53 protein-coding genes, 1 tRNA gene and 1 riboswitch (1 of these 55 only partly in view) are annotated in these 56,976 nt (G+C 71.2%); of the genes, 40 read left to right on the top strand and 14 right to left on the bottom strand.

Annotation, left to right across the window (positions count from 1 at the left end):
- Positions 1-60: 60 nt before the first annotated feature.
- The 15 genes from ACH35V_RS36790 to xerC all read left to right on the top strand — a co-directional run bounded on the left by ACH35V_RS36790 (position 61) and on the right by xerC (position 14,059).
- Positions 61-684, top strand: a complete 624-nt coding sequence (locus ACH35V_RS36790; protein ID WP_395979494.1) for a hypothetical protein — start codon at positions 61-63, stop codon at positions 682-684.
- A 53-nt stretch (positions 685-737) separates the two neighbouring features.
- Positions 738-1,151 (top strand): hypothetical protein, encoded by a 414-nt coding sequence (locus ACH35V_RS36795; RefSeq protein ID WP_395979495.1) that lies wholly within the window; start codon positions 738-740, stop codon positions 1,149-1,151.
- A gap of 26 nt (positions 1,152-1,177) precedes the next feature.
- The gene (locus ACH35V_RS36800) at positions 1,178-1,786 is read left to right on the top strand and encodes a hypothetical protein (RefSeq protein WP_395979496.1); all 609 of its coding nucleotides are present in this window, start codon (positions 1,178-1,180) and stop codon (positions 1,784-1,786) included.
- Positions 1,783-2,376, top strand: coding sequence for a lytic murein transglycosylase (locus tag ACH35V_RS36805; protein WP_395979497.1), 594 nt, complete (start codon positions 1,783-1,785; stop codon positions 2,374-2,376). The genes ACH35V_RS36800 and ACH35V_RS36805 overlap by 4 nt, the downstream gene beginning before the upstream one ends.
- 38 nt (positions 2,377-2,414) lie before the next feature.
- A complete protein-coding gene (locus ACH35V_RS36810; protein ID WP_395979498.1) occupies positions 2,415-4,379 on the top strand; it encodes a DNA translocase FtsK in 1,965 nt (654 codons plus the stop codon).
- A 94-nt stretch (positions 4,380-4,473) separates the two neighbouring features.
- Entirely contained in the window at positions 4,474-5,034 is a 561-nt protein-coding gene (locus ACH35V_RS36815; protein WP_395979499.1) for a C40 family peptidase, read from the top strand.
- A 963-nt stretch (positions 5,035-5,997) separates the two neighbouring features.
- On the top strand, positions 5,998-6,348 hold the full coding sequence (locus tag ACH35V_RS36820; RefSeq protein WP_395979500.1) for a hypothetical protein: 351 nt from the start codon (positions 5,998-6,000) through the stop codon (positions 6,346-6,348).
- The gene (locus ACH35V_RS36825) at positions 6,345-7,337 is read left to right on the top strand and encodes a DUF5131 family protein (protein WP_395979501.1); all 993 of its coding nucleotides are present in this window, start codon (positions 6,345-6,347) and stop codon (positions 7,335-7,337) included. Before ACH35V_RS36820 ends, ACH35V_RS36825 begins: the two co-directional genes overlap by 4 nt.
- Complete coding sequence (locus ACH35V_RS36830) at positions 7,334-8,314, top strand: hypothetical protein (RefSeq protein ID WP_395979502.1); 981 nt, start codon at positions 7,334-7,336, stop codon at positions 8,312-8,314. Before ACH35V_RS36825 ends, ACH35V_RS36830 begins: the two co-directional genes overlap by 4 nt.
- Positions 8,311-8,514: a hypothetical protein gene (locus tag ACH35V_RS36835; protein WP_395979503.1), complete on the top strand. Its 204-nt coding sequence runs from the start codon at positions 8,311-8,313 to the stop codon at positions 8,512-8,514. Before ACH35V_RS36830 ends, ACH35V_RS36835 begins: the two co-directional genes overlap by 4 nt.
- Positions 8,511-9,530 (top strand): hypothetical protein, encoded by a 1,020-nt coding sequence (locus ACH35V_RS36840; RefSeq protein ID WP_395979504.1) that lies wholly within the window; start codon positions 8,511-8,513, stop codon positions 9,528-9,530. The genes ACH35V_RS36835 and ACH35V_RS36840 overlap by 4 nt, the downstream gene beginning before the upstream one ends.
- Before the next feature lie 38 nt (positions 9,531-9,568).
- Positions 9,569-10,486 (top strand): bifunctional DNA primase/polymerase, encoded by a 918-nt coding sequence (locus ACH35V_RS36845; protein WP_395979505.1) that lies wholly within the window; start codon positions 9,569-9,571, stop codon positions 10,484-10,486.
- On the top strand, positions 10,483-12,084 hold the full coding sequence (locus ACH35V_RS36850) for a hypothetical protein (RefSeq protein ID WP_395979506.1): 1,602 nt from the start codon (positions 10,483-10,485) through the stop codon (positions 12,082-12,084). The genes ACH35V_RS36845 and ACH35V_RS36850 overlap by 4 nt, the downstream gene beginning before the upstream one ends.
- 383 nt (positions 12,085-12,467) lie before the next feature.
- Positions 12,468-12,683, top strand: a complete 216-nt coding sequence (locus tag ACH35V_RS36855) for a helix-turn-helix domain-containing protein (RefSeq protein ID WP_395979507.1) — start codon at positions 12,468-12,470, stop codon at positions 12,681-12,683.
- Between the two features lie 32 nt (positions 12,684-12,715).
- Positions 12,716-14,059, top strand: coding sequence for a tyrosine recombinase XerC (gene xerC, locus ACH35V_RS36860; protein ID WP_395979508.1), 1,344 nt, complete (start codon positions 12,716-12,718; stop codon positions 14,057-14,059).
- 70 nt (positions 14,060-14,129) lie between these two features.
- Here the strand turns inward: xerC and ACH35V_RS36865 are convergent.
- Positions 14,130-14,203: transfer RNA gene (locus ACH35V_RS36865), tRNA-Pro, on the bottom strand.
- A 234-nt stretch (positions 14,204-14,437) separates the two neighbouring features.
- Here ACH35V_RS36865 and ACH35V_RS36870 point away from each other — a divergent pair.
- From ACH35V_RS36870 to ACH35V_RS36910, 9 genes are all read left to right on the top strand, one after another.
- Positions 14,438-15,160: a hypothetical protein gene (locus ACH35V_RS36870; RefSeq protein ID WP_395979509.1), complete on the top strand. Its 723-nt coding sequence runs from the start codon at positions 14,438-14,440 to the stop codon at positions 15,158-15,160.
- A gap of 181 nt (positions 15,161-15,341) precedes the next feature.
- On the top strand, positions 15,342-17,240 hold the full coding sequence (locus ACH35V_RS36875) for a SpoIIE family protein phosphatase (protein ID WP_395979510.1): 1,899 nt from the start codon (positions 15,342-15,344) through the stop codon (positions 17,238-17,240).
- A gap of 456 nt (positions 17,241-17,696) precedes the next feature.
- Positions 17,697-17,851: riboswitch (cyclic di-AMP (ydaO/yuaA leader) on the top strand.
- Between the two features lie 11 nt (positions 17,852-17,862).
- Entirely contained in the window at positions 17,863-18,618 is a 756-nt protein-coding gene (locus ACH35V_RS36880; RefSeq protein ID WP_395979511.1) for a CHAP domain-containing protein, read from the top strand.
- 268 nt (positions 18,619-18,886) lie between these two features.
- Complete coding sequence (locus tag ACH35V_RS36885) at positions 18,887-21,838, top strand: CDP-glycerol glycerophosphotransferase family protein (protein WP_395979512.1); 2,952 nt, start codon at positions 18,887-18,889, stop codon at positions 21,836-21,838.
- Entirely contained in the window at positions 21,822-23,066 is a 1,245-nt protein-coding gene (locus ACH35V_RS36890; RefSeq protein ID WP_395979513.1) for a glycosyltransferase, read from the top strand. Before ACH35V_RS36885 ends, ACH35V_RS36890 begins: the two co-directional genes overlap by 17 nt.
- 34 nt (positions 23,067-23,100) lie before the next feature.
- On the top strand, positions 23,101-24,282 hold the full coding sequence (locus ACH35V_RS36895) for an acyl-CoA dehydrogenase family protein (protein ID WP_395979514.1): 1,182 nt from the start codon (positions 23,101-23,103) through the stop codon (positions 24,280-24,282).
- On the top strand, positions 24,279-25,058 hold the full coding sequence (locus ACH35V_RS36900; protein ID WP_395979515.1) for an SDR family oxidoreductase: 780 nt from the start codon (positions 24,279-24,281) through the stop codon (positions 25,056-25,058). Before ACH35V_RS36895 ends, ACH35V_RS36900 begins: the two co-directional genes overlap by 4 nt.
- Before the next feature lie 11 nt (positions 25,059-25,069).
- Positions 25,070-25,687, top strand: a complete 618-nt coding sequence (locus ACH35V_RS36905) for a TetR/AcrR family transcriptional regulator (protein WP_395979516.1) — start codon at positions 25,070-25,072, stop codon at positions 25,685-25,687.
- Between the two features lie 25 nt (positions 25,688-25,712).
- A complete protein-coding gene (locus ACH35V_RS36910) occupies positions 25,713-26,867 on the top strand; it encodes an acetyl-CoA C-acetyltransferase (RefSeq protein WP_395979517.1) in 1,155 nt (384 codons plus the stop codon).
- A gap of 110 nt (positions 26,868-26,977) precedes the next feature.
- Here the strand turns inward: ACH35V_RS36910 and ACH35V_RS36915 are convergent, their stop codons facing one another.
- Positions 26,978-27,523 carry an RICIN domain-containing protein gene (locus tag ACH35V_RS36915; RefSeq protein ID WP_395979518.1) on the bottom strand — a complete coding sequence of 182 codons (546 nt, stop codon included), beginning with the start codon at positions 27,521-27,523 and terminating at the stop codon, positions 26,978-26,980.
- Between the two features lie 142 nt (positions 27,524-27,665).
- Between ACH35V_RS36915 and ACH35V_RS36920 the strand changes: the two genes are divergently transcribed.
- Positions 27,666-28,712, top strand: a complete 1,047-nt coding sequence (locus ACH35V_RS36920) for a LuxR C-terminal-related transcriptional regulator (RefSeq protein ID WP_395979519.1) — start codon at positions 27,666-27,668, stop codon at positions 28,710-28,712.
- Positions 28,713-28,734: 22 nt separating this feature from the next.
- Here ACH35V_RS36920 and ACH35V_RS36925 read toward each other — a convergent pair whose 3' ends face one another.
- The 3 genes from ACH35V_RS36925 to ACH35V_RS36935 all read right to left on the bottom strand — a co-directional run bounded on the left by ACH35V_RS36925 (position 28,735) and on the right by ACH35V_RS36935 (position 32,914).
- Entirely contained in the window at positions 28,735-30,378 is a 1,644-nt protein-coding gene (locus ACH35V_RS36925; RefSeq protein WP_395979520.1) for a glycerol-3-phosphate dehydrogenase/oxidase, read from the bottom strand.
- A 131-nt stretch (positions 30,379-30,509) separates the two neighbouring features.
- Entirely contained in the window at positions 30,510-32,027 is a 1,518-nt protein-coding gene (gene glpK, locus ACH35V_RS36930) for a glycerol kinase GlpK (protein WP_395979521.1), read from the bottom strand.
- A gap of 38 nt (positions 32,028-32,065) precedes the next feature.
- Positions 32,066-32,914, bottom strand: coding sequence for an MIP/aquaporin family protein (locus tag ACH35V_RS36935; RefSeq protein WP_395979522.1), 849 nt, complete (start codon positions 32,912-32,914; stop codon positions 32,066-32,068).
- 261 nt (positions 32,915-33,175) lie between these two features.
- Here ACH35V_RS36935 and ACH35V_RS36940 point away from each other — a divergent pair, with 261 nt between their 5' ends.
- From ACH35V_RS36940 to ACH35V_RS36970, 7 genes are all read left to right on the top strand, one after another.
- A complete protein-coding gene (locus ACH35V_RS36940) occupies positions 33,176-33,943 on the top strand; it encodes an IclR family transcriptional regulator (RefSeq protein WP_131964632.1) in 768 nt (255 codons plus the stop codon).
- A 36-nt stretch (positions 33,944-33,979) separates the two neighbouring features.
- Positions 33,980-35,515: a glycerol kinase GlpK gene (gene glpK / locus ACH35V_RS36945; RefSeq protein ID WP_395979523.1), complete on the top strand. Its 1,536-nt coding sequence runs from the start codon at positions 33,980-33,982 to the stop codon at positions 35,513-35,515.
- Positions 35,516-35,535: 20 nt separating this feature from the next.
- Positions 35,536-36,357: an enoyl-CoA hydratase/isomerase family protein gene (locus ACH35V_RS36950; protein WP_395979524.1), complete on the top strand. Its 822-nt coding sequence runs from the start codon at positions 35,536-35,538 to the stop codon at positions 36,355-36,357.
- Positions 36,358-36,359: 2 nt separating this feature from the next.
- Positions 36,360-37,535: an acyl-CoA dehydrogenase family protein gene (locus ACH35V_RS36955; RefSeq protein ID WP_395979525.1), complete on the top strand. Its 1,176-nt coding sequence runs from the start codon at positions 36,360-36,362 to the stop codon at positions 37,533-37,535.
- Positions 37,536-37,564: 29 nt separating this feature from the next.
- A complete protein-coding gene (locus ACH35V_RS36960; RefSeq protein ID WP_395979526.1) occupies positions 37,565-38,419 on the top strand; it encodes a helix-turn-helix transcriptional regulator in 855 nt (284 codons plus the stop codon).
- A gap of 89 nt (positions 38,420-38,508) precedes the next feature.
- Positions 38,509-39,294: a glucose 1-dehydrogenase gene (locus ACH35V_RS36965; protein ID WP_395979527.1), complete on the top strand. Its 786-nt coding sequence runs from the start codon at positions 38,509-38,511 to the stop codon at positions 39,292-39,294.
- 20 nt (positions 39,295-39,314) lie between these two features.
- Positions 39,315-40,325 carry an aldo/keto reductase gene (locus ACH35V_RS36970; protein ID WP_395979528.1) on the top strand — a complete coding sequence of 337 codons (1,011 nt, stop codon included), beginning with the start codon at positions 39,315-39,317 and terminating at the stop codon, positions 40,323-40,325.
- A 45-nt stretch (positions 40,326-40,370) separates the two neighbouring features.
- On the opposite strand, the gene ACH35V_RS36975 is transcribed toward ACH35V_RS36970, so the two are convergent.
- The 4 genes from ACH35V_RS36975 to ACH35V_RS36990 are packed head-to-tail and all read right to left on the bottom strand — an operon-like array spanning position 40,371 to position 43,769.
- The gene (locus ACH35V_RS36975; RefSeq protein WP_395979529.1) at positions 40,371-41,432 is read right to left on the bottom strand and encodes an NAD(P)H-dependent flavin oxidoreductase; all 1,062 of its coding nucleotides are present in this window, start codon (positions 41,430-41,432) and stop codon (positions 40,371-40,373) included.
- On the bottom strand, positions 41,432-42,163 hold the full coding sequence (locus ACH35V_RS36980; RefSeq protein ID WP_395979530.1) for a CoA-transferase subunit beta: 732 nt from the start codon (positions 42,161-42,163) through the stop codon (positions 41,432-41,434). The genes ACH35V_RS36975 and ACH35V_RS36980 overlap by 1 nt, the downstream gene beginning before the upstream one ends.
- On the bottom strand, positions 42,160-43,023 hold the full coding sequence (locus ACH35V_RS36985; protein ID WP_395979531.1) for a CoA transferase subunit A: 864 nt from the start codon (positions 43,021-43,023) through the stop codon (positions 42,160-42,162). The genes ACH35V_RS36980 and ACH35V_RS36985 overlap by 4 nt, the downstream gene beginning before the upstream one ends.
- A complete protein-coding gene (locus tag ACH35V_RS36990; RefSeq protein ID WP_395979532.1) occupies positions 43,020-43,769 on the bottom strand; it encodes an enoyl-CoA hydratase family protein in 750 nt (249 codons plus the stop codon). The genes ACH35V_RS36985 and ACH35V_RS36990 overlap by 4 nt, the downstream gene beginning before the upstream one ends.
- Positions 43,770-43,833: 64 nt before the next feature.
- Here ACH35V_RS36990 and ACH35V_RS36995 point away from each other — a divergent pair, with 64 nt between their 5' ends.
- Positions 43,834-44,601: an SDR family oxidoreductase gene (locus ACH35V_RS36995; RefSeq protein ID WP_395979533.1), complete on the top strand. Its 768-nt coding sequence runs from the start codon at positions 43,834-43,836 to the stop codon at positions 44,599-44,601.
- A complete protein-coding gene (locus ACH35V_RS37000; protein WP_395979534.1) occupies positions 44,601-45,506 on the top strand; it encodes an SDR family oxidoreductase in 906 nt (301 codons plus the stop codon). The genes ACH35V_RS36995 and ACH35V_RS37000 overlap by 1 nt, the downstream gene beginning before the upstream one ends.
- 2 nt (positions 45,507-45,508) lie before the next feature.
- On the opposite strand, the gene ACH35V_RS37005 is transcribed toward ACH35V_RS37000, so the two are convergent.
- The 3 genes from ACH35V_RS37005 to ACH35V_RS37015 all read right to left on the bottom strand — a co-directional run bounded on the left by ACH35V_RS37005 (position 45,509) and on the right by ACH35V_RS37015 (position 47,596).
- Positions 45,509-45,805, bottom strand: a complete 297-nt coding sequence (locus ACH35V_RS37005) for a type II toxin-antitoxin system RelE/ParE family toxin (RefSeq protein ID WP_395979535.1) — start codon at positions 45,803-45,805, stop codon at positions 45,509-45,511.
- Positions 45,802-46,200 carry a type II toxin-antitoxin system Phd/YefM family antitoxin gene (locus tag ACH35V_RS37010; protein ID WP_395979536.1) on the bottom strand — a complete coding sequence of 133 codons (399 nt, stop codon included), beginning with the start codon at positions 46,198-46,200 and terminating at the stop codon, positions 45,802-45,804. The genes ACH35V_RS37005 and ACH35V_RS37010 overlap by 4 nt, the downstream gene beginning before the upstream one ends.
- A 163-nt stretch (positions 46,201-46,363) precedes the next feature.
- Entirely contained in the window at positions 46,364-47,596 is a 1,233-nt protein-coding gene (locus ACH35V_RS37015) for an FAD-binding oxidoreductase (RefSeq protein WP_395979537.1), read from the bottom strand.
- A gap of 254 nt (positions 47,597-47,850) precedes the next feature.
- Between ACH35V_RS37015 and ACH35V_RS37020 the strand changes: the two genes are divergently transcribed.
- From ACH35V_RS37020 to ACH35V_RS37030, 3 genes are all read left to right on the top strand, one after another.
- The gene (locus tag ACH35V_RS37020; RefSeq protein WP_395979538.1) at positions 47,851-48,390 is read left to right on the top strand and encodes a hypothetical protein; all 540 of its coding nucleotides are present in this window, start codon (positions 47,851-47,853) and stop codon (positions 48,388-48,390) included.
- 108 nt (positions 48,391-48,498) lie between these two features.
- The gene (locus ACH35V_RS37025; protein ID WP_395979539.1) at positions 48,499-49,305 is read left to right on the top strand and encodes a Scr1 family TA system antitoxin-like transcriptional regulator; all 807 of its coding nucleotides are present in this window, start codon (positions 48,499-48,501) and stop codon (positions 49,303-49,305) included.
- Positions 49,302-49,499, top strand: a complete 198-nt coding sequence (locus tag ACH35V_RS37030) for a DUF397 domain-containing protein (protein ID WP_395979540.1) — start codon at positions 49,302-49,304, stop codon at positions 49,497-49,499. The genes ACH35V_RS37025 and ACH35V_RS37030 overlap by 4 nt, the downstream gene beginning before the upstream one ends.
- Here ACH35V_RS37030 and ACH35V_RS37035 read toward each other — a convergent pair.
- A complete protein-coding gene (locus tag ACH35V_RS37035; RefSeq protein ID WP_395979541.1) occupies positions 49,484-50,908 on the bottom strand; it encodes a protein kinase in 1,425 nt (474 codons plus the stop codon). The genes ACH35V_RS37030 and ACH35V_RS37035 overlap by 16 nt on opposite strands.
- Positions 50,909-51,139: 231 nt before the next feature.
- Here ACH35V_RS37035 and hrpA point away from each other — a divergent pair, with 231 nt between their 5' ends.
- Positions 51,140-55,084, top strand: a complete 3,945-nt coding sequence (gene hrpA, locus ACH35V_RS37040; protein ID WP_395979542.1) for an ATP-dependent RNA helicase HrpA — start codon at positions 51,140-51,142, stop codon at positions 55,082-55,084.
- 23 nt (positions 55,085-55,107) lie between these two features.
- On the opposite strand, the gene ACH35V_RS37045 is transcribed toward hrpA, so the two are convergent.
- Positions 55,108-55,329, bottom strand: coding sequence for a hypothetical protein (locus tag ACH35V_RS37045; protein ID WP_395979543.1), 222 nt, complete (start codon positions 55,327-55,329; stop codon positions 55,108-55,110).
- Between the two features lie 64 nt (positions 55,330-55,393).
- On the opposite strand from ACH35V_RS37045, the gene pip reads away from it, so the two are divergent.
- Together pip and ACH35V_RS37055 are read left to right on the top strand one after the other, a co-directional pair.
- On the top strand, positions 55,394-56,353 hold the full coding sequence (gene pip, locus ACH35V_RS37050; protein ID WP_395979544.1) for a prolyl aminopeptidase: 960 nt from the start codon (positions 55,394-55,396) through the stop codon (positions 56,351-56,353).
- A gap of 157 nt (positions 56,354-56,510) precedes the next feature.
- Positions 56,511-56,976: the start of a chromosome segregation ATPase gene (locus ACH35V_RS37055; protein WP_395979545.1), read on the top strand. The gene runs 1,190 nt beyond the window's last position; only the first 466 of its 1,656 coding nucleotides appear in the window; the start codon lies at positions 56,511-56,513; its stop codon lies off the right edge, out of view.

Here is a 56,976-nt window from a genome sequence, read left to right on the forward strand (position 1 = left end):
CTCTGCGCTTGGCCATGCGCACCCACCAGCCCCTCGAACAAGCCTCTTTGAGGAGATCTCATGAGTAACGACAACCTTCGCCTGGTCACGGTCATCTTGGACCGGTCAGGCTCCATGCAGGGCGTCAAGAACGACGCCGAGGGCGGCCTGAAAGCGTTCCTGCAGGCGCAGCACGAGGCCCCCGGCCTGACCCTGGTCACGCTGCGGCAGTTCGACAACCAGGTCGAGACCGTCTTCGAGCGGACCCCGCTGTACGACGTCCCGGACTTCACGCTGCACCCGCGCGGCACTACGGCGCTGCTGGACGCGATCGGGTCCACCGTCGCCGCGACCGAAGAGCACATGGCCACGCACATGACCGCGCACGAACGTCCCGGCGAGGTCGTCTACGTGATCGTCACCGACGGGTACGAGAACGCCTCCCGTGAGTGGACCGCGCAGCAGGTCAAGGACACCATCACCCGCCAGCGCGGCAGGGGCCGCGTGTTCGTGTTCCTCGGTGCGGACCAGGACGCGATCACCGTGGCGCACGGAATCGGCATCGGCGCCGAAACATCGCTGTCGTACTCCAGCCGCAACACCCGCGACTCGATGACCTCAGCGGGTCACACCGTGGCGCGCGGGTCCAGGTCGGGTGACTACTCCTTCACCGAGCAGGAGCGGACCAGGGCGGCCGGGTCATGACCCGGCCGCACCACGCCGGGGCTGAGGGAACCGCGGACGGGCTGTGGCCTCCAGTGGACGAACTCGATCGCGCCGGTGACACCCGACGCGTGCCCTGGGTTGGCGTGCCCGCCGACGAGGTGCCGGATGTGTCCGGGTGCGATGCGGCCGAGCAGGTTGTTGCCGGTGGCCGGATCGGCAGATCGTTCTCCCGGCTGGTGGCCGGTGCCCACCCACCCGACATCTGGGACGACCGGCCCGGGCTGGCCAAGCTGGCCGCCTACGCCCGGCACGGCGCCGGCGCACCCGAGAACGGGCCGCTGCGCACCGGCCAGATCTGGTGGTTCCGGCTGGTGTGCCTGCCGATCACCACGTGGGCCTATTGGAAGGCGTGGGCGTTGGAGCGCCCTCTGCGCGGCGCGCCGTTCCTGATCGTCCAGGTCTGGTGGTGGCTGCTCAACATCGCCGTCTTCTTCCACCTGCTGTGAGACACCCAAGAGAAAGGAGCCGATCAATGGATGCTGTTGCCGATCTGGTGGCCGGGCTCGACGGGGTGGACCTGCCGAGCATCGTGCTCAACCTGGTGTTCCTGACGCTTCCCGGGCTGGCCCTGGCCAAGGGCCTCAAGCGGTTCCGCACCCCCAGCCAGGACCCCGGCGGCATGGGCGGCGGCGGGCGCGGCGGCCAAGCGAAAGCGCACCTGCAGCGGGCGGGCGGGCAGGTCGCCTCCCTCGTCACCATCGTCGCGGTGCTGACCGCCGGGCTCGGCCTGGTCCCCCTCGTCAGGGCGGGCTACGAGCTGGTGGCCGGTGTCGATGAGGCGGCCCCCGCGGTGGTCGGCGTCATCGTGCTGGCGGTGCTGCTGGTCAAGGGACTGGTGATGGCCCGCGACCTGATGGACGGCAAGGTCGACCGGCCGCTTTTGTGGCTGGCGCCGGTGCCGCTGCTGGCGCTGCTGGTCTGGGTCGCGCCGGTGGTCGCCGACCAGATCACCGACCAGGCCGGTAAGACTGCCCGGATGGTCGTGGACCAGGCCAAGACGGACGTGCAGGACCGCGACGCCGAGCAACCCTCCGACGACAAGAAGGACGACGAGCCGGACAACGGTGAGAAGGGCCGATGAGCAGGGTCGCCGCCGCTGCCGCAGTGGCGGGCACGCTCGCCGTGGCCTGCATCAACCCCGGTGTGTTCCGCGAGATCCCGATGCTGGGCGAGCTGGCCACCGCCGTCGTCTCCTTCACCGACGCCGCTGGTGCCGGCGAAGGAGACGGCGGGGGCGGCAAACCCCGCAGAGGCGACCCCGGCGCGGACGGCAAGGACGGGCCGGACGGCGCCGCCGGTGACGGCGGTCCCGGTGTCCCGGCGGCCTACCGCGCGCTGTACAAGTCGGCCGCCGCCGATTCGTGTGTGGACTGGCAGGTGCTGGCGGCGATCGGTTACGTCGAATCGCGGCACGGAGCCAACACCGGTCCCAGCTCGGCGGGGGCGCTGGGGCCGATGCAGTTCATGCCCGCCACCTGGCGTTCCTACGGCCGCGACGGCGACGGCGACGGCGACAAGGACGTCCACGACCCCGCCGACGCGATCCCGGCCGCCGCCGCCTACCTGTGCGCGCACGGCGCCGCCACCGACCTGCGCAAGGCCCTGTGGCACTACAACCACTCGCAGCGCTACGTCGACCACGTCCTGGCCGTGGCCGACCGGCTGCGCTGACCGCCCAGCCGACCACACCTGAAAGGGGGAACCCCGAAGTGAACCAGCGACTCCAGCGGCTCGGGCGGGACCTGCACACCACCGTGGAGTGGCGGCTGCGCGCCCAGATGCTGCCGCACTACCTCACCGCCGCGGTGCTGGCGGCGGGCCTCACCGTGGCCAACCTTCCGGCGCATGTGTCGGCCACCGGCACCGCACTGGGTGCCGCATGCCTGACCGCCGTTGTGGCAGGGGTGGCGATGTGGCGGATGCGGTCGACCCGATGGCGGCCGTGGACCCCACGCGCGGCCATCACCGCCGCCGCGGTGGCCGGATGGCTGACGGCCGCCGCACTGACCGGCCTGGGCCCGATCCTGGCCGCGGCGCTGGTCACCGCAGAGATCATGCTGGCCGCCCGATGGTGGCAGCACCACCGCCCCGGATACCCCGACCCATCCCGGCCTGCTGCCGACCACCCCCATACCCACGCCGACGACCGGCACCAGGCGACCCAACCGGCCGCCGAACCGGCCCCGGAACCGGAGCAGGATCCGGCCGTGCCCCCCGACCGGCAGGTGAATGCCACCGTCGACCTCGATACGGCACTGCCCGCCCCCCAAGATTCCCCTGCGGCCAGCGCCGAAGACGACGCTGCGGCCGGCCCCGCGGACGGCGGAGCCGACGATGACGCACCCCAGGTGATCGTCGACGAACTGCGACGGCATGGGGTGCGCGCCGCCGTGGTGGGGGCGACGGCGGGCCCGCAGGTGATCCGCTACAGCCTCGCGCTGGGCGATGGCATCAAGATCTCCAAGGTCCGCGCCCTGGTGGAGAACCTCGGCGTCGCGCTCGGCCGCGCCAACCTACGGCTCATCGCCCCCATGCCCGGACAGCCGGGCGTGGTCGGCCTGGAGGTACCCACCCCCCATCGGCGACCCGTGCACCTGGCCGATGTGTTGCGCTCACCGGCCGCCGCCAGCGAGCACCATCCGATGACCGTCGGGCTCGGACAGGACGTCGAGGGCCGTCCGGTGGTGGTCAACCTGGCCACGATGCCGCACATCCTCATCGCGGGCGCCACCGGCGCAGGCAAATCCACCGCGCTGAACACCATCATCGCCTCGATCCTGGTCCGCGCCGCCCCGGACGAAGTGCGGATGATCCTCATCGACCCCAAACGGGTCGAGCTGACGATGTACCAGGGCATCCCGCACCTGATCACGCCGATCATCACCAACCCCAAGAAGGCCGCCGAGGCGCTGCAATGGGTGGTCGGCGAAATGGACCGCCGCTACGACGACCTGGCCGCCTCCGGATACCGGCACATCGACGACTTCAACCGGGCGGTGAGCGCGGGCGAGATGACCGCGCCTCCCGGGTCGGACCGGGTGTACACGCCCTACCCCTACCTGCTGGTGATCGTGGATGAACTCGCCGACCTGATGATGATCGCGCCACGCGATGTGGAGGATTCGGTCGTGCGCATCACCCAGCTCGCCCGCGCCGCCGGGATCCACCTGGTGCTGGCCACCCAGCGGCCCAGCGTGGACGTGGTCACCGGGCTGATCAAGGCCAACGTGCCGTCCCGGCTGACGTTCGCGGTCTCCTCCCTGGCCGACAGCCGTGTGATCCTCGACCAGCCGGGCGCCGAGAAACTGCTCGGCGCCGGTGACGCGCTGCTGGCACCGGCTGGGGCCTCCCAGCACACCCGCCTGCAAGGCGCACTCATCACCGGCGACCAGATCACCCAGGTCGTCCAGCAGGCCCAATCGGCGTACCCGGCCACCCCGCCGCACACCGACCTGAACCCCCCGGACCCCGACGGGCCAGGCCCGCAGACCGCGACCGACCCGCTGACCACGACCCAAGAGCAGGTCATGCAGGTGATCAGAGCGGCACCGGCGACCACCGCCCAGATCCACACCCGCACCGGGCTGCCCGAACACCAGGTCGAAGAACTGCTGAGCCAGCTCACCCGGTTCGGCTACGTCGTCAAGCCCGCAGACCACTACGAGATCCCTTAACCCGGGGCCACACCTGGGGCGACGGACGACACCGCCGCCCCGGGGCCGCGCCCTGCGCGAAAACACGCCCCCCGATCCGTCAGGAGGTACCCCGGTGGCCCATGCCGCAGGCCGGTTCGCCCGCATCGCCCTGGTCAGCGTGCTGGCCTACCACATCAGCACCATCGCCCGCGACGACGCCAACGGCGACGACACCGACCACGCCCGCCCCAAGGCCGCGGCCGGAGCCGGACTCGGCCGGCGCATCATCGCCGAAGCCAAAACACAACGCGGCGTCCCCTACTCCTGGGGCGGCGGCGGCCCCCGCGGCAAAAGCCGCGGAATCTGCTGCTCACCCGGCGGATACGACGGCCGCGAAACCACCGGGTTCGACTGCTCCGGACTCGTCCAATACGCCGTCTACCAGGCATCAAACGGCCGCATCACCCTGCCCCGCGTCGCCCACGACCAAGTCCGACGCGGCAAACCCGTCACCCGTGACTCGATGCGGCCCGGCGACCTGATCGGCTTCGACCACGGCCAAGGCATCACCCACATCGGCATCTACATCGGCGACGGCCGCATGATCCACGCACCCCAAACCGGCGACGTCGTCAAGACCTCACCCCTGGCACCCCGCAAACACCAGCGATGGACCATCCGCAGGATCCGGTAACCCAGCCCACCGGCGCCTCCCCTCCACCCAAGGGACCAGCGCACCTCGGCCGACGAGACTCGAACGAAATTCTCGCCAGAACACAAGAGCGCCAGAAAGGCAAGAGAAAGGGACAGCATGGCACTACATGACGAACGGCATCTGGCATTTAACGACATCACGAGTTCCGACCGCTCCAGCGTCGACGTCGGCAGAATCCCTCGCAGAGTTCGGGCACGGATCGTGGCACTGGCCCGAACCCCCAATTGGGGTCCGGAGGAAATCTTCGATCAGATGCGCACCGAGGGGCACAGGGTCAGTCTCGATGAGATCTGCTCAGTGACGAGCAGCAATTAGCCGTCTCTGGTGCTGCGTCCTGGCGGCCATCGCCCCGTGGTGGCCGCCTCACGGAACACCAGAACCATCACCGGTGCCATCCGGGCAGCCGGGCCAGAAATGGAGGTAGCAATGAGTGGCTACGTGTACGACGACCCATTCCCCGTCCCCTTCGTGCCGTGCGAGAGGTGCAACTTCCGGCGCAAAGGCCGGCTTGGGAGCGACGGCTGGTTCACGTGCCCCTCCGGCCACAGGTGGAAGTTTGAGTGTCAGCACCCGGGCTGCCCCGACCCGCTCAGGATACGGGGGGGCAAACTGATCTGCAGGAATGGCCACGAGGGCGTGCACGTGCGATAAGGAGAATCTGTTCCGCCCGCCGGGGACCCGGCGGGCGGAACGGCATCACCACGCCCATGGGTCGCGCACCGGAAACACGGGCGACGCGCATCGCCTCGCCGACCTCCGCAACCGCGCCACCACCCCGGACACCTGACCGGCGAACGGCCCTGACCAGCGCCAGAACCCGGACCAGCCATAGGCCGGTCCGGGTCTTCCTATGCCCGCCACGTCCCACCGGCCCCTGAAGCCCCCGCCAGCAGCCCGGTGCGGGGCTCCCTACCTCACCCCCGGCACCAGGAAGGCGCCATCATGCCCAACCCGCACGACTATCCGCCCGTCGAGCAATGGCCGATGGTCACCCCGCCCGACTGCCCCCTCTGCCAACGCCCTGCCGACGTGACGTGGATCGGACCCGCCACCTACCACGACGGCGCCGAAGTGAACGCCTGGCACTGCCACGGCTGCCGCCACGACTGGCACATTCCCGTCACCCGCTGGCCCGTCGAAAGCGGCCCAGATTGCCCCTACTGCCTCACACAGGACACCTGCTGGGCCGCGCACGCCCCCGACACCCCCGGCGATCTGTGGACGTGCGAGAACGCCCACGAGTTCGTCCTGACCCCCGGCGGCGACGTCGTCCAGCCGAAGGACCCGGCATGAGCGAGCGCAGTGCGATCGAGTGGACCGACGCCACCTGGAACCCCGTCACCGGCTGCGACAAGGTCTCGCCCGGGTGTGACCACTGCTACGCCGAGACATTCGCCGAACGCTGGCGGGGCGTGCCCGGCCACCACTTCGAGCACGGGTTCGACCTGACGCTGCGGCCCGAGCGGCTCGGCCAGCCGCTCAAGTGGCGGGCGCCGCGGCGGGTGTTCGTCAACTCCATGTCCGACCTGTTCCACCCCGCCGTCCCGGACGAGTTCATCGCCCGCGTGCTCGCCGTGATGCTCACCGCGCCCTGGCACACCTTCCAGGTCCTCACCAAACGGCACGCGCGCATGCGGTCCCTGCTGCGCGACTCCCGGCTCACCGCCGCGGTGTACGAGCGGGCCGCCGCCGACTACGGGCTAGACCCCGTGCCGGCGCCGTTGCGGCGGTGGCCGCTGCCGAACGTGTGGCTCGGGGTGTCGGCCGAGAACCAGCGGTGGGCCGAGATCCGCGTTCCCGCCCTGATCGAGACGCCAGCCGCGGTGCGGTTCGTGTCGGCCGAACCGCTGCTGGGGCCGATCGACCTGACACGCGCGGTGTGGACGTGCGGCAGCGAACGCGGCCATGGGCTCACCGCCTCCTACGTCCATTGGGGCTGCTGCGACCGGTTCCACGGCCTGGACTGGGTCATCACCGGCGGCGAGTCCGGCCCCGGTGCCCGGCCCGCGCACCCCGACTGGTTCCGGTCCCTGCGTGACCAGTGCGCCGCCGCCGGGGTGGCCTACTTCCACAAGCAGCACGGCGCGCACACCTGGCAGCCCCCGGCCCCGGGCCACGCCCCGGCCCTGTACGTCAACGCCGCCACCGGCGCCACCCGCCCGCCCGGCGACGTGCCCGAATCCGGACAGTGGGCGCCGGTGTGGCGCGTCGGCAAGAAGCACGCCGGGCGAATGCTGGACGGCCACATCCACAACGACACGCCCGCCGGGAGTGCCGCATGAACCGCCCACCCAAGCAAGCGTCGAACGTGGCCGCTCCCGACGCGTCGCGACGAGCTGGAGGCGACGCGTCGCGTAGGACCGGCGCGACGCTACGGCTGTGCGCCTGGTGCGAGCAGCCGATCCCATCGGCGATGCGGCGGGATGCGGTGTGCTGCTCGGTGCGCTGCCGGCAGGCACGGCACCGGTTCAACCGCACCGTCGGCACCCCCACCGGCGCCGGTGGGCCCGGTGAAGGCGTCACGGGCGGCCGCCCGATACGGCTGGCCTACGCCGACCCGCCGTATCCGGGCAACGCGCGGCTGTACCGCGACCACCCCGACTACGCCGGTGAGGTCGACCACGCCGCCCTCATCGACGGCCTGGCGGGCTACGACGGGTGGGCGCTGTCGACCTCGGCCGCTGCGCTGCCCGCCGTGCTGGCCCTGTGCCCGCCCGGCGTCCGGGTGGCCGCCTGGCACCGCGGCGAGCGCGCCACCGCGGCGCGGTGGCCGCTGAACGCCTGGGAACCGGTCATTTACACCCACGGCCGCCCCACCGACGCGCCGCGTCTGTCGCCGACAGACGCGACGCGTCGAGTGGACTCCCTGGTGCACGGGGTCTCGCCCATGACCACGCTGCCCGGCCGCGTGATCGGCGCCAAACCGGCCGCGTTCTGCCGCTGGATCTTCGACCTCCTCGGCGCCGCCCCCGGCGACACCCTCGACGACCTGTTCCCCGGCTCCGGCGCCGTGACCCGCGCCTGGGCCGCCTTCACCACCCCGCCCGACCCGTCGCGTCTGTCGACGACAGACGCGACGCCTCAGGCCCTACCTGACGCGTCGTCTGAGGCCCTGGCAGACGCGTCGCGTCCCGCCGCGGCGCAATCCGACGCGTCGTCACCACCAGGTGAAGCCGACGCATCGCCCGCGCGATCGCAACGCGTCGTGCCCGCCGGCGAACCCGACACCTACCGACCCGCCGGGAGTGATGCCGCATGACGGACATGATCGGCCGCCGCTACCTCGACCCCGGCGACCGGCTGTCAGGCCGCAAGCACCCGCCCGAGGTCGTGACGGTCCTGACCCGGTGGGGACCCGGCGGTGGACCGCGCAACGTGCTCATCCGCCGTCCGAACGGCGCCCGCGCCGTCATCCCATTCCCGCGCCGTCTCCGCCGCCTGAACGGAAACATGCCATGACCGACCTCGCGCCGCTGCGCGTCGTCTCCGCGCGCCCCGCCGAGGACGAGCTGGACGCGCCACCACACAGCATCGACGCCGAACAGCACGGTCTCGGCGCGGTCATGTTGTCCCGGGCCTTGCCACCGTTGTTCTGGACGGGCGTTCCTGCCCCGGCTTGGGTCTTTGGGACCCGCCGGACAGAGCCCTACGCCATCGACTGGCCCGCGTTCCCGTCGTTCACCACGATGGGCCAGGTCCGGAACCTGCGGCCTGCGCTGACCGATGCCGCGATGGACTCGGGCGGGTTCACGCTGGTGTCCAAGTATGGGGAGTGGCCGGTCACCCCTGCGCAGTACGTGAGGTTCCTGCGCCGTTACACCGCCGAGTCGGGCCGTCTCGTCTGGGCTTCTCCGCAGGATTGGATGTGCGAGCCCGAGATCATCACTGGCGGGCGGCGCGGGCTGGAGGTCTACGCCGGAACTGGGCTGTCGGTGGCCGAACACCAGCGGCTCACCGTGGAGAACTACCTCACCCTGCGGACCCTCGCACCGGAGTTGCCGATCATCCCCGTGGTGCAGGGATGGGAGGTCCACGAGTACGAGCGCTGTGTCGAGTTGTATGACGCCCACGGCGTTGACCTGCGCACCGAGCCACTGGTGGGCGTTGGGTCAGTCTGCCGCCGCGCGGACACCCCGATCGGTGCGGCGATCTTCGCGACGCTGGCCAGGGCGGGTTTGCGGATGCACGGGTTCGGCGTCCACACCCGCGCCATCCTGCGGATCCTGCGAGCGCTGGCCGAGATCGGCCGGATAGACGCTCTGGTCAGTACCGACAGCATGGCGTGGTCCGCGCTTGCGCGGCGTCGCAGCCTCCGCCTGCCCGGCTGTCGCCACGGCGTGACCGGTGACGGCAACTGCGCGAACTGCCCGGTGTGGGCGGGTTTGTGGCGGGGCGATCTCCTGACCGACATCGACCGGTGGTACCGGGACCTGACCACCGGGCCGGTACAGCTCGCGATGGGCGGCGCGGCATAGCCCGCGCCGCTGCCGACCTCACCCGAGGGGAGCCCAGCGTGACCAACCTTCAACCACCGCCCCCCGGCCTGCTGGTGCGCTACGCGCTGGCGTGCGCCGCCCGCGGCTGGCGCGTCTTCCCACTCGCCCCCGGCGACAAGGAACCGCCCCACGGGGTGCGGTGGACCCGCACCGCCACCACCGACCCCGAGGTGATCCGACGGATGTGGGCGCGCCGCCCCTACAACATCGGGATCGCCTGCGGACCGTCCCGCCTGCTGGTGATCGACCTCGACATGCCCAAGCCCGGCCAGCAACCGCCGCCCGAGTGGGCGGTGCCCGGCGTCAACGACGGGTCCGATGTGTTCGCGCTGGTGTGCGAACAGGCCGGGGAGCCGATGCCGCTGGAGACCTTCCAGGTCCGGACCCGGCGCGGCGGGTTTCACCTGTACTTCACCGCCCCGGACGGCATCCGGCTGACCAACACCTCCGACGACCGAGGGAACGGACTGGGATGGAAGGTCGACACCCGCGGCGACGGCGGATATGTCGTCGGTCCCGGATCCTTTGTCGACCAGCCGGACGGCACCGGCACCTATCAGCCGATCCACAAGGTAACCCCGGCACCACTGCCCGGATGGTTGGCCGAACGGCTCCGCCCGGCGCCGCTGCCGCCCCAACGCCCGGTCACCGTCGCCCTGGCCACCGGCCGCCGCGGCGCCTACCTGCACAAGGCGGTCACGGCCAGCCTGGACGCCGTGGCCGCCGCGCCCGAGGGCAACCGCAACGCCACCCTGTACGGCGCCGCCGTCGCCCTCGGCCAGCTGGTGGCCGGGGGTGCCCTGGACCCCGACGACACCGAGCAACTGCTGACTGCTGCCGCCGTGCGCACCGGGCTGGCCGAACGGCCCGCCCGCCGGACCATCCGGTCCGGGTTCCGCGCCGGCACCCAACGCCCGAGGAGCGTGCCCGCATGACCCAGGAGGGTGGACCAAACACCGACCGCCCGAGCCTGCACGTCGGCTCCGGCCCCGAAACCATCCGCGTCCTCAAGACCGAACTCGCGCGCGGGACGCTGCCCGACACCTACGTCTCCGCCGGGTCCCTGGTGCACATGGAAACCGTCTCCGGTGGCCAGACCAGCCCGGCCGCCGACGAAGACTCGCCGCTGCCGGTCACCGCCAGCCCGATCACCCCGGCCACCCTGGCCGGGCTGCTGGCCGAACACGCCTACGTCTACCGGCTCCGGTCCCGCAAGACCAGCAACGGCGACACCGAGACCTACGAGGAGGAGGTCACCCCGCCCCGCGACATCCTGGCCTCGGTGCTGGCCGGCAAGACCTGGCCCGACCTGGCGTCGCTGCGCGGCGTGATCGGCGCCCCGGTGCTCCGCCGCGACGGCACCCTGCTGCAACGACCCGGCTACGACCCCGCGACCGGCCTGTACCTGGCATCCAAGGTCGCGCTGCCGCTCGTCCCGGACCGGCCCACCACCGACCAAGTCAACGAAGCGCGCAACTTCGTGCTGAACCGGTTCCTGCGGGACTTCCCGTGGTCCAGCCCGGCCGACCGGGCGAACTACCTCGCGCTGCTGGTCACGCCGATCTTGCGGCACTTCACCCGGTCGCTGACGCCGTTCGCGTTGATCGATGCCACCATGCCCGCCTCCGGCAAGAGCATCCTGACCGGCGGTCCCGGCATGCTCTACGGGCAGCGCGTCATCCCGTGGGCCTACACCGAGGAGGAACTCCGCAAGTCCATCACCGCCGTCCTGGCCGAACAGGTCGGCGTGGTGGTCTGGGACAACCTCGCCGAGGGCACCGTGATCGACTCGGCTACCCTGGCGCTGCTGGTCACCGCCGGGGTGTGGTCCGATCGCCAGCTGGGCGCGTCCCGCAACATCGCCACCGTCAACGACCGGCTGTGGATGGCCACCGGCAACAACCTCCAGGTCGGCGGGGACATGGCCTCGCGCACCGTGCGGGTGCACCTGGACCCCAACATGCCCCGGCCTGAGCAACGCGACCAATCCCGGTTCGGGATCCCGCACCTGGACCAATGGATCACCGCCCCCGCCAATCAGCTCAAAGTGTTGTGGCACCTGCTGGTGCTGGTCCTGGACTGGACCGGCAACGGCGCGCCGCGCGCCGACACGGTCTCGATGCGGCAGTTCACCCCATGGGCGCAAGCCCTCGGCGGGTTCCTGGCCCACCACGGCATCGAGGGGTTCCTGGCCAACGCCGCCGATGTGCGCGGCATCGATGAGGACGAAACCCGGTGGCGGGCGTTCATGGCCTGCTGGCACAGCCTGCACGGCGCGCGACGCATGACCGCCGCCGAGTTGCGCCGCTCCGGGGAGCCCGACCGGATCGGGCTGGACGAAGACGACCGGTGGGACGGCCAGTTCATCACCACCCACACCGGCCGCCTGCCCAACGCGCTGTCCCTCGGCCGCCTGCTCACCGGGCAGGCCGGACGGTGGCGTGGGAACTACGTCATCCGGACGGGCAAGGCCGAGTCCGGCGACCGCAACGTGTTCTGGGTCGAACACCACGACGGAGAGTCCCATGCGTGACCGGTCCCGGAACCCGCTGAAACATCTCCGAAGCTCCGAAGCTCCGAAGACTGTGCCGCCACCTGCACAAACACCTTCGGAGATAGCAACAGCCAGCAGTCGCCCATCTCCGAAGCTCCGAGCCGGTTCCGGAGATAGACCCCCGATTTCGGAGATGGCCAGAGCCCCACCACACCCATCTCCGAAGACGTCCCAGCAGGTCAGGCCCGCAACTTCGGAGCTTCGGAGCTTCGGAGATGTTTCAGCCCCTCCCACACAGAGCAACGGCCGCCCCCACCTCCGGGGGCGGCCGTTCCTCGTTCACCCACGCTCAGACGGCCCCGGCGGACACACCACCAAGCACACCCGCCGGGGCCTCCCTCACCAATGGAGGTCGCCCCATCATGTCCGAACAGCCGCTGACCGTGCCGCCCGACATGCGCCTGTTCAAGGTCGAAGACGTCATGACCCTTCTGTCGCTCGGCCGCAACACCATCTTCGAACTCATCCGCTCCGGCCGCCTGCGATCGGTCAAGGAAGGGCGCTCCCGCCTCATCCCCGGGACGGCCATCACCGAGTACATCCAGCTCTTGGAGCGGGAGGCCGAACACGCCGCCTGATTCCCGTCCATCCGCCAAGAAAGGCTCTCTGCATGACAAAGACTGCTGTCGGCAACCCCGATGAACCAGAGGGCGACGGCAAGCACAAACGGCGCAATCGTTCCCGCGCCAACGGCGAAGGATCGATCTTCCCCTACCGCAACGGCTACGCCGCCTACGTGTGGGTGACGACGCCAGCGGGGGACCGCAAGAAGCGCTGGGTGTACGGAAAGACGCGCGACGTCGTCCACGACAAGTACGTGAAGCTGTTGAACGAGGCGAAGCAACGGCCCATCGCCACGACGGTGCCGACCGTCGAGAAGTACCTGACGTACTGGCTCAGTGAGGTAATCGAACCGAACCGCGAAGCGCAGACCTACGCGCAATACGAGACCCTCGCGCGCCTGTACGTCATCCCAGCACTCGGGCGGAAGCGCCTCGATCGGCTGACCGTTCGGGACGTCCAAGCGTGGGTGAACAAGCTGCCCAAGACGTGCCAATGCTGTGCGCAGGGCAAGGATGCCGCCAGGCCGGAACAGCACTCGGACCCGCGCAAGAGGCAGAGATGCTGCGCGATCGGCCGGTGCTGCAGGGCCTATCCGAGCCGCCGCACGATCCAGGCCGCGCGGAACACGCTGCGTGCCGCGCTCACGCATGCCCAGACCGAGGAAATCCTCTCGCGCAACGTCGCTCGCATGGTGAAGCTGCCGACGATGCGCAAGCGGGTGCGTGGCAAGGCGTCCTGGAGCGTGGAAGAAGCGCGCGCATTCCTCGAATCGGCCCAAAGTGGAAATGACCCGCTGTATGCCGCGTGGGTGCTGATCCTGGTGATGGGCCTTCGCAAGGGCGAAGTGCTCGGCCTGCGGTGGGAAGACATCGACATGGACGCGGGGGAGTTGACCGTCAGCATGCAGCTTCAGCGCGTGCGCGGCCAGCTCGTACACAAGGAACGAACCAAGACCGAGGATTCGACCGGCGTCATGCCACTGCCCGCCATCTGCATTACCGCGCTACGGCTCCGCGAGGAACGGCAGAAAGCCGAGAGTGCCGCGCGTGACGAGCAGTGGACCGGAAAGGGACTCGTCTTCACCACGCGGCCGGGCCGCCCCATCGAGCCGCGGAACGTCAATCGCAGCTTTGCCCACCGGTGCAAGCGCGCCGGCGTCCGTTCTATCCGGGTGCACGACACGCGGCACACCTGCGGGCGACTCCTGGCCGCGCTGGACATCCATCCCCGAACGGCGATGCAGATCCTCCGACACAGCCAGATCAGCATCACGATGGAGGTCTACACGGAGGTACCAACCGAGGTCACCAGGGAGGCCCTGAAGCGTCTGGGGGACAGCCTTACCGGCCCCGATGGGGACCAGTCGGGGACCAGCGATCAGGGAGCCTAGCTGTACTTTGCTGCTGTACGGACGGGAAAAGGCCGGGTCCGCTAGATCGGATCCGGCCTTTGACCTGCTGTCGGGACGGCGGGATTTGAACCCACGACCCCTTGACCCCCAGTCAAGTGCGCTGCCAAACTGCGCTACGTCCCGGTGCCCGTTGGAGCGGGCTTGATTACTGTAGCGCAGTCCGCGGGGTCTTGCGTAACGAGATACGGGGCCGTGGGGCTCTGGTAGGCAGGCCTGATGGTGACTTTGCGGGCGGGGCTGGCTGGGGTGGTCTGCCTGGGGCTGGTGTGCGGGTGCGGGGGTGGCGGCGGGGGCCGGGGAGGGGCTCGGGCGGTGAGTGAGAGTCCTGTGGTCCGGACTTCGGCGCCGGAGGTTCGTGTGCGGGTGCCGGACGGGGTCCGGACGTCCTATGTGGTGTTCGATCGGGTGGCCGGGCGGGTCGTGGCGGAGCGGCGGCCGCGGCAGGTGTTCCGGTCGGCTTCGGTGGTGAAGATCCTGGTGGCGCTCGACTACATGCAGGGGCGCGAGGTGTCGGCGGCTGATCGGAAGCTGCTGGGTGTGATGTTGCGGTCCAGTGATGACAAGGCGGCTACGGAGTTCTGGAGGCGGGGCGGGCAGGGGCGGGTCATCGAGCGGATGGTCCGGAGGGTGGGGTTGCGGGAGACGGCGCCGCCGCCTGCGGACAAGCCGGGGTTCTGGGGGTATACGGCGCTCAGCGCTGGTGATGTGCTGCGGACGTACCGGTATCTGCTGGACGAGGCGCCCAAGGCGCAGCGGGAGTTCGTGTTGGAGCAGTTGAGGAAGTCGACGCCGTGCGGGACGGACGGGTTCGACCAGACGTTCGGGATTCCGCGGGCGGCGGAGAGGCCGTGGGCCGTGAAGCAGGGGTGGTCGGGGTTCGGGGACTCGCCGGCGGAGCCGTGCCGGGGACGGCGGGCGCAGCAGGTGGCGTGGACGGATCTCGGGATCGGGCGGCCGGTGCTGCACACCACGGGAGTGGTGGGGGAGAAGATCGTGGTGGTGCTGACGCTGCATCCGGCCGGGACGTCGTTCCGGACGGCGGCCGCGCGGGTCACGGAGCTCACGGCGCAACTGGTGTGACCTGAGTCACAGGGCGGGGCACAGTTGTCTCCGGGGACGGTCACCGGTACCGGTCAAGTTCGGGCGTGAAGGGAAAAGTCGGGCAAAGAACTGGGCGATTTGTACTGTTCTGAGCGGATTGTTTGTCACTGACGTATGTAGCTTTTTTCTCCCAGGCACCAGCGCCGAACGGGGGACAGGGTTGGCGGATGCGGAGGGCACCTGGGCGCAGCCCGGGGTGCACGTTGCGGATCTTGACGACCTGCGGGACGCCGCGCACGACCGGGCGGTGCTGTCCGAGGCGCGGGTCGTGCTGGCCCGGCGGCTCGGGGTGCCGCCCGGCGAGGCTCTGCAGCATCTGATCTGGCTCGCGCGCGATCTGGACGTGGAGCTCAGCGAGGCCGCGTCGCTGCTGGTCAAGGACGGCGGCGTCGGGCCGATGGGGGCCGTGGCGGCGGGACGGAAGGCGCCCCGTACCGAGAGCGGCGCGGTGGAGCGTCAGGCCGTGCTGTCAGAGGCCGAGGACGTCCTGCGCCGGGTGACGGCCGAGGACACCGCGGGGGACGCGGAGGTCCTGGCCCGGGTGCCGGACGACCCCGCGGCGAAGGCCGTGCTCGACGGGGCGCTCGACTCGTCCGCGCACATGGTGCCGGTCCGGGGGCAGGACGGGAAGGTGGCCGACTTCCTGTTCGTGGATCTCAACGGCGTCGCGCGGGACATGTTCGGGCGGGGCCGGGAGGAGCTGGCCGGGCGCCGGCTGCTGCAGACGGACCCCGGCGCGGTGCTGAGCGGGCTCTTCGACGAGTACGTGGAGGTGCTGGAGAGCGGGACGCCTCTGGAGCGTTCCCTGAACCAGTACACGACCGCGCAGCGCGGGCTGTCCCGGACGTCCAGGATGAGCGTGAGGTGCGTCGCCGTGCCGACAGGCGTGTGCGTGACCTGGCGTTACCACGATCGCGAGGACCGGGTCGCGCGGCGGCTGGAGCGGGTCGAGCGGCTGGCCCTGATCGGGTTCGGCGAGTGGGACCTCGCCACCGGCGAGGCGGCCTGGACGCCGCAGATGCTGGCCAACTACGGGCTGGCCCCCGACCAGGTGCCGCCGATGCCGCACGACCTGCCGAAGGTGGTGGCGGACGACGACCTCCCGCTGGTCGAGGAGGCCGTGCAGACGATGTTCTCCCGCCGGGAGCCGGTGGAGGCGGAGCACCGCGTGATCGGTCAGGACGGGGCGCCGCGGCACCTGTGGGTGTTCGCCGAGCCGGTGCTGGCCGAGTCCGGGCTGCCGGTGTCGATCAACATCGTCTCGCAGGACATCACGCGGCGGCGCGGCGTGGAGCGGGCGCTGGCGGAGACCCGGCGGCAGATGCTGAAGCAGCAGGAGCGGATGGCGCAGGAGCGGCGGGTGGCGGTGACGCTGCGCCGCGCGATCCTGCCGGACGAGGACGAGGTGGAGCAGCTGCCGGGCCTGCGCACCGCGATCCGCGCGCTGGCGGCGGAGAGCACCGCCCGCATCGGCGGCGACTGGTTCGCGACCAGGACGCTGCCGGACGGACGGTCGATGTTCGCGATCGGCGACGCGGCCGGGCACGGCCTGCCCGCGGCGGCGGCGATGGCCCGCACCCGCAACGGGCTGCTCGGCCTGACCTGCACGAGGGAGCCGGCCGGACGGCTGGTGGGCTGGCTGAACGAGCTGGTGAGCAGCATGGACCCGCCGGCGACGGGCACCGCCGTCGTGGCCCAGTTCGACGCGCGCGGTCGCGTCCTGGAGTGGACGTGCGCGGGGCATCCGCCGCCGATCCTGATCCGGGACGGGCGGGCGGTGCCGATGGAGGTCGTCCGCGACCCGATGCTCGGCGCGATGCCCGACTGGGAGTACATGACGATCACGACCAGGCTCAGCCCCGGCGACATGCTGTTCCTCTACACCGACGGCCTCGTGGAGCGCAGGGACGCGGACCTGGACGAGCGGATCGCCCGCCTCACCGGCATCCTGCGGGACTGCGCCACGCAGCCCGAGCTGATGCTGGACGACGTGCTCGCGCGGATGGAGCACGACCGGGCGGCGGACGACACCACGCTCTTCGCCGTGCACGTGGAGTGACCGGAACCATCCTTGACCTGTGATGATCACCCACTGTGATGTGCGCCTCACCTAGACGGGCCTGGACGGGCCCGGACGGCCCGGACCGGGCCGGATCGGCGTGTGCCGGGCGGCGTGGAGCAGCGGTTCTTTACCATTTGCGCGATGGCGGGTAAGCCCGGCGGGCAAAGGGCTGCGGGGCAGTTCTGGAAAGATCGGGAACAGCCCGCGCCGTGACGGTGTTGGTGCTTCCTTGAGAGGGCTTTGAGCAGGCAAGACCGACTTTTGTGCCTGGTTTGCTTTCTTTGAGAAGGTTGGTACCTTCTTACCGAATCACGCAACGCGTCCCATGCGTTGCTCCGGCCGTGCCGAGCGCGGCCGAGGATCGCGGAGCGGATCCCGCCCGCGATGCGCGCCCACCGAGGCGCGCGGTCAGATCAAGATCAGTCACTGAGATCAATCCGTATGCGCCGCGCACGCGGTGCGAGGCCGAGTCCGTCCGGTCGACCTGACCGGAACGGAGCCGGGGACCCAGGTTCCAGGGGTGAATCGGCGCGTCCCAGAGTCGCGCCGTAGGGCTGCTTCCATGCCCGAATCCGTCAGCTAACCCGGTAGGCGTCATGGGAGATAGGAGATTCCCCGCATGACCGGTCGTTTCGATCGACTTTCCCTGAACACCCTCACGCCCGAGGACAAGGCCGTCGGCGTCGCGCTTGGCGCCGTGCTGGCGGGAGCCGTCGGGCTCGCGATCTTCAACCCGCTCACCGACGACCGCGCCGTGGCCCAGACCTCGGCCCAGGCGGCGGCGGTCGCCGAGAAGGGCGGCGTGTCCGCCAAGTCGGACAAGGCCGGGACCCTCTCGGCCGCGGACGCCCGCGCGCAGGGCTTCAAGGTCCCGCCGCGCGCGGTCAAGCCCAACGAGGTCATCAAGCTCGCGGAGAAGCAGGTCGGGATCTCCGAGGGCAAGGGCGGCATGACCAAGTTCCACAAGTGGTACGTGTCGACCCCGCACGCCGCCGCGACCGCCGAGCGGGACGGAGGCTTCTCCGTCAACGACTACAAGGGCGCCCAGTGGTGCAACATGTTCGTCTCGTGGCTCGGCGCCCAGACCGGCGTGCAGAACATGGGCTGGGACGCGTACACCGTCCAGCACGCCAAGTGGTTCAAGAAGACCGACCGCTGGGGCAAGACCGCCAAGCCCGGCGCGGTCGTGTTCTTCGACTGGGACAAGGGCTCGCGCGGTGACATCGGCGACATCGACCACGTCGGCCTCGTCGTCAAGGACAACGGGAACGGCACCGTGAACACCGTCGAGGGCAACACCGAGAACGCGGTGAACAAGAAGACCCGCGACAAGTCCGAGATCGTCGGTTACGGGTATCCCGACTACGCGTCCTGACCCGATCCGCGCGATTGCGGCCGCCCGGCCGGAATCGCGAGATCCGGGTCGCGCGGACCGCGTGATCAGAATGGCGTCATCCGAAGGCGTCCGGTTCCGGCCGGGCGCCTTCGGGCGTTCCAGGGGGATGTCACCCATGTCGCCGGTGAAGGCGGGTAATGCCAAGCATTGACAGCCTTTGACTGCTCTTGGACCTCATCACGGCGTTCCGGGAAAGGAATCCGTGCGCGCGTCCGATCGGAGCCGGGACGCGCGGGGAGGGGGGCCCATGCGGGTGCGCCCGGACGTCAGCGTCGTCGTGATCGCCTACAACGACGCGTGGCGGCTGCCACGGGCGGTCGCCTCCACGCTGGAGCAGTCGCTGGGCGGCGTCGAGACGGTGATCGTCGACGACGGGAGCACCGACGGGACGGGCGAGGCCGCCGACCGGCTGGCCGCCGCGCACGCCGGACGGGTCCGGGCCGTCCACCTGGCGTCGAACTCCGGCGGCTGCGGGCGGCCCCGCAACACCGGGATCGAGGCGTCCGCAGGCCGGTACGTGATGTTCCTCGACAGCGACGACCTGCTGGACCGGCACGCCTGCCTCAACCTGTTCGCCGCGGCCGAGGACGCCGGCGCGGACCTGGCGTCCGGGCGGTGCGACCGGATCTTCCTGGACGTGCCCGCGGGCGCGAAGGGACGCGTCCGCCCCTGGTATCCGTGGCTCTACCGGCGCAGGGCCGTGTACGGGCCGCTGAAGGACCACCCCGATCTGCTCTACGACACGCTGTCGACCAACAAGGCGTACCGGCGCGATTTCCTGGACGAGCACGGCCTCCGGTTCGTCGAGGGGCTCCACTACGAAGACCTGCTGTTCACCGCCGAGGCGTACCTGGCGGCCGGGCGGACGGCGCTGATCCCGCACCGCGTCTACAACTGGCTGGTGCGGGAGCGGACGCCCGCGCCGTCCATCTCCAACCGGCGCGCCGATCTGGCCAACTTCGCCGACCGGCTGGAGATCCACCGCCGCATCGACATGCTGTTCGCGCTGCGCGGCGCCTACGACCTCCGCCGGGCCAAGGACGTCAAGTTCGTCAACCATGATCTTGTCCTTTACCTGCGCGAACTGCGCGACCGCGATCCGGCCTACCGGTCGCGCTTCCTCGATCTGGCGGCGGGCTACCTGGCCGAGCTCGATCCCAGGGTGTTCGAGGAGGCGCACCCGCTGCCCGCGATCGCCGCTTACCTGATCCGCGAGGGCGACCATTCGGCCGCGCTCGCCGCCGCCGAGCACGGCGGCGGCGTCAAGCGCCCTGAGCTTCGTGCGCAGCTCGTGGAGCGGGACGGGCGCGTGTACTGGGGCACGGGACGCCCGCGCGGGACGCTCGGGCGCCGCATCCTGGACGTCACCGATTTCGGCTTCCATCTGCGGCCGCTCAAGGAGCTGCGTCCGGCGAACACGGTGACGCTGCTGGAGGCGCGGGGCGAGCGCGTCCGGATGGCCGGGCAGGTGCTGAACCCGCTGGGCCGGATCCGTCCGGACGCGCGGCTGTCGGCCATCCTGGAGTTCGGCGACCGGCGTCGCCGCGCCCGGAAGGGGCGGGTCCGGGCGGCCGTCCGGCATGAGGGCGACCGGCTCGCCTGGCGGGCCGAGTTCGACCCGAGGAAGCGCATCAGGCCGGTCGGGTTCGTCGACCCGGTGTGGGACGTGCGCCTCCGCGTCCGGGTGGACGGCGAGGACGTGGTCACCCGGCTCGGCGAAGGCCGTGGATCACCGCCGCTGAGCGGGGTGGAACTGCCCGTCCGGCCCCGGCTGACGAGGCTCGCAGCCGACCGGCTCCGCTCGTACGTCACCGGCGGCGGTCATCTGGCGTTCGTCCTGGAGACGGGCACGCCGTGGGCGCGGCTCACGGGGGCCGCGGCGCGGCGGGCCGTCACGTCCCCGGCGGGGCGGCTGGCGCGGGGCCTGATCGGGCGGCGGGCGAGGCGGACGGAGCAGGCCGTCCGGCGGACGCTGACGTCCCGCAAGACCAAGGTCGCCGTGTTCAACCGGGTGCTGAGCCGGCTCCCCGTCCGGCAGGGCCTGGCGGTCTTCGAGAGCCACCTGGGCCGGCAGTACTCGGACAACCCGAAGTACATCTACCGGGAGCTGCGCAGGTCGGGGCGGCCGGTGGAGGCCGTGTGGTCGTACGCGTCGTCCCCGAAAGGCTTCCCGCAGGACGCGAAGCTGGTGCGGCGCGGGTCGTGGGCCTACTTCCTGGCGCTCGCGCGCGCCCGGTACTGGGTGGACAACCAGGGCTTTCCGGACGGTCTCCGCAAGCGCCCCGAGACCACCTACATCCAGACCTGGCACGGGTCGGCGTTCAAGCTGATGGGCCAGGACCAGCCGCGGGTCAAGCGCGGCCCCGCCGCCGAACGGGCCCGGCTGCGGCGGATGGCGGAGCGGTTCGACTGCTTCCTCGTCCGGTCGGGGCACGACGTGGCGACGCTGTGCGCCGGGCTCGGCGTCCGGTCGGAGCTGCTCGCGGCCGGGTATCCGCGCAACGATCCGCTGGTCAACGGCGTGGACGGCGATCCGGAGCTGGCCGCCGAGGTCGCCGGGCTCCGCCGCTCGCTCGGCCTGGACGCGGGCGACGGGCGGCGCGCCGTCCTGTACGCGCCGACGTTCGCCACCGGGCCGAAGGGCCGCCCGGTCCGGCTGCTGGAGCCCCCCATCGCCCCCGGCCTGTTCGCGCGGGAGCTGGGGGAGGAGTTCGTGCTGCTCGTCCGGCCGCACTACCTGTGCCGCGCCAACCTCCCGCCGGGCGCCCGCGCGGTCATGCGGGACGTCGGCGACGTGCCCGACGTCACCCCGCTGCTCCTCCTCGCGGACGCGCTGATCACCGACCACTCCTCGATCATGTTCGACTTCGCGCTGCTCGACCGGCCGATCGTCCTGCACCTCCCGGACGGCCGCGACCGCGCGCCCGGCTACTTCGACCTCGAACGGCACGCCCCGGGCCCGATCACCCGCACCGCGGACGAGCTGGTCGCCGCGCTCGCCGGGCTCGACGCCGCGGACGCCGTCCACGCCCCCCGCCGCCGCGCGTTCGCCGAGCGGTTCGGCGAGCACGACCGCGGCGCCGCCGCCCGCACCGTGGCGGACCGCTACTTCCCGGCCGCCCGGCCGCGCCGCAGGGGCGAACGCCGCCGCAGGGGAGAACGCCGCCACAGGGGGGATCGCAATGGCCGCACCGCGTGACGTCTTCATCGTGTGCAACAACGCCGACGACCTGGGCGGGCTGCAGCGCTGGGCGCATCACATGGCGCGGCTGCTCGCCGCGCGCGGCGACCGCGTCACCCTCGTCGGGATCACCCGCGGGACGCGGCCGCACCACCACGGCCGGGACGGCTCCTACGCCGTCGAGGTGCTGCACGGGGAGTGGCGCCCGCCCGCGATGGCCTGGCGTCCGGCGACGCTCCGGCAGCGCCTGGACGCGGCGTCCCGCGCACGCGACCTGCGGCGGAGGGCGGCCCAGCGGCGCGGCGCCGCCCGCCTGACGGAGCTGTTCGCCGCCGCCCGGCCGGGCGCGGTCGTGATCGCGGCGCAGGTGTGGGCGATGGAGTGGGTCCGGCTGGCCGACACGTCCGGGCTGCGGGTCGTGGGCATGAGCCACGAGTCGTACGCGGCCACCCGCGCGTCGTCGCGGTACCGCCGGGTCAGGGAGAACTACGCGGACGCCGACCGGATGCTCGTCCTCACCGCCGAGGACGCCGATGCCTGGGCCCGGAACGGCATGACCAACGTCGACTACATCCCCAACGCGCTGCACGTCGCGCCGGACGTCCATCCCACGCTCGACCTCCCCGTCGTGGCGTGCGTCGGCCGCCTCTCCTACGAGAAGGGCGTGGACCTGATGCTGGAGGCGTGGGAGCGGGTATCCGCGCGCCATCCGGGCTGGCGGCTGCACGTCTACGGCGGCGGGCCGGACGGAGAGCGGCTGAAGGCGCAGGCGGACGCGGCGGGCCTGTCCGGCTCGGTGGAGTTCAGGGGCGTCGTCGCGGACGTGGAGGAGGCGCTCGTTGAGGCGTCGATCTTCGCGCTGCCGTCCCGGGCCGAGGGCTTCCCGATGTCGGTGCTGGAGGCGATGGCGTACGGGCTCCCGACGGTCGCGTTCGACTGCGCGCCCGGCGTCCGGGCCCTCCTCGCCGCCGAGCACGGCGGCGGCGTGCTGGTCGAGCCGGGCGACACCACGGCGTTCGCCCGGGAGCTGGACCGCCTCATCGAGGCCCCGGACCTGCGCCGGACCCTCGGAGCCGAAGCCCGCGCCTCGGTCCTGAGGTTCCACCCGGACACGGTCCTGGAACGCTGGGACCGCCTGTTCGACCTGCTCCACCGGGATCTCCCGTCCGGCCCGGCGTCCGGCCCGGCGTCCAGCGACATGGCGGAGGAGCCCGTGGCGGGCGAGCGGGAACCCGCCCTGGAGTGATTCTTTCTAACAAGTGTTTGGTAGAGTGCGCGGCGTGAAGGAGAACGAGTCCCCGGCGGACCGGGCGTTCCGCGCCGAGGTCCGCGACTGGCTCCGCGCCAACCTGGCGGGCGAGTTCGCGCACGCCCGCGGGCTCGGCGGGCCGGGACGCGAGCACGAGGCGTTCGAGGAGCGGCTCGCCTGGGAGCGGCACATGGCCGCCGCCGGCTGGACATGCGTGGGCTGGCCCGAGGAGCACGGCGGGCGCGGCGCCACCGTCGAGCAGCAGGTGATCTTCCACGAGGAGTACGCGCTCGCCGACGCGCCCGCCCGGGTCGGCCACATCGGCGAGAACCTGCTCGGCCCGACGATCATCGCGTTCGGCACCGACGAGCAGCGCGCCCGCTTCCTGCCGCCGATCGTCGCCGTCGAGGAGCTGTGGTGCCAGGGCTACTCCGAGCCGGACGCGGGCTCCGACCTCGCCAACGTCCAGACCCGCGCCGAACTCGACGGCGACCACTGGGTGATCAACGGCCAGAAGGTCTGGACGTCCCTGGCCCTCGAATCGGACTGGTGCTTCGCCGTCTGCCGCACCGAGCCGGGCTCGTCCCGCCACCACGGCCTGTCGTACCTGCTCGTCCCGATGCGGCGGGACGGCGTCGACATCCGGCCGATCGTCCAGCTCACCGGCACCTCCGAGTTCAACGAGGTGTTCTTCGACGGCGCCCGCACGGACGCCGCCAACATCGTCGGCGCGCCGGGGGAGGGCTGGAAGATCGCGATGGCCACGCTCGGGTTCGAGCGGGGCGTCGCGACGCTCGGCCAGCAGGTCGGCTTCCGGCGCGAGTTCGACGGCGTCGCCGACCTGGCCCGGCGCACCGGCGCGATCGACGATCCGCTGCTGCGCGACCGGCTGACCAGGGCGTACATGGGGCTGGAGATCATGCGTCTGAACGCGGTGCGGACGATGGCGGGCGTCGCCGCCGGCGCCCCCGGCCCGGAGTCGTCCATCTCCAAGCTGGCCTGGGGCACCTGGCACCGGGAGCTGGGCGAGCTCGCCATGGACATCCTCGGCGCCGCCGGACTCGTCGCGGACGGCGAGCCCTACGACCTGAACGACTGGCAGCGGCTCTTCCTGTTCTCCCGCGCCGACACGATCTACGCCGGGTCGAACGAGATCCAGCGCAACATCATCGCCGAGCGCGTCCTCGGCCTGCCCAGAGAGGCACGTGGATGACCCCGCCCCGATACGTCCCCGGGCACGATCTCCTCAAGGACCGCGCCGTCGTGATCACCGCCGCGGCCGGGGCCGGGATCGGCGGCGCCACCGCCCGCCGCTGCCTGGAGGAGGGCGCCCGCGTCCTGATCTCCGACACGCACGAGCGGCGGCTGAGCGCGTCCGCCGGGGAACTGGAGAAGGAGTTCGGCGCGGCGCGTGTCGCCTCGCTGCCCTGCGACGTCACGTCCGAGGAGCAGGTCCAGGCCCTCTACGCCCTCGCGGTCGAGCGGTTCGGACGCGTCGACGTCGCCGTCAACAACGCCGGCCTCGGCGGGACGGCCGACCTGGTCGACATGACCGACGACCAGTGGGGACGCGTCCTCGACATCACCCTCAACGGCACCATGCGCTGCACCCGCGCCGCCCTCCGCGTCATGCGCGGCCAGGGCTCGGGCGTCATCGTCAACAACGCGTCGGTGATCGGCTGGCGGGCGCAGAAGGGGCAGTCGCACTACGCCGCCGCCAAGGCCGGGGTGATGGCGCTCACCCGCTGCGCGGCGCTGGAGGCCGCCGAGTACGGCGTCCGGATCAACGCCGTGTCGCCGTCCCTCGCCATGCACCCGCATCTCGTCAAGGTGACGTCCGAAGATCTCCTGGACGAGCTGACGCGCCGCGAGGCGTTCGGCCGGTATGCGGAACCATGGGAGGTGGCCAACGTCATCGTCTTCCTGGCCGGCGACTACTCCTCGTACATGACGGGCGAGGTCGTCTCCGTCTCCTCCCAGCACCCATAGGAAACCCACTGATGAGTCCACGACGGCGCGACGCCGAGGGCACCGCCGCCGCCCGCGCGGTACGGCGGGCCGAGCTGCTCGCCACGGCCGCGGAGGTGTTCGCCTCCCAGGGCTACTCCGCCACCACCGTCCGGAAGGTCGCGGACGCCGCCGGGATCCTCGGCGGCAGCCTCTACTACCACTTCGACTCCAAGGAGGCGATGGCGGACGAGATCCTGTCGACGTTCCTGGACGAGATGTGGGCCGCCTACGACCGCGTCCTGGAGTCGGGGCTCAGCGCCCGCGACACGCTCGAGGGCATCGTCGTGGAGTCGTTCCGGACGATCGACCTGCACCGTCCCGCCGTCGTCCTCTACCAGAACGAGTCCAAGCACCTCGGGACCAGCGAGCGGTTCCGCTACCTGCACGACTCCCGGCGCCGGTTCGAGGAGATGTGGCTGGAGCTGCTGCGCCGGGGCGTGGCGGAGGGCTCGTTCCGCGCCGACCTCGACCCCGACCTCGTCTACCGGTACATCCGCGACACCGTCTGGGTGGCCGCGAACTGGTACAAGCGCGGCGGGCGGCTGTCCGCCGACGACATCGCCAAGCAGTACCTCGCCATGTTCCTCGAAGGCATCCAGGCGAGCTAGGCCCCCGTACGAAGGAGACACCCCCATGGCCGAGGCATACATCGTCGACGCGGTGCGCGCGCCCGTCGGGCGGCGCGGCGGCGGCCTGTCCGGCGTGCACCCCGCCGACCTCGGCGCGCACGTGCTGACCGCGCTGATGGAACGCACCAAGGTCGACCCGGCGGCCGTCGAGGACGTCGTGTTCGGCTGCGTGGACGCGGTCGGCCCCCAGGCAGGCGACATCGCCCGCACCTGCTGGCTCGCCGCCGGGCTGCCCGAGGAGGTGCCGGGCGTCACCGTCGACCGGCAGTGCGGGTCGTCGCAGCAGGCCGTGCACTTCGCCGCGCAGGCCGTCCTGTCCGGGACGTCCGACCTGGTCGTGGCGGGCGGCGTGCAGAACATGTCGCAGATCCCGATCGCGTTCGCGATGACCGCCGCCGAGCCGCTCGGCTTCACCCGGGGCCCCTTCGCGGGCTCGGCGGGCTGGACGCGCCGCTACGGCGACGCCGAGGTCTCCCAGTTCAACGGCGCCGAGATGATCGCCCGCGACTGGGACATCTCCCGCGCGGACATGGAGGCGTTCGCCTACGAGTCGCACCGGCGGGCGATCCGCGCGATCGACGAGGGCCGGTTCGAGCGGGAGATCGTCCCCTTCGAGAGCGTCGCCGCCGACGAGGGGCCGCGCCGTGACACGTCGCTGGAGAAGATGGCGGGCCTGAAGACCCTCGTGGAGGGCGGGCGGCTCACCGCCGCGCTCTCGTCCCAGATCTCGGACGGCGCCGCCGCGCTCCTCATCGCCTCCGAGCAGGCCGTCAAAGACCACGGCCTCACGCCGCGCGCCCGCGTCCACCACCTCTCCGCGCGCGGCGAGGACCCGATCAGGATGCTGTCCGCGCCCATCCCCGCCACCGCGCACGCGTTCAAGAAGACCGGCCTGAGCATGGACGACATCGACGCCGTCGAGATCAACGAGGCGTTCGCGTCCGTCGTCCTCGCCTGGCTCAAGGAGACCGGCGCCGACCCGGCGAAGGTCAACCCCAACGGCGGCGCCATCGCCCTCGGCCACCCCCTCGGCGCCACCGGCGCCCGCCTCATGACCACCCTCCTGCACGAGCTGGAGCGCACCGGCGGACGCTACGGCCTGCAGACCATGTGCGAAGGCGGCGGCCAGGCCAACACGACCATCCTCGAACGCCTCTGACCTCGCGCCGGCGGCGGACCGGTCGCAAAGGCAAGCGCGCTGAGCCGCGCCCCGGCATGCGGGGCGCGGCTCAGCGGACGGACGGCGCGGGCCGTCCGTCGGGCGGTTCGTCAGGACGTTTCCCAGGACTGGTCGGTGTTGCCGTTGCAGGGCCAGTTCACGACGGCCGCGCCGTCGCTGAAGTTGTTGAGGAGGCTCATGCACATCCGGTTGAGGCCGCTGATGAGGCGGTCTCTGTCGAAGTGCCACTGCTGCTGGGGTGAGGAGTTGCACTGGTACATGCCGACGAGGGTTCCCTGCCCGCGGTTTCCGGCGCGAACGTCCAGGCACCGGTGACTGGGAAGATCGCTCTGGATCCTGCCGTCCACCAGGCTCCAGCGCTGCGCCTGGCTGCCGTTGCACGTCCACAGGGTGACCATGGCCCCGTTGCCGTCGTTGGCGTCGGCCACGTCGAGGCACTGACCGGCGGCCGTCCGCGGCTTGATCTGGACGCCGGCGAGCACCGCCCCGGGCTGCGGCCCGGGAGCGGACGCGAGTCCGGTCGTGACGGCGGAGGCGGCGCCGGTGCCGCCGGTTCCGGCGGTAAGGCCGGCCAGGAGCAGGCCGCCGGCGGCCACTGACCCCAGCCTGGTCGCCCGCCGTGTCGATGTGCGCATGATGATCCTTTCGATCGATGCGTCGGGTGTCGTCGCCCGTTGTGAAATACGCGACGCCAATGACGCTAGGTAGTCGATCGATTACGGTCCATACCACTTTTCTGGTATTCGCCGGCGGCCGGCGCGGTGGGATGCTTACCGGGTGAGTCAAGTCGCCCGGCAGCGCGTCCTGGACCGTCTGATGGTGCTCGGCAGTGCGGAGCTCGGCCTCGCCGACGTCGCCGACGAGGCGAACCGGCTGATCGCCAGGGCGCTGCCGCACGACGCGAGCTGCTGGCACACCACCGATCCCGCGACCCTCGTCGAGACGGGCTACCGGGCGTACGCCATGCCGCACCCGGACGCGCAGGTCGCCGAGTTCGCGTACCTGACAACCGACTTCAACTCCCTGGCCGCGCTCGTCGAGGGACCCAGGCACAGCGGCGTGCTCAGCGAGGCGGCCGGTGGCCGGCTGGACCGCAGCCCGCGCTACCGGGAGCTGCTCCGGCCCAACAACATCCGCGGCGAGCTGCGCACCGCCCTGGTCGCGGACGGCGCCTGCTGGGGCTGTTTCGCGCTGTTCCGCGAGGCGCCGCGCGACTTCACCGAGGACGAACGCGACTACGCGCACCTGCTGGCGTCGGTACTGGGCCGGCTGATCCGCGCGGCCGGGCTCCGGGGCAGGACCGAGGGCACCGGGCCGGTGCCGTGGCCCGGAGCCGTCGTGCTAGACGCGGCACGCCAGGTGGTGTCGATCACCGACGCCGCCCGGACGTGGCTGGCCGACCTCGGCTCCGCCGGTGCGCCCGGCGACCCCGGCGCGGGGGCGTTGCCGTTCCCCATGCTGACGGCCGTCGAGCGGGTCCGGGAGTCCGGGCGGGCCGTCGACATTCGCGTCCTGGGCTCCTCGGGACGGTGGATCCAGCTGCACGCCGAGCCGGCGTCGGGCCGGGAACCGAACGGCGTCGCCGTCGTCGTGCAGGCCGCCCCGCCCGACTCGATCGCCGCGCTGATCTGCGCCTCCTACGGGTTCACGGCCCGTGAGCGCGAACTCGTCGCCCTCGTCCTGCGGGGCCACCGGACCAGCGAGATCGCCGCCCGCCTGCACATCTCACCGCACACCGTCCAGGCGCACCTGAAGTCGGTGTTCGCCAAAGCGGGCGTGCGCAGCCGCGCCGAACTGGTGGGCCGACGCTTCCTGCGACCCTGAGACGCGCGGCCGCCGGGGCGGGTCAGGCGGCGGACGGGGTGCCGCGGCGCTCGGTCCTGATCTGCAGGACGTACCGCTTGATCTGGTCGGTGATCTCCTCGTTGCCCCAGCCCAGCGCCGGGGCGAGGAGGCGGGCGACATGGGACGCGGCCGCGACGCCGCCGTCCCGCTGCTCGATCGAGACGCGCAGCCGCCGGGCCAGGACGTCCTCCAGGTGCAGGGCGCCCTCGTGCGTCGCCGCGTAGACGGCCTCGGCGCACAGGTAGTCCTCAGCGCCGGGGACGGGGCCGCCGAGCGCCGGGTCGTCCGCGACCAGCTCCAGGACCTCGCGGGCGCACGAGCCGTACCGACGCAGCAGGTGCTCGACCCGCGCGACGTGCAGGCCCGACTCGGCGGCGAGGCGGCGCCGCTCGTTCCACAGCACCTCGAACCCGACCGCGCCGATGATCGGCAGCCGCTCCGTGACGGACTCGGGGACGGCGTCGTCCAGGCCCTCGGCGACGACGTCGACCGCGTCCCGCGCCATCACCCGGTAGGTGGTGAACTTCCCGCCGGTCACGACGACGAGGCCCGGCACGGGCTCGGCGACGGCGTGCTCGCGGGACAGGCGCGTCGTGTCGTCCACTTCGGCGGAGAGGAGCGGGCGCAGGCCCGCGTAGACGCCCTGGATGTCGTCGTGGGTGAGCGGGGTCCGCAGGACGGCGTTCGCCTGGTCGAGGAGGTAGCCGATGTCGGTGTGGTCGGCGATCGGCTCGTCCGGGCCGTCCTCGTGCGGGGTGTCGGTCGTCCCGACGAGCCAGTACCGCCCCCACGGGATGATGAACAGGACGCTCTTGGACGTCCGCGTGATCAGCCCGGTCTCCATCGGGATCCGGTCGCGCGGCACCACCAGGTGGACGCCCTTGGACGCCCGCACGGCGAACGACGCTCGGGAGCCCGTCATGGCCTGGGCGCCGTCCGTCCACACGCCGGTCGCGCAAACGACGCGCCTGGCGCGGACGGCGATCTCCCGGCCGCCTTCCAGGTCCAGGACGTGGGCGCCCGTCACCCGCTCGCCCTCGCGCAGGAACCCGGTCGCCTCGGCGCGGGTGACGACCTTCGCGCCGTACTGCGCGGCCGTCCTGGCGACCATCATCGTGTAGCGGGCGTCGTCCACCTGCGCGTCGTAGTACTGGATCGCGCCGACCAGCGCGTCCGAGCGCAGCGCCGGAGCCTCACGGAGCGCGCCGCGCCTCGTCAGCTGCCGGTGCCGGGGGAGCGCGCGGGCCCCGCCCAGCGAGTCGTACAGGGTGACGCCCGCGCTGACGTAGGCCCGCTCCCACACCCGGTTGCGCAGCGGATACAGGAACTGGACGGGACGCACCAGATGCGGCGCCAGCCGATGCAGAAGCAGGCCCCGCTCCCGCAGCGCCTCCCGGACGAGGCCGAAGTCGCGCTGTTCGAGGTAGCGCAGCCCGCCGTGGATCAGCTTGCTGGAGCGTCCGGACGTCCCGGCCGCCCAGTCCCGCGCCTCCACGAGCGCGACGGACAGGCCGCGGGAGACGGCGTCGAGGGCCGTGCCGGCGCCGACGACGCCGCCGCCGACGACCAGGACGTCGAACTCCGCGTCCGCGAGGCCGCGCAGGGCGTCCTCCCGGTATCGCGGTCCGAGGGCTACGGATGTCACTGCATGCTCCCGACGAGAGATCAGTCCGAGTGTCGTGCGGCCGGGTTGCGGCGAGCCGTCGCCCGGAGGACGTCCCGGACAACCGTCCCGGACAACCGGACGACAACGCGCCGCGACCCGGCGAGACGGCCCTAGCCGATATCGACCCAGTCGAGCGTCCGGGTGACGGCCTTCTTCCAGCCGGCGTAGCCGTGGTGGCGTTGGTCGTCGTTCCAGGTGGGTTCCCAGCGGCGGTCTTCGTTCCAGTTGCGGCGCAGTTCTTGGGTGGTGGTCCAGAATCCGACGGCCAGGCCGGCGGCGTAGGCGGCGCCCAGGGCGGTGGTCTCGGCGACGACGGGGCGGGAGACCGGGACGCCGAGGATGTCGGCCTGCAGTTGCATGCACAGTTCGTTGGCGGTGACGCCGCCGTCGACTTTGAGGACGTCCAGGGCGACGCCGGAGTCTTCGCGCATGGCTTCGACGACGTCGCGGGATTGGTAGCAGATCGATTCCAGGGTGGCGCGGGCCAGGTGGGCGTTGGTGTTGAAGCGTGACAGTCCGACGATGGCGCCGCGGGCGTCCGAGCGCCAGTAGGGGGCGAACAGGCCGGAGAAGGCGGGCACGAAGTACACCCCGCCGTTGTCGTCGACCTGGCGGGCCAGGGCTTCGCTTTGCGCGGCGCCGGAGATGATGCCGAGCTGGTCGCGCAGCCATTGCACCGCCGACCCGGTCACCGCGATCGACCCCTCCAGCGCGTAGACGGGCTTCTGCTGGCCGAACTGGTAGCACACCGTCGTCAGGAGGCCCCGCGAGGAGCGGACGAGTTCCTCACCGGTGTTGAGGAGCAGGAAGTTGCCGGTGCCGTAGGTGTTCTTGGCCTCGCCGGGCGCGAAGCACACCTGCCCCACCGTGGCCGCCTGCTGGTCACCGAGCGCGGCGGTGAGAGGGACTTCGCCGCCGAGCGGGCCGTCGGCGCGGGTGACGCCGTACGGTTCGGGGGCTGAGGACGGTTTGATCTGCGGCAGCATCTGGCGCGGGATGCCGAAGAACGACAGGAGCTGGTCGTCCCAGTCGAGGGTCTCCAGGTCCATCAGCATGGTGCGGCTGGCGTTGGTGGGGTCGGTGACGTGGACGCCGCCGTCCGTCCCGCCGGTGAGGTTCCACAGGACCCAGCTGTCGGTCGTGCCGAAGATCGCGTCGCCGTTCTCGGCGGCTTCGCGGACGCCGTCGACGTTCTCCAGAATCCACTGGATCTTCCCGCCGGAGAAATACGTGGCCGGAGGAAGACCGGCCTTGCGGCGGATGACGTCGCCCTTGCCGTCCCGCTCCAGGGCGGACGCGATGCGGTCGGTGCGGGTGTCCTGCCAGACGATCGCGTTGTAGTACGGACGCCCGGTCCGCCGGTTCCACACCACGGTCGTCTCGCGCTGGTTGGTGATGCCGAGGGCGGCCAGGTCGGTGTGGCTCAGATCGGCCTTGTGCAGCGCCGTCTGGATGACGGCGCGGGTGCGTTCCCAGATCTCGGTGGGGTTGTGCTCGACCCATCCCGCCTGGGGCAGGATCTGCTCGTGTTCGAGCTGGTGGCGGGCGACCTCGTTGCCGCCGTGGTCGAAGATCATGAAGCGGGTGCTGGTGGTGCCCTGGTCGAGCGCTCCGACGAAGTCGGCCATGGCTGGATCCTCCTGGAGGAAGGCGGGGACGGGACGGCTCACGTCTTCTCGTACTCGGGTTCGGCCTTCGTCGGCAGCTCCCCGGAAGACCCGTCATCGGGCAGGAACCGTCCGATGAGGAGCTTGTAGAGGCCGGCGCCGAGCACGCCGCCGATGAGCGGCCCGACGATCGGCACCCAGAAGTACAGGTCGCCGTACTGGTCCCGCCACGCGCCGCCGTAGCCGGTGAGGAACGAGGCGAGCCGGGGGCCGAAGTCGCGGGCCGGGTTGATCGCGTACCCGGCGGCCGAGCCGAACGCCATCCCGATCGCGACCACCACGAGGCCGATCAGGAACGGGGTCAGGTTCGCCAGCGGCGGCCTGTTGCGCGCGTCGGTGAGGACCTTGATCAGGAACAGCAGGATGGCGGTGCCGATCACCTGGTCGCGGAACGCGCCCCAGGTCCCGACCGGAAGGCCGCCGTTGCCCGGCAGCGTCGAGAAGACGCCCTGCGACTTGATCGTCAGGCCGGGGTCGAACTTGTTGAGGATCTCGCTGTAGTTCCACCGGACGATCAGCGCCGCGACGAACGCCCCCGCGGTCTGCGCGGCGATGTACGGGACCGTCTTGCGCCAGGCGAACTCCTTGAACACGGCGAGCGCGACGGTCACGGCCGGGTTGAGGTGCGCGCCGCTGATCCGGGCGGCGACGTAGACGCCGAGCGTCACGCCGAGCCCCCAGGCCCAGGCGATGCTGTCGTGGCCGCCGAGGCTCTGCGGATCGCCGAGCCCGCTGCCGGCGACGGCCTGCGCGACGACGCCGACGCCGAACAGGATGAGGATCATGGTGCCGGCGAACTCGGCTGCGAGCTCGCCGGCGAGCGCGGGGATTCTGGGTCGTTCCGCCATGGGCACTCCTGGTGAAGGCCGGCCTGGACACTGGGCTGGACGCAGGCCCCGTGAGGTTGGGCAGGACGGTAAGCCGGGACGGACCGGCGGACAACGGGAGCCCGCCGACAATGTCGAACACTTTCGCCGGAGCCCGGCGGCAGTTACCCTCCAGTACGTGCACCAGATCCCAGAATCCGGGCAGTTCAGGCCATGTTGGGCGGTCATGGCGGCGGGTGCCGACATTGTCGGCACCCTGGTCGCGGAACTAGCATCGGATTCGTGCCCGGACCTGTGCAATCGATCGAGCGCGCCGCCGCGATCCTGCGCCTGCTCGCCGCGAGTTCGGGACGGCTCGGCGTCGGCGAGATCGCCGCGTCCCTGGGCCTCGCCCGCGGCACCGCGCACGGCATCCTGCGCACGCTGGAGCGCGTCGGGTTCGTCGAGCAGGACGGCGGCAGCGGCAAGTACCAGCTCGGCGCCGCGCTGCTGCACCTCGGCACCAGCTACCTGGACGTCAACGAGCTGCGGTCCCGCGCCATCAACTGGGCCGACGCCCTCGCCTCCCGCAGCGGCGAGGCCGTCCGGATCGGGACGCTCCTGGACGGCAAGGTCCTGGTCGTCCACCACGTGTTCCGTCCCGACGACACGCTCCAGGCCATGGACGTCGGCTCCCTGCTCCCGCTGCACGCCACCGCGCTCGGCAAGGCGCTGCTCGCGCACGACGCGAACGCCGCCGCGTCCATCCGCGACACCGTCCTGGAGTCGTACTGCCGCCGGACCATCACCGATCCGCGCCAGCTCGCACGGGCCGCCACGCGCGTGCGGGAGAACGGGTGGGCGGCCGAGATCGAGGAGCTGTCCATCGGCGAGGCCGGGGTCGCCGCGCCGATCCGCGGGTACGGCGGGCTGGTCGTCGGGGCGATCGGCGTCTCCGGCGCCGTCGAGCGGGTCTGCGACGCGCGCCGCGTCCCCGAGCCGAGGCTCGTCGCGTTCGTGCGGGACGCGGCCCGCGCGGTCTCCCGGGACCTCGGCGGCTCGCGCTGGTGACGCCGCGGCCGCGCCTTCCGGGGGAGTGGGCCGGTCGTGACCGAGCGCTTCGTGATGTCGATCGACCAGGGCACCACCTCGACGCGCTGCATCGTGTTCGACCACGCCGGGCGCCTGGTGTCGGTCGCGCAGCGTGAGCACCGGCAGCATTTCCCGAAGCCCGGCTGGGTCGAGCACGACCCGATGGAGATCTGGCGCAACCTCGAACGCATCGCTCCCGAGGCGCTCGCCCAGGCGGGCGTCACGACGGCGCAGATCGCGGCCGTCGGGATCGCGAACCAGCGTGAGACGACCGTCCTGTGGGACCGGCTGACCGGCGTCCCGATCGGCCGCGCCATCGTCTGGCAGGACATGCGGACCGGCGCGCTCGTGGACGAGCTGTCCCGCGCCCCCGGCGCCGCGATGGTCGCCGAGCGCAGCGGGCTGCCGCTCGCCACCTACTTCTCGGCGCCGCGCGTCCGCTGGCTGCTCGACCACACGCCCGGCCTCCGCGAGCGCGCCGAACGCGGCGAGGTCCTGTTCGGCACGATGGAGAGCTGGTTGATCTGGAATCTCAGCGGCGGCGTCGACGACGGCGTCCACGTCACCGACGTGACCAACGCCGGACGCACCCTGATGATGGACCTGCACACCCTGAGCTGGGACGACGGGCTCCTCGACTTCTTCGGCGTGCCGCGCGCGATGCTGCCGGAGATCAGGTCGTCCACCGAGACCTACGGGACGGCCCGCCGCGTGTTCCCCGGCGTCCGGATCGGCGCTGCGCTCGGCGACCAGCAGGCCGCGCTGTTCGGGCAGACGTGCTTCTCCCCGGGCGAGACGAAGTGCACCTACGGGACGGGCGCGTTCCTGCTGATGAACACCGGCACCACGCCGATCAAGTCCGACAACGGGCTGCTCACCACCGTCGGCTACAAGATCGGCGACGAGCCCGCCGTGTACGCGCTGGAGGGCTCGATCGCGATCACCGGCGCGCTCGTCCAGTGGTTCCGGGACGGCCTCGGCCTGATCAGCACCGCCCCGGAGATCGAGACCCTCGCCCGCTCGGTCGACGACAACGGCGGCTGCTACATCGTCCCGGCGTTCTCCGGCCTGTTCGCGCCGCACTGGCGCAGCGAGGCGCGCGGGATCATCGTCGGCCTCACGTCCTACATCACGCGGGGCCACCTGGCGCGGGCCGTGCTGGAGGCGACCGCCTGGCAGACCCGCGAGGTCGTGGACGCGATGAACGCCGACTCCGGGCTCGGCCTGAAGGAGCTGAAGGCCGACGGCGGCATGACGTCGGACAACCTGGTCATGCAGATGGTCGCCGACATGCTGAACGTGCCGGTGGAACGTCCCATGGTGGTGGAGACGGTGTCGCTCGGGGCCGCCTACGCCGCCGGGCTGGCGGTCGGCTACTGGGCGGGGCTCGAAGGGCTGCGGCGCAACTGGCACCGCGCGGCCCGGTGGGTCCCGGCGATGGAGCCCGGACGGCGCGCCGCCGAGTACGACAACTGGAAGCGCGCCGTGGAACGCACCTTCGACTGGATCCGCACCGGCGACGACCCGGCCGGGCAATCCGATATTGTATAGAAAATTCTGAGGAGGGGTCGATGGGTGACGCGGAGGCGTCCGAGGTGTCGGAGGGGCCGGAGGCGTCCGGCCACGACGTGGTCACGGTGGCCGACCACGGTGCGGCACGGGTGATCACGCTCAACCGTCCCGAGGCGCGCAACGCGATCGACGTCCCGACGCGGAACCGGCTCGCGGCGGAGCTGCGGCGCGCCGCCGACGACCCCGCCGTCCGGGCGATCGTGCTCACGGGCGCGGGCGGGACGTTCTCGGCGGGCGGCGACGTCCGGTCGATGGAGGGCGCCCGGCCGGACGAGGTCAGGGCCAGGCTCGCGCCGCTGCACGAGGCCGTCCAGACCATCGCGACCTGCGCGAAGCCCGTGATCGCGGCCGTGGAGGGCGCCGCCGCCGGGCTCGGCGTCTCGCTCGCCGCCGTCTGCGACCACGTGGTCGCCGCGGAGGACGCCCGGTTCGTCGCCGGGTTCGGCAAGGTCGGGGTCGTCCCGGACGGCGGCCTGCTCTGGTCGCTGCCCCAGCGCGTCGGGACGGGCCGCGCCAAGGAGATGCTCGTCTTCGGCCGGACGGTCCCCGCCTCCCGCGCCTACGAGATCGGCCTGGCCGACTCGCTCGTCCCGTCCGGCAAGGCCCTGGACGCCGCGCTGGACCTCGCCGCCGAGGCCGCCGCCCTCGCCCCGCTCTCGGTCGCCGCCGCCAAGCGCCTGCTCGCGCGGACGGACGGCGACCTGGCGCGGCTGCTGGAGTCCGAGGCCGAGGCGCAGGCCGCGCTGTTCGGCACCGCCGACTTCGCCGAGGGCCGCGCCGCGTTCGCCGAACGCCGCCCGCCCCGCTTCGAGGGCCGCTGACGATGAGACTGCAGCAGACCCACGGGCTGACGGACGAGCAGCGGGAGATCATCGCGACCGTGCGCGCGTTCGTCGACAGGGAGATCCTCCCCGTCGCGACCGAACTGGAGCACGCCGACGAGTACCCGCAGGCCATCGTGGACGGCATGAAGAAGCTCGGGCTCTTCGGCCTGACGATCGCCGAGGAGCACGGCGGGCTCGGGGAGTCGCTGCTGACGTACGCGCTCGCGGTCGAGGAGCTGGCGCGCGGCTGGATGAGCGTGTCCGGCATCGTCAACACCCACTTCATCGTCGCCTGGATGATCGCCCAGCACGGCACCGCCGAGCAGCAGGCGCACTACCTGCCGAGGATGGCGACCGGGGAGATCAGGGGCGCGTTCTCGATGTCGGAGCCCGGCTGCGGCTCGGACGTCTCGGCGATCACGACGCGCGCCGTCCCGGACGGCGACGGCCACCACGTCGTCGACGGCCAGAAGATGTGGCTGACGAACGGCGCGTCCGCCAACCTCGTCGCGACCCTCGTCAAGACCGACCCCGCCGCCGGGCACCGCGGCATGACGACGTTCCTGGTCGACAAGACGCCCGGGTTCGGCGAGGTCGCGCCCGGCCTGACCGTCCCCGGCAAGATCGACAAGATGGGGTACCGGGGCGTCGACACCACCGAGCTGATCTTCGACGGCTACCGGATCCCGTCCGCGCGGATCCTCGGCGGGACGCCCGGACGCGGCTTCTACCAGATGATGGACGGCGTCGAAGTCGGCCGCGTCAACGTCGCGGCGCGCGGCTGCGGCGTGGCGATGCGCGCCTACGAGCTGGCCCTCGCCTACGCGCGGCAGCGCGAGACGTTCGGCAAGCCGATCGCCGAGCACCAGGCCGTCCTGTTCCGCCTGGCGGAGATGGCCACCAAGGTCGAGGCCGCGCACCAGATGATGGTGATGGCGGCGCGGCGCAAGGACTCGGGCGAGCGCAACGACCTGGAGTCGGGAATGGCGAAGTACCTGGCCAGCGAGTACTGCAAGGAGGTCGTGGAGGACGCGTTCCGCATCCACGGCGGCTACGCCTACTCCAGGGAGTACGAGATCGAGCGCCTCTACCGGGAGGCGCCGATGCTGCTGATCGGCGAGGGCACCGCCGACATCCAGAAGATGATCATCGGCCGCCGCCTCCTGGAGGGCTGACCGTGCGGGCGGCGGATATCGTGGGCGATATGTCCAGCCCCACACCCGCCTCCGGCCGCCGCCACGACGAGCTCCGCGACTTCCTGCGGACGCGCCGCGCCCGGCTCACGCCCGCCGACGTCGGGCTGCCGGACGGCGGCAGGCGCCGCACGCCGGGCCTGCGCCGCGAGGAGGTCGCCGTCCTCGCGGGCGTCGGGGTGTCCTGGTACACGTGGCTGGAGCAGGGCCGCGACATCAGGGTGTCCGGGGACGTCCTGGACGCGATCGCCCGCGCCCTCCGCCTGGACGGCGCCGAACGCGAGCACCTCTACCTCCTCGCCGGCCTGAACCCGCCCCGGGCCGGGGCGGGTCCCGTCGCGCCGCTCACCCCGGAGCTGCGGCGGCTCCTGGACGCCTGGTCGCCCCGCCCCGCCTACATCCGCGACCGCCACTGGAACCTCATCGCGTTCAACGACTCCGCCCGCGACGTGTTCGGCTACGGCGGCACCGACCACAACTGCCTGATCACGTTCTTCACCAGCGTCCGGTACCGGGACCTGCACATGCACTGGGCCGCCGTCGCGCCCGACGTCGTCGGACGGTTCCGCGCCGACGCCGCCCGCTACCCCGACGACCCCGAGTTCGCCCGGATCGCCGGGGACCTCCTTTCCGTCAGCGACGAGTTCGCGGAACTGTGGGACCGGCACGAGGTCAGCGCCGCGACGCAGGCGGTGAAGGCGATCCGGCATCCGGACGCCGGTGAGATGATCTTCGAGTCGACGGTGCTGCCGCTGGCCGACCGTCCGGGGCAGGACCTCGTCCTGTACAACCCGCGTCCGGGGACCGGAACGCTGGAGCGCCTCGAACGCCTGACGGCCCGCCGGGGCCTGGCCGCCGCCGGCTGACCCGCCCGGGGCCCGGCGAGCCTGGTGGTGCCACACCCACGATAAACGGACTCTGCCGCCCGTCCTCCGAGCCCGGCACGATCAACGGCATGACACCTGACGCACGATTCGCAGGCAAGACCGCATTGATCACCGGAGGGACGAGCGGGATGGGCCTCGCCGCCGCGCGACGGCTGCTGGACGAGGGCGCGTCCGTCGTCATCACCGGCCGCGACCAGGCCCGCCTCGACGCCGCCGCCAAGGAGCTGGACGCCGGAGACCGCGTCCTGCCAGTACGAGCCGACGCCGCCAGCCTGCCCGACCTGGACGCTCTCATGGAAACCGTCCGGGAACGCCACGGCCGCCTCGACGTCGTGTTCGCCAACGCGGGCATCGCCGTGTTCGGCCCGGCCGCGGAGACGACCGAGGCCGACTTCGACAACGCCGTGGACGTCAACTTCAAAGGCGTGTTCTTCACCGTCCAGAAGGCGCTGCCGCTGCTCGCCGCCGACGCCGCCATCGTGATCAACGCGTCGTGGACGATGCACCGCGGCCTGCCGATCGGCTCGGTGTACTCGGCGACGAAGGCGGCCGTGCAGAGCCTGACCCGGACACTGGCGGCGGAGCTGGGGCCGCGGGGCGTCCGGGTCAATTCGGTCAGCCCGGGCTACATCGACACGCCGATGTACCGTGGCGCCGTCCCCGAGGACGAGGCGGACGCGATCCGCGCGCAGGTGGCGTCCGGCCGGATCGGCACGCCGGAGGAGGTGGCGGGGGTGGTCGCGTTCCTCGCCTCGGCGGACGCGGCCTACGTCAACGGCCAGGACCTGATCGTGGACGGCGGCCTGGTGGCCGCCGTCGCCGGACCCTCCCGCCTGACCACCGCGACGGCTTGAGAACGAAGGGGAAGAAAACCATGAGGAATCGCGAATTCGCGGGCACGCCGGTCGGCGCGGTCGGCCTCGGCTGCATGGGGATGAGCTGGGCGTACGCCGCGTCCGAGCGCGACGACGACGTGTCGATCGCGCTGATCCGCGAGGCGCTGGACATCGGCGTCACGTTCCTGGACACCGCGCAGCCCTACGGCGACGGCCACAACGAGACGCTCGTCGGCCGCGCGCTCGCCGGCCGCCGCGACGAGGCGGTCGTCGCCACCAAAACCGGCCTGGTCGTCACGGACGTGGACCGCATGGGCATCGCCAGGCGTGGCACGCCCGAGCACGTCAAGGCGTCCGCCGACGACAGCCTCCGCCGCCTCGGCACCGACGTGATCGACCTGTACTACCTGCACCGGGTCGACCCGGCCGTGCCGCTCGCCGAAACGTGGGGCGCGATGGCCGAGCTGGTCGCCGCCGGGAAGGTCCGCAGGCTGGGACTGTCGGAGGTCAGCGTGGCGCAGGCCGCGGAGGCGCACGCGATCCACCCGGTCGCGGCCGTCCAGTCGGAACTGTCGCTCTGGACCCGCGACGCGATGGGGGCGCCCGGCGGCCTCGCGGGCGCCGTCCCGGGCGACACCCCGCCCACCGCGGACGGGCCGGGCGACGTGGTCTCCTGGTGCGCCGCCAACGGCGCCGCGTTCGTGCCGTACTCGCCGCTCGGCCGCGGCTTCCTCACCGGGACGGTCACCAGCGCCGACTTCGAGACCAACGACTTCCGCGGCCGCAACCCGCGCTTCCAGGAGGAGGCGCTGAAGGCCAACCTGCGCATCGTGGACGTCGTCAAGGCGGTCGCCGAGCGGCACGGCGCGACCCCGGCGCAGGTCGCCATCGCCTGGACGCTCGCGCAGGGCGACCACGTCCTCCCGATCCCCGGCACCAAGAAGCCCCGCTACCTGCGCGACAACGCGGCCGCCGCCGACCTGGACCTCACCCCCGCCGACCTCGCCGAACTGGACGGCGTCCCCGCACCGGTCGGCGGCCGCTACTGACGCTCGGACGGCCGGCCAGGCTCTGCTGCGCGGTCTCGCCGCGGGTCAACGCGCCAGCAGGGCCTGCTGGGCGGCGATCGCCTCCGCCGCCTGCCGGACGATGCCGTCGATCAGCTCGCCGCAGGCGGGCAGGTCCTCGATGACGCCGACGACCTGGCCGGACGCCATCACCCCCAGGTCGGGACGGCCGTCCACCATCGCCGCCTTCAGCAGCATCGGGGTGTTCGCGGCCATCAGGACCTGCGACCACGACAGGTCCTTGCCGTGCTTCATCGCCTTCCCGTCGGCGATCATCTCGCGCCACGACATGCCGGACAGCTTCTTGAACCGGGCCCCGTTGCGCAGCGCCCGGACCAGGCCGCCGACCCGTCCGGACCCCTCCAGCGCGTCGACCAGCCCGCTGCGCAGCACCCGGTGCGGTATGCCGTCGACCTGCCGGGTCACCACGGTCTCGCCGGTCTCCAGGTAGACCTGCTTGACCGCGTCCGGGACGGAGCTGTCGGACGTCAGCAGGAACCGGGTCCCCATCGCGACGCCCGCCGCCCCGTACGCCAGCGCGGCGGCGAGGCCGCGTCCGTCGAAGAAGCCGCCGGCCGCGATCACGGGGATGTCGACCGCGTCCACGACCTGGGGGAGCAGCAGCGTCGTCGCGACGGCGCCGGTGTGCCCGCCGCCCTCGCCGCCCTGCACGAGCACGGCGTCCGCGCCCCAGCCCGCGACCTTCTCCGCGTGCCTCCGCGCTCCCACGGACGGGATCACGACGACGCCCGCGTCCTTCAGCTTGGAGATCAGCTCCTTCTTGGGCGCGAGCGCGAACGAGGCGACCTTGATGCCCTCCTTGATGAGCAGGTCGATCCGGTCGCCCGCGTCCCCGGCGTCGGCCCGGAGGTTGACGCCGAACGGCGCGTCCGTCCGGTCCTTCACCTCGTGGATCGCGTCCGCGAGCTGATCGAGGGACATCGTCGCCGACGCCAGGATCCCGAGGCCCCCGGCGTTCGCGACGGCGGTGACGAGCCGCGGCCCCGCCACCCACCCCATGCCCGTCTGGACGACCGGATGCCGCACACCCGTCAGCCGCGTCAGCGGAGTGTCGAGGACCTGCTCCATCAGGACGGGACCTCCCGCTCCCGCAACCCCTTCGGATCGAGGACGTCGCGCATGATCCGCAACTCCTCCCCGTCCGGCGGCCGCGTCTCCGGCACCCGCTCCGGGACGACCAGCGCGAACCCCGTGGCCGCCACCACGTCCTCGACACGCACGCCGGGATGCACCGAGCGCAGCCGCATCCGCTTGTCAGGGGTGTCGAAGTCGAGCACGGCGAGGTTGGTCACCACGGCGCGGATCTCGTGCGCGCCCCGGTCCCAGCCGACGCCGCTCACCATGTCGACCTTCGCGGTGAACACCCGCGTCGAGTGCCTGGGCACCCAGTAGCTCGTCGGGTTCAGCAACGTATTGCCCGGCCCTCCGCGCACCCCGAGCAACTGCCGCGACGGACGTTCCCAATCCCCGATGCACGAGATGTTGGTGTTGCCGTGCGCGTCGATCTGGCTCGGCCCCATCACCACGTGCCGCCGCCCATTCAGGACGAGCCACAAATGGTCCCGAAACGGCAGCCACCCCTCGACCACCGTCGCGGACGACCCCAACGGAACGGGCTCGGCGCTCAGCGACGGACCCCCGTCCGTGGTCAGCAGATCGGGCGCGAACGTCGCCCGCGCCAGCCGCGACCCGAGCATCGGCACGAACCCGGCCACCGCCGCCGCGACGATCTCCCCGTCGCCGCGGAACAGATCGGCGCACGCCGCCGCGCACACTTCCGCCCTCGTCACGTCGCTCACCGGTTCTCCTCCCGCCAGACGCGGACGGCGTCCTGATAGGCGGCCTCGTCACCGGACAGGAACCGCTCCCGGAACGCCGCCCACTTCTCCGGATCGGCGGCCGACTGGGCATAGAGCTTCTGGAACGCCTCGTCCCGTCCGAAGTCGGGCGCGCAGTCGGTGAAATGCGCGCCGTTCGGCGTCTCCACGACACCCGCGACCTGCGCCCGGCTGATCAGCAGCGACTGCACGGGCCCTTCCTTGGCGAAATCAGCGGTATCGACGACCCGTTCACACGACACATAAGTACGATCAGCCGCTTTGGCGAACAGGTCGTCCATATAGGGGTCAGGGCCGAGATATTGAGCGTTGCCGCGGGCGTCGGCGCGATTCATATGCACGAGCGCCACGTCCATCCTCAGAGCCGGGACGGCGACCAGCTCGCGCCCGTCCTCATACGGCGAAACAACGGTCTTCAGCTCGGGATTGACCTTCATCACGTCCGAGCCGAGCCCGACCGGGGTGGGCAGGAACGGCAGCCGGTGCGCCGCCGCGTAAAGCCCGAACATGAACATGCCCTCGTCGTATTCGGTCAGCTCGATGGCCCCCGATTCCCGCGCCCGCCGGAAATGCGGCTCCAGCGGAATCGAGTCCATGGTGACGAACGCGGTGACGAGCCGCCGGATCTTGCCCGCCGCGCACAATAGCCCGACGTCCGGCCCCCCGTAGGTCACGACGGTCAGGTCGGTGACGGGGGAGCGGAGGATCGCCCGGACGAGCGCCATCGGCTTGCGCCGCGACCCCCAGCCGCCGATCCCGACCGTCATGCCGCCCTCCAGCGACCCGGCGACCTCCTCGGCCGACATCACCTTGCCCGTCATTCCGCGGCCCCCTTGGCGACGAACGCGTCACGATGCTCATCTCCGGCGCCGACGAGGTTGAGCTCGAACGTGAACCCCTGCTCGTACCGATAGCTCCGCTTGACGTCGACAGGATCGATCCCGTTCAGCGACTCTTTGGCGCGCCGGATCACATACCGGTCCTTGGCGGCGATGGACGCGGCGACCTCCATAGCCTTGCCGCGCAATTCGTCCGCCGAGACGACCTCCAACACCGACCCGTAATGGTGCAACTCATCGGCCGTGACGTTGCGGCACGTATAGACCATCGCGCGCATCAGATGCTGCGGGACGAGCCGCGCCAGATGCGTGGCAGCACCGAGCGCACCGCGATCCACCTCGGGCAGCCCGAAATAGGCGTCCTGTGAAGCGATCACGATGTCGGCGTTGCCCGCGAGCCCGACGCCGCCCCCAAGACAGAACCCGTGGACGGCCGCCACGACCGGAACCTCGCAGTCGTACACAGCCGCGAAGGCCGCGTAACAGCCACGGTTGGCGCCGACGAGCGCGGCATGGCCGTCCGTGCTCTGCATCTCCTTGATGTCGACGCCCGCGTTGAAGCCCCGTCCCTCCGCCCGGAGGACGACCGCGCCGACCCCCGGATCGCGGCCCGCCGCGAGCACCGCGTCGGCCAGCTCGTACCAGCCCGCGACGGTGAGCGCGTTGACCGGCGGCGCGGCTACGACGATCTCGGCGACCCCGTCCAGGGTCGTCGTGGAGACTCCCATGCGCTACCTTTCCACCAAACATTTGTTAGAACAGAAGGTAGCAGAGCCTCCCAGAGGAGACGGAATGTCACTCACGCTCGACCTGAGCGGCAAGACCGCCGTGGTCACCGGGGGCGTCCGCGGGGTCGGCGCGGGCATCAGCCGCGCCCTCCTGGACGCGGGCGCCGACGTCGTCGCGGTCGCCCGCCGCGAGCCCGAGACGCTCCCCGAAGCAGGCGGCCGGACCGCCAGGTTCGTGTCCCTGGACGCCCGCGACCCCGACGCCGCCGAAGCCTTCGCGAACGGCCTCGACCGCGTCGACGTCCTGGTCAACAACGCGGGCGGCGCCCCGTTCCTGCCGATCGCCGACGGCCCCGTCCGCACCCACATCAAGATCATCGAGCTGAACCTGACCGCAGCGCTGATCATGGCGCGAGCCCTCCACCCGCGCATGCTCGAAAACGGCGGCGGCTCGGTCATCAACATCTCCAGCGTGAGCGGAGTGCGCCCCTCGCCCGGCACCGCCGCCTATGGCGCCGCCAAGGCCGGCCTGCACAACCTCACCCAGTCGCTAGCCGTCGAATGGGCCCCGGACATCCGGGTCAACGCGCTGACCCTCGGCATGGTCCGCACCGAGCTGGCGCACCTGCACTACGGGGACGAGGCGGGCGTCCAGGCCGTCGCGGACACCGTCCCCCTCGGCCGCCTCGCCGATCCCTACGAGGTCGGCGCGGCCTGCGTGTTCCTGGCGTCCGACCTGGCCTCCTACGTCACCGGCTCGACGATGCTGCTGCACGGCGGAGGAGAGCGCCCCGCCTTCCTGGACGCCGCCACCGTGAACAAGGAGCAGTGATGATCTGCAAGGACCGGGTCGTCGCCATCACCGGAGCCGGACGCGGCCTAGGCCGCGCGCACGCCCTCGAATTCGCGCGCCAGGGCGCCCGCGTCATCGTCAACGACCTGGGCATCGCCCGAGACGGCACAGGCGACGCCTCCTCCGGCCCGGCGCACGACGTCGTCCAGGAAATCCAATCCCTAGGCGGCGAGGCAGTCGCCCACACCGACGACATAGCCACCGACACAGGGGCCGCATCCCTGATCACCATCGCGCTCGAAACATTCGGACGCCTGGACACCCTCGTCAACAACGCCGGTTTCCTCCGCGACCGCATGCTGATCAACCTCGACGAGGACGAGTGGGACGCCGTCATGCGCGTCCACCTCAAGGGCCACTTCCTGCCGCTCAAACACGCAGGCAGACACTGGCGCACCGAAACCAAGGCAGGCCGCCCGGTGGACGCCCGCATAATCAACACATCCTCAGGCGCGGGCTTGCTCGGCAGCGTAGGCCAGGGCAATTACTCCGCCGCCAAAGCCGGAATCGTGGGCCTGACACTGGTGGCGTCCGCCGAACTAGCCCGATACGGAGTGACGGTCAACGCGATAGCCCCCGCTGCCCGCACCCGCATGACCGAAGACGTCTTCGCACAAACAATGGCGGCCCCTACCGAAGGCGAATTCGATGCGATGGCCCCCGAAAACGTCTCGCCCCTCGTCGTCTGGCTAGGCTCCGCGGAATCACGAAACATCACCGGCCGCATCTTCGAGGCCGAAGCCGGAAAGCTCTGCGTAATGGACGCCTTCCGCCACGGCCCGTCCACCGACAAGGGCGCCCGCTGGAACCCGTCCGAAATAGGCGAAGCGGTAACAGCCCTGCTAGCAAAGGCCCCCACCCCCGAGCCCGTCTACGGCGCCTAAGATCACCGCCGCCGATACGCATCGGCGCGATGCGTGATCATGGTGACGGCGATGACGACGGTCTCATCTTCGATGAGATACAGAACGCGGTACTCGCCGCGCCGGGCGCTGTACTGCGGAGCGAGGGGTTCGACGAGGGGCTTGCCGACCCGGTGCGGGTTGTCGGCGAGGGGACCGTTGATGAATTCCCAGCAGGCGGCGGCGATCTTCTCCGGCATCCGCTGAAGCGCCCGGGCGGCCGCCGGACGCAGCACGACCCGGTAGCGCGCTGGGCTCACCTCTTGGGAAGGCCCTGTCATTCGGCGACCTCTTGGCGGTGGCGCGCGATGATCGCCTTCAGCGCGGCCATGCACACCTCGTCGGGGACCCCGGCCGCGTGCATATCGGAGATCACATCGGTCTCGTCTCCGAGATCGATCCCGTCGGCGCGAGCGGCCATGATCACGCTCATCTCGTCGCCCGTGATGTGGCGTCCGGCTTCGGCGTCGTGCTCGGACTCGATCACGCCGCGCATGAGTGTCGGGTCGGACAGGACCTCGATCGTCTCCATGATCGCTTCAAAGTCGTCGTCAGCGATCATGACGACGGCGGGCCTGCCGTTGCGGGTGACATGGATGCGTTGGTGCGTCTTGACGGCCTCTTCGACCAGGCTGGAGAACTGCTGCCTGGCCTCCGCCACAGGAAGCGTGGTCATGTACAGAATTATAGCCAACCCGGCGGTGATCTGGTGCCTGGCTGGCATGTGGAGGAGGCGCGCCGGTCGTTCGCCGACCTGCGCCATGATCCGCAAGGACCGGGTGGTCTCCGCGTCGGTTCAATGAACCTGGCGCGTCAGCGGTCGTGGCCGCCTGGCGTTGTCAAGGGAGCGGGGTGGCGGTGAAGGTGTTGGACGGGTCGTAGTGGGTTTTGGCGGCTCGGAGTCTGGCGGCGTTCGGGCCGTAGGCGTGGGCTATCTGCTCGGTGTCGGCCGGGCCCAGGCCGTTGGGGTAGCCGCCGGGCAAGGCGTCTCCTGCGAGGGCCTCGGAGACGGTGTCCGCCCAGGTCTGGTGCGGCTCGGCGTCGCCGGGCGGCCACCAGCCGATGATCGTGGCCATGATGTGCTCCCGGCGGAGGCCGAAGGCCGTGCTCTCCACGGGGACCCGGGCCGCGGCGCCGTGGAACTGGCCGCAGAGCACGCGCGACAGAGGCGACGTGAAAGTGGCGGCGGCCTCGACCAGGGCGGAGACGGTGCCCGGCGTGAAGTGCGGCAGCGATCGTGTGCGGGACGCGACGTGGTGTCCGATCGTCTCGCCCTGTTCGTCGTTGGCGCGCAGCATGTCAACGCAGGTCGTGGGCCCCACCTTGGCGAACGCCGGGCTGCCGAGGCGCTGCAGCCGGTCGATGTGCGCCCCTCCCGATGCCGGGTCACCGCTCCATGCCGGGATCAGCGCCACGCCGGGCGCGCCGCCGGGGTCGGTCAGCATCGCGACCGCCATGGTCAGTTCGTCCGGCGCGGTGGAGAGGATCTCGTTCAGCCGGTCGAGGACGGTGGCGGCCTGCGGCAGCGGGTAGAAGATCATGCCCGCGAGGATCGGGTCGACGCGGTACAGGCGATGGCGCATGGACGTCACGACGCCGAAATTGCCGCCGCCGCCACGGATGGCCCAGAAGAGTTCGGCCTCGTGGGTGGCGTCCGCGGTCACCGCTCGTCCGTCCGCCAGGACGACGTCGGCAGCCAGGAGGTTGTCCAGCGCCAGGCCGAAGCGGCCGTTCAGGAGGCCGTACCCGCCGCCGAGCGTCAGGCCGGCCACACCGACGCCGCCTACCGTGCCGGTCACGGCGCTCAGGCCGTGCGGCGATGCCGCTCCGACGAGGTCGGTCGCCGTGGCGCCCCCGGCGACCGTGGCGACCCCGGCTCGTGCGTCCACCTCGACCCGGCGCATTCCGGCCAGGTCGATGACCAGCGCACCGTCGCGGACGCCGCGTCCGAGCCAGTCGTGTCCTCCGCCGCGGACGGACAGTGGCAGGTCATGGTCGCGGGCGGCGCGCACGGCGTCCTGAACGTCCGCCGTCCCGCGGGCGTGGACGACCAGGGCTGGACGGTTGGTCACAGCGCCGTTCCAGGTCCGGCGGGTCCTCTCGTAGAGCGGACCGGACGTGGCCACAGCGTCCGGGCCCAAGCGGCCGCTCAGTTCCCGGGCCGCGGCCGAAATGCCGGCATTCACGTCGCCATCCGTAGTCGCTCCATGACGCTCAGTTTAATATGGCCGTCTGTTCGTGCAGGTCACAGCCCCTCCGTGACCGTCGCACCGCACTCGCCCATTCGGGCTGTGTCGGCGCAGCCTGGCTGACAGACTTTTCGATCATGGCGAACAGCGGACTGTGGGTTGGCGTCCTCACCGCGCTGACCGCACTCGGAGCCAGTTACATCACCTCGCGAGCGACCTTGCGCGCAGCGCTGACCCAGGCCCGGACGACCACACGCGCGGAGGCCCTTCGCCAGCAGCACGAGAGGCGCCGGTCGTCCTATCGGGAAATGATGAGCTGCGTACACGCATTCAACGCGGTCACGTGGCAGATCGATGAGGTCGACGCGACGCACGACCGTGAGAGCAAGGACCGGCTCCTGTCGCAGATGTACGAGCGCATCGGCCCGGCCATCGCGGACATGAACAGAGCAATCCATGAAGTCCGGCTGGACGGTCCTGCCGAGGTCTCCGATGCGGCGGATCACACGCGGAATTTGGCGCGGCAGGTGCAGTCGCTCCTCAAGGCGCTCATCGGTGATGACAGCCCGGACGGGCGGGACGCGTACGACGCCGCCTACCGAGATTTCCGGGAGTCCTACGTCACGTTCATCGCTCTGGCGCGAGAAGCCCTCGAGGTGAAGGACGAGGACGCCTAGCCCCGGCGGTGGTATCCGCAGAAATACCGCCGCCCAGCGTGACTGCGAGGTTACTTTCAGCTTTCTTCTGGCAGCGGGAGCTTGGAGACGTCGCTACGTTCTGTGTTCATGCCCGTACCCGAGAATCCACACGAATCCGCGGCTGCGAAGTTCTCCTATCGGCTCCGAAAGCTGCGCGTCGACCGCGGCATGTCCGCGAAGGATGTCGCCGCGGCCTGCTACGTCTCCCGCGAGACCATCTCCGCCATCGAGACCCGGCAGTTGCCGCCGCGACTTGCCACGGCCCAGTTCCTTGACGAGCTGTTCGACCTCACCGAGCTGGCCTACTTCGAGGACGCCTACCACGATATCGTCCGCGAGGCCACATGGTCGCCGTTCCGGCTCTACAAGGCGCAGGAGGCATTGGCCCGCTCCATCCGCTCCTATGACCCGCTGCACATCTACGGGGTGTTCCAGACCGTGGCATACGCTCGCGAACTCCTCAGCTCCTACGAGCCGCCTCACAAGGTGGACGAGTACGTGGCCATGCGAATGAGCCGCCAGGAGATCCTCGCCCGTGACCACCCGCCGCAGATCGTCGCGGTCATCCGCGAGTCGGTACTTCGTGAGACGGTCGGCGGATCGCAGGTCATGCAGGAGCAGCTCGCCCGGCTGCTTGAGATCTCCGAGCTGCCGTGCGTGGGGATTCACGTGGTCCCCACGGGCGGGCGGGTTTTCCCGCTGGGAATGTTCAGGCTGCTCACCTACGACGTGGACGCGGACCTTGGCTACGTGGAAACCGCCATTGGCGGGCACGTGGTCGAACCGCCTGAACAGGTGAACTTGCTCTCGATGTGGTTCGATCGCATTCTTGGAGATGCCCTTCCCGCCGATGCGAGCGGGGAGCTCATCCGGACCATCATGGAGAGCATGTGAACAGGACCCTCCAGTGGCGCAAGTCCACCTACAGCGGCAGTGTCGGTGAAAGCGATTGTGTCGAGCTGGCCGACCTTGCTCCGGCTGTCGGCGTGCGTGACTCCAAGGATCCGGGCGGGCCGAGGTTGGTCTTGGGACGGGCGCAGTTCGCGGAGTTCATCAGCCAGATCAAGGCGGGTCAGCGGGGGCGGTAGTCCTGTAGGTAGCGGCTGACCTTGTCTGTGTACGGCTTGAATCTGGTGGGGACGCCGCCCTCCTTGACGACCGTCTTGGACGAGCTGCGGTAGGTCGCGGCGAGGTTCAGGGCCGGGTCGCCCGGGACGTTCTTCAAGTCCTTGCCCCAGTAGCAGAGGAAGCGGCCCATCGCCGGGATCGACATTTCCGGGGTGATCTGCTCGGGCCTCGGCTCGGGGTTGTTGAGGCCGCCCGGCTGCCAGGCCACCAGAACGCTGGGCGTCCAGCGTGCGATGCCGTATTCGTCCTTGGCCGGGTCGGACAGGGTCGGGTTGAAGCCGCTCTCCGTCTTGAGCATCGCCGCGATCAGGGCCGGGCTCAGGCCGGGCATCTCGCACCACGTGCCCGCCTTGACGATCAGGTCGCGGTACCGCGCGGGGACGTCGGACTCGGCGCGCAGCCACCGGCCGTCCTTTCCGTCCGATGCGGAGCCGTCGTCCCCGCCTCCGGCGAGGGCCCAGAACGCTCCGGCGGCCGCGATGGCGGATATGGCCGCTCCGGCACCGGCGATCAGCGTGGTGCGCCGCCGGGGGCGGCGGCGGGCGGGCTTGGCGGGTGGGGGCTCGGGGAGCGGGTCGGTGTCGATCTCGCTGGTGGCCTCGCCGAGCGCGTTTCCGAACTCTGTTGCCGACGTCCAGCGTTGTTCCCGGTCGGGTTCGAGTGCGCGCAGCACGGTCACGTCCACGCCGGGTGGGATGCCGGGGCGGAGTTCGCTGGGCGGACGGGCCGGGCTCGCGGGCGGCTCGCCGGTCAGCAGGTGGTAGGTGAGGGCGCCGAGGCCGTACACGTCCGAGCGGCGGTCCGGGGCGCCGTCGATCTGGGCCTGCTCGGGGGCCATGTAGCCGGGCGACCCGGCGGGGAGCGTGAGGCTCGACAGGCGGTCCTCGGTGCGGGCGATGCCCAGGTCGGAGATCATGAGCCGTTCGCCGCCGCCGGACGACGACCGCAGCAGCACGTTGGACGGCTTGAGGTCGCGGTGCACCACGCCCAGGTCGTGCAGCTCCTGGACGCCCCGGATGATCTCCCGGGCGGTGCGCAGGGCCTCGTTCAGCGGGAGCGGGCCGTCCGCGAGCCGTTCGGAGAGGGTGCCGCGGTCGGCGTAGGTCATCACGAAGTAGGGGCGGCCGTCGGGCAGCTCGCCGATGTCGAAGACCTGGACGACCCGGTGCGAGTCGGCGCGCCGCAGCAGCCGGGCCTCCTGGACGAACCGCTCCCGCACGTCGGTGCGCAGCGTCCAGTGCTCCGCCAGGATCTTGATCGCGACGGGGGAGTCGAGCTCCGGGTCGTGCCCCAGCCAGACGGAGGCGAACCCGCCCGATCCGAGGAGGCGGTCGATCCGGTAGCGGCCGGCGGCTGTCGGGTAGTCCACGCCTCCCAATGATGAACGATCGGCGTCGGCGCGTGCAGTGTCTTGCCGTGAACGGCCGAACGCGTCGCGTATGCGGTAGGGCCGGAATGTCGTCTTGGACGGGGACGTTCTAAAAGGTTGCCCGGAAAACGGATCGCTTTCTGTGGGGCGCTCCGGCTACGGTTCGTAGGTTTGCGAGGGCGCGGGGCCCGCCGGGCGGACAGGGCCTGACCCCTATCTTTGTCGATGGATATGAGGACGAGTGTGAGATCGCCGCTCGCCGACGTGCTTGCGCGGCTGCCGCGGCTGATGCTGCGCGACCAGCACCGGCTGCGCCGCCGGATCGACGGCGTCCAGAAGATGCGGGACGCCGGGCGCCGCGCGAAGGCCGCCGAGGAGATCACCGCCGATGTCGACGCCGCGGAGCGGCGGGTCGAGCGGCGGCGGCTCGCCGTGCCCGCGATCACCTATCCGGCGCAGCTCCCGGTCGCGCAGAAGAAGGACGACATCCTCGCCGCGGTCCGCGACCACCAGGTCGTGATCGTCGCGGGGGAGACGGGGTCGGGGAAGACCACGCAGATCCCGAAGATCTGCCTTGAGCTGGGCCGGGGCGTGCTCGGCTCGATCGGGCACACCCAGCCGCGGCGGCTCGCGGCCCGGACGGTCGCCGACCGCATCGCCGAGGAGCTCGGCACCGAACTCGGCGAGGCCGTCGGGTACAAGGTGCGTTTCACCGACCGGTCGAGTGACGGCACGCTCGTCAAGCTGATGACGGACGGCATCCTGCTCGCCGAGATCCAGACCGACCGGCTGCTCCGCCAGTACGACACGCTGATCATCGACGAGGCGCACGAGCGCAGCCTGAACATCGACTTCCTGCTCGGCTACGTCAAGGAGATCCTGCCGCGCCGCCCCGACCTCAAGGTGATCATCACGTCGGCGACGATCGACCCCGAGCGGTTCTCCGAGCATTTCGACGACGCGCCGATCGTGGAGGTGTCGGGGCGGACGTATCCGGTCGAGGTGCGGTACCGGCCCGTCGTCGACCCCGACGATCCGGCCGCCGACCCTGATCGCGACCAGATCCAGGCGATTCTGGACGCCGTGGACGAGCTGGGCCGTGAGGCGCCCGGGGACGTCCTGGTGTTCCTCAGCGGTGAACGGGAGATCCGCGATACGGCCGACGCTCTGACCAAGCACTTCACACGGCGGCGGGAGGCAACGGACGTCCTGCCGCTGTACGCGCGGCTTTCTTCCGCCGAGCAGCATCGCGTGTTCCAGGCGCATCGGGGACGTCGAATCGTGCTGGCGACGAACGTCGCGGAGACGTCGCTGACCGTCCCAGGGATCAAATACGTCGTCGACCCGGGCACCGCGCGTATTTCTCGGTACAGCCACCGGCTAAAGGTGCAGCGGTTGCCGATCGAGCCCGTGTCGCAGGCTTCGGCGAACCAGCGCAAGGGACGTTGCGGCCGTGTGTCGGAGGGCGTGTGCGTCCGGTTGTATTCCGAGGACGATTTCGAGTCGCGTCCCGAATTCACCGACCCGGAGATCCTGCGGACGAATCTCGCGTCCGTCATTCTGCAGATGACGTCGCTGGGGCTCGGCGACATCGCGGCGTTCCCGTTCGTGGAGCCGCCGGACCGGCGCAACGTCAAGGCCGGGGTCGATCTGCTGCACGAGCTGGGTGCCATCGACCCGTCCCAGAACGACCCGCGCAAGCGGCTCACCCCGCTCGGCCGCCGCCTCGCCCAGCTTCCCGTCGACCCGCGGCTCGGGCGGATGATCCTGGAGGCCGACAAGAACGGCTGCGTCCGCGAGGTGCTGATCATCACGGCGGCGCTGTCGATCCAGGACCCGCGCGAGCGGCCCGCCGAGCAGCAGCAGGCCGCCGACGACAAGCACCGCCGGTTCGCCGACCCCACGTCCGACTTCCTGGCCTACGTGAATCTGTGGAATTACCTGCGCGAGCAGCAGAAGGAGTTGTCGGGGAGCGCGTTCCGGCGGATGTGCAAGAGCGAGTTCCTGCATTTCCTGCGCGTCCGGGAATGGCAGGACCTGCACGGGCAGCTCAAGCAGGTCGCCAAGTCGCTCGGCGTGACGCTCAACACCGCTGACGCCGCGCCTGACCGCGTCCACATGTCGTTGCTCGCGGGCCTGCTGTCGCACATCGGCCTCGCGGACGCGGAGAAGAAGGACAGGCAGCGCCGCGGCCAGGAGTATCTCGGGGCGCGTGGCGCGAAGTTCGCCGTGTTTCCGGGATCGTCGCTTTTCAAGAAGCCGCCGCGCTGGGTGATGTCGGCGGAGCTGGTCGAGACGTCCCGGCTGTGGGGGCGCGTCAACGCCAAAATCGAACCCGACTGGATCGAGCCGCTCGCCGAGCACCTCGTCAAGCGCAACTACAGCGAGCCGCACTGGTCGAAGAAACAGGCCGCCGTCATGGCGCACGAGAAGGTCACCCTCTTCGGGGTGCCGATCGTCGCCGACCGCCGCGTCAACTACGGCCGCGTCGACCCGGAACTGTCCCGCGAGCTGTTCATCCGGCACGCCCTCGTCGAAGGCGACTGGGAAACCCACCACCGGTTCTTCCACGACAACCGCGCTTTGCTGGACGAGGTCGAGGAACTGGAGCACCGCGCCCGCCGCCGCGACATCCTCGTGGACGACGAGACCCTCTTCGACTTCTACGACGAGCGGATCCCCGAGGACGTCGTGTCCGGACGGCACTTCGACTCCTGGTGGAAAAAGGCCGCCCGCGCCGAACCCGACCTGCTCGGGTTCGAGAAGTCGATGCTCATCAACGAGACGGCTGGCGGCGTCAGCGAGTCCGATTACCCGGACGCGTGGAAACAGGGCGCGCTGCGTCTCCGCCTCACCTACCAGTTCGAGCCGGGCACGGACGCGGACGGCGTGACCGTCCACGTTCCGGTGCAGATCCTCAACCAGGTCCGGCCGGACGGCTTCGAATGGCAGGTGCCGGGCCTGCGCACGGAATTGGTGACCGAGCTGATCCGGTCGCTGCCCAAGCAATTGCGGGTCAATTTCGTCCCGGCGCCCGACTACGCCCGCAAGGTCCTCGACCGCGTCGCGCCCCGCACCGAGCCGCTCCTTGACGCCCTCGAACGCGAGCTGACCGACATGACGGGCGTCCAGGTCGCGCGCGAGGCGTGGGACCCGTCCCGGCTGCCCGCACACCTGCGCATCACGTTCCGCGTCGTCGACGACAAGGGCGGCGCCGGGGGCCGCACGCTCGGCGAGGGCACCGACCTGGACGAGCTGAAACGCCGCCTCGCGGGCAAGGTGCGCGGGACGCTGTCCAAGGCGGCGTCCACCGTCGAGCGCTCCGGCCTCCGCGAATGGACGATCGGCGAACTGCCCCGCACCTACGAGCGCAACCAGGCCGGATACGACGTCAAGGCGTATCCGGCGCTCACCGACGACGGCGACAGCGTCTCCGTCCGCATGTACGAGACGGAGGCCGAGCAGGCCCGCGCGATGTGGCTCGGCACGCGACAGCTGATCCTGCTGAACGCCCCGTCGCCGGTGAAGCTCGTCCAGGGCCGCCTCACCAACCAGGGGAAGCTCGCGCTCAGCCACAACCCGCACGGCTCCGTCGCCGCGCTGTTCGACGACTGCGTCACCGCCGCCGCCGACCGGCTCATCGCCGAAGCGGGCGGCCCCGCCTGGGACGAGGACGGCTTCCGCGCCCTGTACGACGGCGTCCGCGCCGATCTGCACGACGCGACCGCCCAGATCGTCGCGCTCGTCGAGCGCGTCCTGGCCGAGGCCCACGAAGTCGACCGGCGGGTGCGCGGCACCACGAGCCTGACGCTCGTCCCGGCGCTGACCGACGTCCGCGGACGGCTCGCGGCGCTCATCCACCCCGGTTTCGTCACCGCCACCGGATGGGCGCGGCTGCCCGACCTGCCCCGCTACCTGCGCGCCTTGCAGGTCAGGCTCGACAAGCTCCCCGAGAACCCCGGGCGCGACCGCCTGCTCGCGAACCAGGTCGACGTCCTGACGCAGGAGTACGAGCAGGCCCTGCGCCGCCTGCACTCGTCCCGCCGCGACGACGAGCCCGCACGCCAGATCCGCTGGATGCTGGAGGAATTCCGCGTCAGCCTTTTCGCCCAGCAGCTCGGCACGCGCTTCCCCGTCTCCGACAAGCGCATCCGCAAGGCGATGGCCGCGCTCTAACTGCCTGGCCGCCGCCTCGCCCTCTAGTCGTCGTAGGCGAACAGCTCCAGGTGCGTGCAGTTCCCGCAGCGGAAGGCGTGGATCTGCTGCCTGTGCCTGCCGAAAAGCTTCGCGGCGCCGAACACACCCCGCTCCAGCGGACCGGCCACCCAGCGGGCGAACCCGCGGGCCCCCTGGCCGGAGTCCTCCACGAACCCCTCCTGCATGTTCGTGCTCCCGCACAGCGTGCACTTCAGCTCCGTCACGCCGCGCATCCTAGGCGAGGCGACCTGGGCGAACCATGATCAAACGTCGGGTATGACTGGACGCATGGGGTTGCGAGAGTTCTATCCGCCCGCGGAGCCGTACGACTCCGGGCTGCTCGACGTCGGCGACGGGAACCGGATCTACTGGGAGACCTGCGGGAACCCGGACGGCAAGCCCGCGGTGTTCCTGCACGGCGGGCCCGGCGGCGGGATCCTGCCCGACCACCGGCGGTTCTTCGACCCGTCCGCCTACCGGGTCGTGCTGTTCGACCAGCGGGGCTGCGGACGGAGCCTCCCGCACGCCGGCGACCCCGCCGTGTCGCTGGAGCGCAACAAGACACCGCATCTGGTGGACGACATCGAACGGCTGCGCGAGCACCTGTCCGTCGACCGCTGGCTCGTGTTCGGCGGAAGCTGGGGGAGCACCCTCGCCCTCGCCTACGCGCAGACTCACCCGGAGCGCGTATCGGAGATGGTGCTGCGCGGCGTGTATCTCGTCCGTCCGGCCGATGAGGCGTGGGCGTTCACGCCGACGGGCGCGGCGCACCTCTTCCCGGCCGAGTGGGCGGCGTTCCGGGACGCGATCCCGCCCGCCGAGCAGCACGATCTGCTCGCCGCCTACGGCCGCCGCATCGGCGACCCGGACCCGTCCGTCCACCTCCCGGCGGCGAAGGCGTGGATCGGCTGGGAGCTCACCGCGAACACGCTCCTGCCCGTCCCGCCGCCCGCGCTGGACGACGCCGACGTGATGGCGTTCGCCCGCATCACGCACCACTACATCGCGAGCGGCGGCTTCCTCCCGGACGGCGGACTCCTCGCCGGAGTGGACCGCGTCCGGCACGTCCCGGCCGTGATCGTGAACGGCCGCTACGACATGAAGACCCCGCCCGACCAGGCGTGGGACCTGCACCGGGCCTGGCCCGAGGCGGACTTCCACATCGTGGAGGACGCGGGCCACGGCGGGTCCGAGCCCGGCGTCCGGGACCTTCTGATCGAGGCCACCGACCGCTTCGCCGGACGCTGAGCCCCGCCCGCATCACCGGATCCCTTACGCGGCGGGCGTTTCCGAGATCCCCTCTTCCGCCGTGACCATTGGTGTCGTGTCCGACACGACATGTGCATGCCCACATGTCCCTCCCAAGTCACTGCAGCAACCCGGATCAGTGCGTATGGTTCATTCCATGCCTAACAGCGAAGAGCGCGACAATAGCGGCCCCGAGGGGACGGCCGCGGCTCCCCAGGGCGCGGTCTCCGAAGGCGCGGGGGACGGCGGTGCCGGATCCCCCGGCGCCGGTTCGACGCATGGCCCCGGCGCAGGCGGCCCGAGCCCCGGCGGCGCCGGATCGAGCCCCGGCAGTGCCGGATTCAACGACACCGGCCCCGCCGACGAGGGCGACGTCAGGGTCGCCGGCACCGGCTCCGGCGGATCCACGGAGACGGCCGTCGCCCGGATGGGCGACCCGGTCACCGTGTGGCCGTGCGCCAATTGCGGACGTCCCGTCGCGCAGCCCATGGGGGCCGTCCGCGCGGTCCGCTACTGCCAGGACAACGAGGGCGCCTGCGCCCGCGAGGCCCGCGACCGCCGCGACCGCGGCCGGGACGCGCCGGGCCTGACCGGGCAGGTCGCCGCGGCATGGGAGATGGTCG

This window comes from Actinomadura sp. 1N219, from assembly GCF_044326405.1.
Classification (GTDB): Bacteria; Actinomycetota; Actinomycetes; order Streptosporangiales; family Streptosporangiaceae; genus Spirillospora.

What these genes read in the sequence shown, in the direction of transcription:
- glpK (WP_395979521.1), bottom strand. Translation starts at nt 32,027, where the DNA reads ATGGCCGACTTCGTCGGAGCGCTCGACCAGGGCACCACCAGCACCCGC.
- ACH35V_RS36900 (WP_395979515.1), top strand. Translation starts at nt 24,279, where the DNA reads ATGACCCCGCCCCGATACGTCCCCGGGCACGATCTCCTCAAGGACCGC.
- ACH35V_RS36960 (WP_395979526.1), top strand. Translation starts at nt 37,565, where the DNA reads ATGTCCAGCCCCACACCCGCCTCCGGCCGCCGCCACGACGAGCTCCGC.
- ACH35V_RS36950 (WP_395979524.1), top strand. Translation starts at nt 35,536, where the DNA reads ATGGGTGACGCGGAGGCGTCCGAGGTGTCGGAGGGGCCGGAGGCGTCC.
- ACH35V_RS36975 (WP_395979529.1), bottom strand. Translation starts at nt 41,432, where the DNA reads ATGGAGCAGGTCCTCGACACTCCGCTGACGCGGCTGACGGGTGTGCGG.
- ACH35V_RS36850 (WP_395979506.1), top strand. Translation starts at nt 10,483, where the DNA reads ATGACCCAGGAGGGTGGACCAAACACCGACCGCCCGAGCCTGCACGTC.
- ACH35V_RS36965 (WP_395979527.1), top strand. Translation starts at nt 38,509, where the DNA reads ATGACACCTGACGCACGATTCGCAGGCAAGACCGCATTGATCACCGGA.
- ACH35V_RS36890 (WP_395979513.1), top strand. Translation starts at nt 21,822, where the DNA reads ATGGCCGCACCGCGTGACGTCTTCATCGTGTGCAACAACGCCGACGAC.
- ACH35V_RS36885 (WP_395979512.1), top strand. Translation starts at nt 18,887, where the DNA reads ATGCGGGTGCGCCCGGACGTCAGCGTCGTCGTGATCGCCTACAACGAC.
- ACH35V_RS36935 (WP_395979522.1), bottom strand. Translation starts at nt 32,914, where the DNA reads ATGGCGGAACGACCCAGAATCCCCGCGCTCGCCGGCGAGCTCGCAGCC.
- ACH35V_RS37000 (WP_395979534.1), top strand. Translation starts at nt 44,601, where the DNA reads ATGATCTGCAAGGACCGGGTCGTCGCCATCACCGGAGCCGGACGCGGC.
- ACH35V_RS36915 (WP_395979518.1), bottom strand. Translation starts at nt 27,523, where the DNA reads ATGCGCACATCGACACGGCGGGCGACCAGGCTGGGGTCAGTGGCCGCC.
- ACH35V_RS36990 (WP_395979532.1), bottom strand. Translation starts at nt 43,769, where the DNA reads ATGGGAGTCTCCACGACGACCCTGGACGGGGTCGCCGAGATCGTCGTA.
- ACH35V_RS36840 (WP_395979504.1), top strand. Translation starts at nt 8,511, where the DNA reads ATGACCGACCTCGCGCCGCTGCGCGTCGTCTCCGCGCGCCCCGCCGAG.
- ACH35V_RS37010 (WP_395979536.1), bottom strand. Translation starts at nt 46,200, where the DNA reads ATGACCACGCTTCCTGTGGCGGAGGCCAGGCAGCAGTTCTCCAGCCTG.
- ACH35V_RS36910 (WP_395979517.1), top strand. Translation starts at nt 25,713, where the DNA reads ATGGCCGAGGCATACATCGTCGACGCGGTGCGCGCGCCCGTCGGGCGG.
- ACH35V_RS36805 (WP_395979497.1), top strand. Translation starts at nt 1,783, where the DNA reads ATGAGCAGGGTCGCCGCCGCTGCCGCAGTGGCGGGCACGCTCGCCGTG.
- ACH35V_RS36825 (WP_395979501.1), top strand. Translation starts at nt 6,345, where the DNA reads ATGAGCGAGCGCAGTGCGATCGAGTGGACCGACGCCACCTGGAACCCC.
- ACH35V_RS37020 (WP_395979538.1), top strand. Translation starts at nt 47,851, where the DNA reads ATGGCGAACAGCGGACTGTGGGTTGGCGTCCTCACCGCGCTGACCGCA.
- ACH35V_RS36880 (WP_395979511.1), top strand. Translation starts at nt 17,863, where the DNA reads ATGACCGGTCGTTTCGATCGACTTTCCCTGAACACCCTCACGCCCGAG.
- ACH35V_RS36905 (WP_395979516.1), top strand. Translation starts at nt 25,070, where the DNA reads ATGAGTCCACGACGGCGCGACGCCGAGGGCACCGCCGCCGCCCGCGCG.
- ACH35V_RS36855 (WP_395979507.1), top strand. Translation starts at nt 12,468, where the DNA reads ATGTCCGAACAGCCGCTGACCGTGCCGCCCGACATGCGCCTGTTCAAG.
- ACH35V_RS36995 (WP_395979533.1), top strand. Translation starts at nt 43,834, where the DNA reads ATGTCACTCACGCTCGACCTGAGCGGCAAGACCGCCGTGGTCACCGGG.
- ACH35V_RS36830 (WP_395979502.1), top strand. Translation starts at nt 7,334, where the DNA reads ATGAACCGCCCACCCAAGCAAGCGTCGAACGTGGCCGCTCCCGACGCG.
- ACH35V_RS36790 (WP_395979494.1), top strand. Translation starts at nt 61, where the DNA reads ATGAGTAACGACAACCTTCGCCTGGTCACGGTCATCTTGGACCGGTCA.
- xerC (WP_395979508.1), top strand. Translation starts at nt 12,716, where the DNA reads ATGACAAAGACTGCTGTCGGCAACCCCGATGAACCAGAGGGCGACGGC.
- ACH35V_RS37025 (WP_395979539.1), top strand. Translation starts at nt 48,499, where the DNA reads ATGCCCGTACCCGAGAATCCACACGAATCCGCGGCTGCGAAGTTCTCC.
- ACH35V_RS36800 (WP_395979496.1), top strand. Translation starts at nt 1,178, where the DNA reads ATGGATGCTGTTGCCGATCTGGTGGCCGGGCTCGACGGGGTGGACCTG.
- ACH35V_RS36955 (WP_395979525.1), top strand. Translation starts at nt 36,360, where the DNA reads ATGAGACTGCAGCAGACCCACGGGCTGACGGACGAGCAGCGGGAGATC.
- pip (WP_395979544.1), top strand. Translation starts at nt 55,394, where the DNA reads ATGGGGTTGCGAGAGTTCTATCCGCCCGCGGAGCCGTACGACTCCGGG.
- ACH35V_RS36820 (WP_395979500.1), top strand. Translation starts at nt 5,998, where the DNA reads ATGCCCAACCCGCACGACTATCCGCCCGTCGAGCAATGGCCGATGGTC.
- ACH35V_RS36835 (WP_395979503.1), top strand. Translation starts at nt 8,311, where the DNA reads ATGACGGACATGATCGGCCGCCGCTACCTCGACCCCGGCGACCGGCTG.
- ACH35V_RS36985 (WP_395979531.1), bottom strand. Translation starts at nt 43,023, where the DNA reads ATGACGGGCAAGGTGATGTCGGCCGAGGAGGTCGCCGGGTCGCTGGAG.
- ACH35V_RS37005 (WP_395979535.1), bottom strand. Translation starts at nt 45,805, where the DNA reads ATGACAGGGCCTTCCCAAGAGGTGAGCCCAGCGCGCTACCGGGTCGTG.
- hrpA (WP_395979542.1), top strand. Translation starts at nt 51,140, where the DNA reads ATGAGGACGAGTGTGAGATCGCCGCTCGCCGACGTGCTTGCGCGGCTG.
- ACH35V_RS36970 (WP_395979528.1), top strand. Translation starts at nt 39,315, where the DNA reads ATGAGGAATCGCGAATTCGCGGGCACGCCGGTCGGCGCGGTCGGCCTC.